Below are 55090 nucleotides of genomic sequence, written 5' to 3'. Positions count from 1 at the left end.
GGTCCCATCTGATCCAGGGCGTCAGGTAATAGATGCCAAGCGTCACCGCCATGATCACCCATTTCAGGTTACGGAATCGTCCGTAGACCTTCTTGGGAAAGATCGGCTCGCGGGGCGCGTAGAGGCTTTGAGGCGTGTCGGGCTGGCTGTCGGCCACGGAATCACTCCGATATTTCAGGATCCTGTCAGGCCGGTTGTCTCAGGTTGCAGCGCCCGGAACTTTGACCTGAGTCAAATTCTGAGTCTGAAAGTGATCTATTTGCCTTTTCCGTTTATTTTCCGCTGCCGCCGCAGCCAGTTGACGAAGGCCTTGGCCGAAGGGCGCAGCACACCGGGGCGGGTGACGATGAAATATCCCGTGTCCCCGGCATCCCGAAACAGCTCAACCAGTTTTCCTGCCTCGATATCGGCCTGCAAATTGGAAAATGAGGCGATGAGGATCCCCTGCCCGCGCCGCGCACCTTCCAGCATCAGGTTGCCAGGCAGTTGAATCGTGCGCAGCCGGTCATGCGTGACCTCGTGGCGCCGCAGCCAGTCGGGCACATCAGATGTCTCCAATTCCTGAAGCCAGGGCAGTTCGACAAGGTCTTTGGGTTCCTCAAAGGTCTTGCCGCCGATCAGCGACGGTGCGGCGGCCACAACGACATCGGTCGGGATCAGAAGCTCGGTTTCCAGCCCCGGCCAGTGGCCGGCGCCAAAGCGCAGGGCGACATCGACGCCGCCCGCCTCCATGTCGACGACCTGCGCGGTCGGATTGATCAGCAGATTGATATCCGGGTGTCTTTCCTGAAAGCTCTGGAGCCTCGGCATGAGCCAGCCAACCGCGAACAGTTGGGTCGTGGATATCTGCAGCGGCCGGTCTGCATCGGCACAGGTCAGAATGTTGATCGTCCGCGAAATGCCTTCGAACCCCTCCGCCAACGCCTCGGCCAGTTGTTGACCGTCTGTCGTCAGGGCAAGGCTGCGACCGCTGCGATCCACCAGCGTCAGGCCCAGATGCGACTCGAGCGCCTTGATCTGCTGGCTGATGGCGGCATGGCTGACATTGAGCTTCTCACCAGCCGCCACCGCAGTGCCGGCCTCCGCCAGCGCTGAAAACGCCCGAAGTGACGAGAGTGGCGGGAAACCAAGCCAATCCATTTGTAATTTCAACTTACACGTTAGAATTTTTCCTGAGTCGCAGAATGACAGGTTAAGTGCAATATTCAATACAGAAACCAGAACCCGGAAAGGAAACACCATGCTGGGAATATTTGCAAAAACTTTCAATACCGCCACCCGAACCGACACCTCCAACCATTGGGGTGATCACACCCGGTTTGACGAGCGTCACGATGCCTCCTACTTCCCGCATCACCCCGGCGTCCGCGGGAACTGACCCGCGCCCCGCCCCGCCAGCGCCCAATGTTGGTCAGGGTCGTCGATACCGGCGTTGGCCGTGGCGGGGCGGCCGTTGGCGCAGGCACCCCCTGGTGACAAAATCAGCTGAAACGTTACGATAAACCGTAGCAGACCCATAAAACGAGAGAGGGCCGCGGAATCTCCCCCGCGGCCCGATCAGGGCGGCACCGGCCTTCCAGGAAACGCGCGAACAGGACGGAAGGGCCGGTGCCTGACCCGCGGGTTAGCCCCCCGCGGGTGTTCTTTTTTTGCTGTGCCTCCAAACCGATCCGAGCGTGGCGCTGGATCGTTCAAAGGGCGGTTTGAGGGTTACTCGCCGCCGCCCAGCTGGTGCACATAGGCCGACACGGCGCGGATCTCGGCCTCGGTCAGGCGCTCTGACCACGCCGGCATCACCCCGAAGCGGCTGTAGGTCACGGTCTCGAGAACGGTTTCGTAATCACCGCCGTAAAGCCAGATGGCATCCGCCAGGTTGGGCGCGCCCTGTGCGCGGTCGCCAGTGCCGTCATCGGCATGGCACGAAGCACAGTTATCCATGAACACGGTCTGCCCGGCCCCGACTTGCGAAGCCTCCAGCGGCTCACCGGCAAGCGAGAGCACGTAATTGGTGACAGCGGCAATCTCGTCTTTCTCGAGAATTTCGCCAAAGGCGGGCATCTGCGAATAGCGCGCCTCGTCATCGTCTTCATTGCGGATGCCGTGTTTGACACTGAACTGGATCGCCCCGATATCGCCCCCCCAGAGCCAGTCGTTGTCAAGCAGGTTGGGATATCCCTTGGCCCCCGCAGCGCCTGATCCGTGGCATTGTGCGCACCAAGTCTTGAACACGGCGGCGCCCGCCGAGGTGGCATAACCCGACAGTTCGGGGTCCGTGGCGATCTCGGTCATCTCGACCTTGGCCAGACGGGCATTTATGTCCGCATTTGCCGCCTCGGCCTGGGCGATGTCCGCCGCCACATTGGCGCGGGTCGACCAGCCCATCAGACCGGCGGTAGCTGATGAGATACCGGGCCAGGCGGGATAGGCGATTGTATAGCCGATGCCCCAGATGATGGTTACATAGAAGGTCCAGAGCCACCAGCGCGGCATCGGGTTGTCAAACTCCTGGATGCCGTCCCATTCATGGCCGGTGGTGTTCGGATCGCCTTCTTGAATTTGCGATTTCTTGTCCATGGTTCTTACGCCTCCTTGGCGTCCGCGCCGTTGTCATCGGCGGGTTTGTCTTCGTGCCGGAAGGGAATGCCCGCGGGGTTATCGTAGACCTTGGTGGATCCAGGCCGGAACACCCAGAAAACGACGCCCGCGAAGAAGGTGAACAGGATCAGCAATACCCAGCTGTCGGCCAGTTCGCGCAGGAATGAATAGGTTTCCATGTTTCTCGCTCCCTTTAGCGGCTTGCCACGGGCGTGAAGGTCGAGAAATCGACCAGCGTACCCAGCATCTGCAGATAGGCGATCAGCGCGTCGGCCTCGGAAATGCCGGCCGCACCGTCAAAATTGCGCACCTGCACCGTGTCTCCGTACCGTTCGACCAGCCCGTCATAGTCGCTGTCGGGGTCGGCCTGCGCGCGGAAATCGGCGACGGCGTTTTCAACCATCTCTTCGGTGTAGGGCACGCCGACAAGCCGATCGGTTCTCAGGCGATCCTGCATGTATCTGCCGTCGATCAGCCGATCCTCGAGGAAGCCGTATTTCGGCATCACCGATTCCGGCACGACCGACTGCGGATCGCGCAGGTGATCCACATGCCACTCGTCCGAATAACGCAGCCCGACGCGCGCGAGGTCCGGCCCGGTGCGCTTCGATCCCCATTGGAACGGGTGGTCATATTGCGATTCCGCCGCAAGGCTGTAGTGGCCATAGCGTTCCACCTCGTCCCGCATCGGACGAATCATCTGGCTATGGCACACGTAGCAGCCTTCGCGCACATAGACGTCGCGGCCAACCAGTTCGAGCGGCGTGTAAGGGCGCATGCCCTCCACGTCCTCAATCGTGTTTTCCAGCCAGAAAAGCGGTGCGATCTGCACCAGCCCGCCGATGGTGACGACCAGGAAGGCAAAGATGGCAAGTAGGGTGACGTTCTTTTCCAGAACGCGGTGTTTGTCGAGAATTCCCATATCTCTGATCCTCCGTTATTCGGCCGGCACAGCGGCGTTGTCGGCCGCCACGGCCGGGCTCCGCTTGACGGTCAGGTAGAGGTTGACGCACATGATGATGGCGCCGGCGATATAGAGCACACCACCCAGGCCACGGACCACATACATGGGGAACTTGGCGGCGACGGTGTCGGCGAAGGAGTTCACCAGGAAGCCGTTGGCGTCGACCTCGCGCCACATCAGGCCCTCCATGATACCGGTCACCCACATCGAGGCGGCGTAGAGGATGATGCCGATGGTCGCGAGCCAGAAGTGCCAGCTGACCATGCCGAGACTGTAGAGGCGGTCACGGTTCCACAGTTTCGGCACGAGGAAGTAGAGCGCGCCGAAGGTGATCATGCCGTTCCAGCCAAGCGCGCCGGAATGAACGTGGCCGATGGTCCAGTCGGTGTAATGCGACAGCGAGTTCACCGCGCGGATCGACATCATCGGTCCCTCGAAGGTGGACATGCCGTAAAAGCCGATGGAAATGACCATCATGCGGATGATGGGATCGGTCCTGAGCTTGTCCCAGGCGCCCGAAAGCGTCATCAGCCCGTTGATCATGCCACCCCAGGACGGCATCCAAAGCACGATCGAGAATACCATGCCCAGGGTCGAGGCCCAGTCAGGCAGCGCGGTATAGTGCAGGTGGTGCGGACCGGCCCAGATATAGAGAAAGATCAGCGCCCAGAAATGGATGATGCTGAGCTTGTAGCTGAAGACGGGGCGTTCAGCCTGTTTCGGCACGAAATAGTACATCATGCCGAGGAACCCCGCCGTCAGGAAGAAACCCACGGCGTTATGCCCATACCACCATTGCACCATCGCATCCTGCACGCCGGAAAAGACCTGCACGGATTTCGAACCGAAGATGCTGACGGGAATGGACAGGTTGTTGACCACATGCAGCATCGCGACGGTGATGATGAAGGAAAGGTAGAACCAGTTCGCCACGTAGATATGCGGCTCTTTGCGCTTGATGATCGTGCCCAGAAACACGGCCAGATAGGCCAGCCAGACGATGGTCAGCCACAGATCGACATACCATTCGGGCTCCGCATATTCCTTGGACTGGGTCGCGCCCAGCAAATAACCGGTCGCGGCCAGAACGATGACAAGCTGGTAGCCCCAGAAGACGAACCAGGCCAGGTTGCCTCCCCAGAGGCGGGCGGCCGACGTGCGCTGTACCACGTAGAACGACGTGCAGATCAGCGCGTTACCGCCGAAGGCAAAGATCACGGCCGAGGTGTGAAGCGGGCGCAGCCGCCCAAAATTGGCCAGCCCCTGCGACCACTCGAAATTCAACTCCGGAAAAGCCAGCTGGAAGGCGATGAATGTTCCTGCCAGAAACCCGACAACGCCCCAAAGGGCGGTCGCGATCACACCGGCGCGGACAACACCATCCATATACTCGCCCGACAGGTCGACCTGTCGGACCGGCTCATCGGTATTGCGCAAGACCCACAGGAACATGCCCGCAGACACCAGCGCGATGGTCAGCGCATTTACCATATAGGCCAGATCGCGTGCATAATTGGCCGCAATCAGCGCAAACAGCGTGATCAGGCCAAGCGCGATCAGCTTGAAATAGTTCATCATTTTCCTAGTCCTTCGTCTCTGTCCTTGCGAATCAACGGATTCGCGTGTTCGCGTTAAGACAACGGCTAGATGCGCGATGACTGCGGGTGATGCTTTGATCTGCATCAAGAAGGCCGACCTTCGTGTAGATTCTTATGTGCGGCGACGAGAAGACAGCGAGGCGAATTTGACCCGTATCAAGGCGGGGCTTCCGCGCGCTCCTATGCTGAGCGCGATCAAACCCAACAGAAGAGGGCTTCGAGATGACTTACAAATGCCTGTTCACCGTATTGACCAATGAAACTCTTGCCGAAGAAACCCTGACCAACGCAGCGGCGATGGCAGCCGCCTGCGGTGCCCATCTGGATGTGCTCTGCCTGGGCGTCGACCGCACCCAAACCGGGTTTTACTATGCCGGTGCCAGCGCGATCGTACTGCAGGAAACGATCACCCGCGCCAGCGAGGAAGCCAGCCGGATTGCCGCGAGGGCCGAAGCGCACCTGAAAAACGCGGATTGTCTGTGGGCGGTTGAATCGGCGGTTGCCCAACTGGCGGATATCGGGCGGCATGTCTCGGCCCGGGCGCGGTTTGCCGATCTGGTGATCCTGCCCAAACCCTATGGCGAGGGCCGTGGCGCCGAACTGGAACCGGTGATCGAGGCGGCGCTGTTCGAAGGCCAGGCACCCGCGATCATCCTGCCCGAGAGCGCAACGCTGGACACCCGGCCGAAGCGCATCATGATCGGCTGGAATGAAGGGGCCGAGGCGTTGAGCGCCGTTCGCGCCGCCATGCCCCTGCTGAAACAGGCGGAAATCGTGCACGTCGTGATCATCGATCCGCCCGCGCACGGGCCAACCCGGTCGGATCCCGGCGGGCTGCTGTCGCAATACCTGGCGCGCCATGATGTGAAGGCCGAAATCGATGTGCTGTCCAAGACCCTGCCCCGTGTCTCGGACGTGCTGACCCGACACGCGACCGATGTGAACGCCGACCTGCTAGTACTGGGCGCGTATGGCCATTCCCGGTTCCGCGAGGCGATATTCGGCGGCACGACACGCAACATGCTGGAACAGGCGACCTTTCCGATGCTGATGGCACATTAGGGTGAACACTACTGACATGGGTTGACCACGGCGCTGGATAAGCCTCAACTCCAAGGCGTTGACGATGGTTCGCGCCAAGCGAGGAAAAAGAGGCCGAACATGCGAAAATCGGGTACTTCCAGCAGAAGCGCGGCACCGTGAAACACGACCGCCTCTTCATGGTGATCGCCGCGTTGACGCTATGGTTTACCGCCTGTCCAGGGCCCGGGGTGGCGCAGGGCCGGATGGAGCTGCATCTGGTCCTGGCCTTTGACGTGTCGGCCAGCGTGAATGACGAAGAGTTCGACCTGCAGCGTTTCGGCACCGCCAAGGCGCTTCGCTCCGAGCTTGTCGCCGCGGCGATTGATCGCGCGCCCGGCGGCGTTGCGATTGCCGTCGTACAATGGTCCAGCGTGACGCGGCAGGCCCTGGGGCTGGACTGGACCGTGCTTTCCGACCGGGCGGATGTTGCGCGCTTCGCCGACGAGGTCGCCGCCATGCCGCGCAAGCTGCCCGGTGGAGGCACGATGATCCACAGCGGGCTGGAGTTTTCGGCCCGGCTGCTGGACGCCGCGCCCGGTGCGGCACGCCGCAAGGTGATTGATATCGCCGGGAACGGCCGAACCGATGATGAAAGGCGCCTGCGTGAGACGCGCGGCAAGCTGCTGTCACAAGGGATCGTGATCAACGGGCTTGCCATCGAGGAGGATGACAAAAGGTTGACCCGCTATTTCGGCCGTCACGTGATCGGCGGCAGGAATGCCTTTGTCGTCACCGCGTCGGATTTCGAAGACTTCGCCAGCGCCATGGAGGTGAAGCTGCTGCGCGAGATCAGTGGCGCGGTCTATTCGCTGTTCAATGATGCCTTCCGCGAATAGGGGGCTTGGGTCAAACCCCGCCGACGGGCGTGGCGCGAATACACCCATCTCTGACGCTGAAAGACCGGTTTCCCGATACCGGCCTGCCGCTGCGCACGGCCGATTGGTCAGGCCAGCATTCCGCCATCGCTGTCGTCACCGGCCTCTGCAAGCAGGCGGTCAAAATCGGGGACGGTGACATGGCGCTTGCCTTCAAGCTGGATGATGCCGTCCTTCTTCAGCGATGAAATCTGGCGGCTGACCGTTTCCAGGGTCAGGCCCAGGTAATCTGCCATCGCCTCACGCGTGAGCGGCAAGTCAAACACCATCGAGCCGGTCACATCCGCGAGGTTCAGCGTGGCGTTGCGCCGCGCGATGATTGACAAGAGCGACGCGATCTTTTCACGCGCCGTCTTGCGGCCCAGCACAAGCATCCACTCGCGCGCCGCGTCAAGCTCGTCCAGTGTCATTTCCAGCAGGCGTTGCGCGATATGAGGCGTTTGGCTCATCATCACCTCGAACGGTTTCTTGCGGAAACAGCACATGACCATATCGGTCGTGGCCACGACATTGTAGGCTGCCGAGCCCCGTCCGGGCCGGCCAACGAAATCGCTGGGCAGAAGCAGACCGACCATTTGCGTCCGACCGTCTTCCATGGTTTGGGTAAGGGTGGCGATACCCTTGACGACAGAACCCACGAAATCCATCTGATCCCCGGACCAGATGATGGTCTGACCCGCCTCGAAACTCCGGTAATACTTGATCTTGTCCAGCTGCTCGAGTTCGTCCGCCTCGCAGCGTGCGCAAACCGCACGATGTCGGATCGGGCAATCTTCGCAATCCCGGGGAACGGCCGTCAGTGTCTGATTCAACATGAGGGATCACTTTTCTTTCAGTTGATCTGTGTCAAAGTTTATGCAGTCAAATCGTCTTACCGGTGTTCATATGGTTACGAAAGCACAACTCGGTAAACTGGGGCTGTTTGACGCAAAGGTACCGCGTTACACCAGCTATCCGACTGCCCCGCATTTCAGTCGCACGGTGGATTCCTCCAAATATACACGCTGGATAAGGGCCATCAAACCGGATGCGCGAATATCCCTCTATGTCCATGTGCCGTTCTGCCGGCGCCTGTGCTGGTTTTGCGCCTGCCGCACGCAGGGGACGCAAACCGACAAGCCGGTGCTGGCCTATCTTGACACCCTGAAGGCCGAGCTGCGGATGTTGGCCGCCCATCTGCCCCGGGGTGTACGTCTTTCGCGATTGCATTGGGGGGGCGGGACGCCCACCCTGCTGGCGCCCGCAATGATGGAGGAGCTTGCGGGCGCCATTCGAGACGTCGCACCGTTTACCCGCGAAACCGAGTTTTCGGTGGAAATCGACCCGAACGAAATCGACGGGCCCAGGCTCGATGCGCTGGCGGCGGCGGGGATGAACCGCGCCTCGATCGGGGTGCAGGATTTCGACGAAACGATCCAGCAAAGCATTGGCCGGCTGCAAAGTTACGAGGTCACCCGCCAGGCGGTGGACGAGATCCGCGCCCGCGGCGTTACCAGCCTGAATTGCGATATCCTGTACGGGCTGCCCCATCAGTCTCGCGCACGAATTACCGAAAGCGTGCAGAAACTGCTGTCGCTATATCCGGACCGGGTCGCTCTGTATGGCTATGCGCATGTGCCCTGGATGGCCAAGCGCCAGCAGCTGATCCCGTCCGATGCGCTGCCCACGCCAGAGGAACGGCTGGCGCTGTATGACACCGCGCGCAGACTGTTCCTGTGGGATCATTACACGGAAATTGGCATCGACCATTTCGCCACCGCCGAGGACGGGCTGAGCACGGCCCGGAAAACCGGGCGGCTGCGGCGGAATTTCCAGGGGTACACCGATGATACCGCCGAAGTGCTGATCGGGGTCGGCGCCTCTGCGATTTCGCGCTTTCCGCAAGGCTACGCCCAGAACGCACCTGCAACGGGTGCCCATACTGCCGCGATCCGCGCGGGTCAGTTCTCGACCACGCGCGGGCATGAATTCACCGCCGACGACAAGATGCGCAGCCGCATGATCGAGGCATTGATGTGTGATTTCAGGATAGACGCAGCCGAGATTCGTGAACGATTCAGCATCTCCGGGGCAACCCTGTCAGGTCTGCTGGCCGACACGGCACAGGCATTCGATGGCCTGTTGATCCATGACGAGACCGGGCTGAGCATCCCGCCCGACGCGCGGATGCTGACCCGCATGATCGCGCGCAGCCTCGATGCCTATGACCTGAGCAAGGCGGGCCATAGCGCGGCAATCTGACTCAGCCAAGCTCGCGCAGCAGGTCCGGATAAGAGGCAAGGCCGAACCCGGCGGTCATCACGTCCTGCCAGCGCCGAAGAAACTGCGCGTGCACCGCGTCGCTGACAAGCGGCCGGCCCGCACCCACGCCGCCGGTCGACACCTTTGTAGTTGTCCCGTCAGAGGGCAGACCGCAGGCGCGATCTCGGGCCGCGCGCAACAGGTGGTCATCAAACTGCCGACCATGCGCCTTCATGAACTCGAAGCCGGCCTGTTTCACCACCAGATCACGCAGCGCCGGGTCATCCGAAACGCCAATGAAACCCGCGACATTGTCAACCGTTCCGGGCAGATCACGCTTCATCCCCTCGAAGGACAGAAGCAAGACATCGGGCCGCGCGCGCTGGCGCCACCACGAAGCCGCGTGGCTCCAGTAGTTGTCGCCGTCAGGGCGCGAAAGATAATAGGCTGCGAATTCATCGATCGAAACCGATCCTGACTCGAACCGCCATCCGTCGAGAAACCTGAAGAGCGATACCATCGCATCGACCGGATCGCGCAGCACCACGATATAGCGGCCACCCTTGGGGATTTCATCCCAACGCAGGTGACTTTTGAAAGCACGGGGGTGCGCGACCTGATCGGCGTTCACGTCCCAGCCCATGTCGTGGGCCAGTTCCAGCCAGGGGACAACCTCGGTGATCTCATCGAAATCCATCGACCCGCCCGTGCGCAGCCCGTGCACGATCTGCTGCATCCAGGTCGTGCCGCACTTGGAGTAGGGCGAAATGAAGATGTCGCTTTCGTCCGGGCGATAGCTGAGGCCGCGCCGATAGCTTTCGTCGGTCACGAAATGCACATCACGGCGGCACATTTCCTCAAGGCTGCAGGGGCGCGTCAGGGGCATGCGTCAGGCCGTCAGGTCAAGGGCAGCGTGCAGCAGGGTACGCGCATACTCCGTCTTTGGATTGTCGAACAGATCCTGCGCCTCGCCCGTTTCGATCACGTCGCCCGTTTTCATCACCATGACCCGGTGGCTCATCGCGCGCACCACGTTCAGGTCATGGCTGATGAACAGGTAGGCAAGACCGTATTTCATCTGCAGCCGCCGCAGCAGGTCAACGATCTGCACCTGCACCGTCATGTCGAGCGCCGATGTCGGCTCGTCCAGTACCACCAGTTTCGGCCTGAGGATCATCGCCCGGGCGATGGCGATACGCTGCCGCTGCCCGCCGGAAAACTCATGCGGATAGCGGTCCATCATCTCGGGGTTCAACTCGACCTCGCGCATCACCTCTGCCACCAGTTCGCGCACGGGGCGCCCGTCGGGGTTGCCGTGTACCCCCAACCCCTCGGCGATGATCTGCTCGCAGGTAAGGCGGGGGCTGAGGCTGCCGAACGGATCCTGAAAGACGATCTGCATATCCGCCCGTCGGCGGCGCAGTTCGCGGGTGGACCATGCCCTGACATCCTGCCCGTCGAAACGCATATCACCTTGCGAATCGATCAGCCGCATAAGCGCCAGCGCCAGCGTGGTCTTGCCCGACCCGCTTTCGCCCACGATCCCCAGCGTCTCACCCGCGCGCACGGTAATGCTGGCCTCGTTCACCGCCTGGACATGCCCCACCGTGCGTTTGAAAAAACCGCGCTGGATTGGAAACCACACGCGCAGGGCGTCTGTTTCGATCAGCGTGTCGGCACCGGCGGGTACCGGCTCCGGCTCTCCGGCGGCGCGCGCGCCCAGCAGTTTCTGGGTATAGGCGTGCTGCGGGTTGGCGAAAATCTCGGCGGTGGGGCCGGTTTCGACGATCTCACCGTCTTTCATCACGCAGACCCGGTCGGCGATGCGCTGGACGATCCCCAGATCATGGGTGATGAACAACAGCCCCATCCCCTCTTCGCGCTTCAGCTCGGCCAGCAGATCAAGGATCTGCGCCTGAATGGTCACGTCCAGCGCGGTGGTGGGTTCATCGGCGATCAGGATGTCGGGCTTGTTGGCCAGCGCCATCGCGATCATGACCCGCTGCCGCTGCCCACCCGAGAGCTGGTGCGGATAGGCACCCAGCCGGCTTTCGGCGTCGCGGACACCGACCCTTTCAAGCAATTCGACAATCCGCGCGCGCGCCGCGTCACCCGATATGCCCTGGTGCAGCTCCAGCGACTCGCGGATCTGTTTTTCCAGCGTGTGCAGCGGATTGAGCGATGTCATTGGCTCCTGAAAGATGAAGCTGATATCGTTGCCGCGCACCTTGTGCAGCAGCTTTGCATCGGCGCCGATCATCTGCTGGCCGTCATAGGTGACCGACCCGTCGACCTGCGCAGACCCCCCGAGCAGCGACACGGTACTGAGCGCGGTTACGGATTTGCCCGAACCGCTTTCGCCCACCAGCGCCACGGTCTCGCCCCGGTCGACGGTGAAGGATACCCCCCTGACCGCGGGCACCATCGCGCCGTCCTGCCGAAAGGAAACCTTCAGATCCTGAACCTCAAGCACGCTCATTCAAAGGTCTTTCTGGGGTCGAACGCATCGCGCACCCCTTCGAAGATGAACACCAGCAGCGACAGCATGATGGCAAAGGTGAAGAACGCGGTGAAGGCCAGCCAGGGCGCCTGCAGGTTCTGCTTGGCCTGCAAGGTTAGCTCACCCAGCGACGGCGCGGTGGAGGGCAGGCCGAAACCCAGGAAATCGAGCGAGGCGAGGCTGCCGATGGTACCGGTCACGATGAAAGGCATCATGGTCAGCGTAGCGACCATCGCGTTGGGCAGCATGTGGCGGAACATGATCTTCATGTTCGAAACGCCAAGCGCCTTTGCCGCGCGGACATATTCCAGGTTGCGGGCGCGCAGGAACTCGGCCCGCACTACACCAACCAGCGCCACCCAGCCGAAGAAGATCATGATCCCCGCCAGCACCCAGAAACCGCGCGGCAGGATCGCGAACAGGATGATGATGACATAAAGCTGCGGGGTCGATTGCCAGATTTCGATGACCCGCTGAAATATCAGGTCCAGCCGCCCACCGAAATAGCCCTGAATCGCACCGGCAAAGACGCCGATGATACTGGAGAAAAACGTGACGGTCAGCGTGAACAGCACCGACAGGCGGAACCCGTAAATCACCCGCGCCAGCACGTCCCGCTTGGTGTCATCGGTGCCCAGCCAGTTCTGCCCATTGGGTGACAGTGGCGCGGCTCCGGGCCGGTCCACCGGTGTGTCAAAGCTGAAGGGGATGGGCGGCCAGAGCGTCCAGCCCTTTGCGATCTTCTCGCCATTCACGGTACCGTCCCTGGCATCTTCGATGATGCCCGCGGGGTCATCGAAACACTCCTGCAAACCGCCCGAGACGATCAGGCATTCGACCTCGGGGTCGCGATAGACGGCCTGGGTCTCGAAATCGCCGCCAAACGCGGTTTCGGGGTAGAAATTGAGAACCGGCGTGAAGAACTCGCCGCGATACTTGACCAGGATCGGCTTGTCATTGGCGACAAACTCGGCCGGCAGGGCCACGGCAAACAGCACCGCGAAGATGATCAGCGACCAGAAGGCGCGGCGATTGCGGCGGAAATTGCGCCAGCGGCGCTGGTTCAGCGGAGACAGCGCCATTCAGCCCGCCCTCTTCTCAAAGTCGATGCGCGGGTCGATCAGCACATACATCAGATCGGTGATGATCCCCACGGTCAGGCCGATCAGGCTGAAGATGAAGAGCGTGCCGAACATCACCGGGTAATCGCGGCCGATGGCAGCCTCGAAACCCAGTCGGCCCAGACCGTCCAGCGAAAAGATGGTTTCGATCAGGATGCTGGCGCCGAAAAACACGCCGATGAAGGCCGCCGGGAACCCCGCGACGACGATCAGCATCGCGTTGCGAAAAACATGACCGTAAAGCACGCGTTTTTCGCTCAGCCCCTTGGCGCGGGCGGTGATGACATATTGTTTGCCGATCTCGTCGAGAAAGCTGTTCTTGGTCAGAAGGGTCAGCGTGGCGAACCCGGCGATCGACGAGGCCAGCACCGGCAGCACGATATGCCAGAGGTAATCCGCAACCTTGCCGAAGGCGCTCAGCTGATCCCAGTTATCCGAGGTCAGGCCCCGCAGCGGAAAGATTTGCCAGTAACTGCCGCCAGCGAACAGGACCAGCAGCATGATGGCAAACAGAAACCCCGGTATCGCATAGGCGGCGATGATGACGCCGCTGGTCCAGCTGTCGAATCTCGATCCGTCGCGCACCGCCTTGCGGATGCCCAGCGGGATCGAAATCAGGTAGGCGATCAGGGTCGACCAAAGCCCCAGCGTGACACTGACGGGCAGCTTGTCCACCACCAGGTCGATCACCGACTGTTTCTTGAAATAGCTCTCGCCGAAGTCGAAACGCATGTAATCCCAGATCATGCCGACGAAACGTTCCAGCGGCGGCTTGTCCAGCCCGTATTGCGCCTCGAGCTCGGCGATGAATTCCGGCGGCAGTCCGCGCGCGCCCAGGTAATCCGAGCTTTCATCCGCACCCGACAGCGTCACGTCCTCACCCCCGCCGGCGAAGCCGCCGAAAACGTCGCCTTCGCCCTGCATCCGCGCAATGACCTGTTCAACCGGACCGCCGGGGACGAACTGCACCAGCGTGAAGTTGATGATCATGATGCCCAGAAGCGTCGGTATGATCAGCAGAAGCCTGCGAAGGATATAGGCGCCCATTCCTGCTCTACCTCAACTCGATTCATCCGAGGCTATCAATGCCTTGGCTTTTTCCGAGTTGTACCACCAGAAATCCAGCGTTCCTAGGGCATATGGCGGCTGAACCTCGGGATGGTCATACATATCCCAATAGGCCACCAGGTGATCGGGGACATATCCCGTCGGTATCAGAAAGAACTCGTGGCGCAGCACCCGGTCCAGCACGCGAACGGCAAGATCTTCTTCGGCCTGACTGGTCGTGTAGAGCGATTTTTCGATCACCGCATCGACGAGCGGGCTGGCAAGGCCGGCCGGGTTGAACAGGCTGTATGCCGCATCGGCCGAACCGAAGCGCTGGATCAAACCGGCGCCGGTACCCGTAAGGGACGGATACCTGTCCAGGATCAGATCATAGTCGCGGTCTCTCTCGCGCACGGTGTACTGGGAATCGTCGACAACATCCAACCGCGCATCGATCCCCATGACCCTGAGATTGGCCATGAAGCTGACAACGATGGATTTCGACGTGGGATCGGCGGTTGCGTTAAACAGGAAGGTGACGCGCAGGGGTTTGCCATCGGCATTCTCGCGCCGCCCCTCGTTGACCCTCCACCCCGCTTCATCCAAGAGCCGTTCCGCCTCGCGGCGGTTCTTGCGCGGCAGCAGCCGATCCGGGGCCGAGCTATGGGGCACGATGGCGGGCGCGGTCAGCAACTCGGGCGGGACCACATCACCGAGAGACTTAAGAAACGCGATCTCCTCTGCAGTCGGGACGCCCTTTGCCTCAAGCGGCGTGCCGTCCGAGAAGGATTTCTGCTGCGCATAGAGCCCGTTATACAGCGACTGGTTGGTCCATTCGAAATTGAACCCCAACGCGATAGCCTTGCGCACGCGAACGTCTTTAAGAACCTCTTTGCCAAGGTTGAAAACGATGCCGCCCATCGTCGGCGGATTGCCATCGCGCAATTCCTCGCGCACCACCTGGCCGCGGCGCAGCGCGGGAAAATCATAGGCGGTGGCCCATTTCTTGGGGTCGGATTCGGTTCTGTAGGTGGTCTCGCCTGCCTTGAACGCTTCGAACGCGGCCGTGGCATCGGCAAAATACTCAAGCCGAATGCGGTCAAAGTTGTGGCGCCCCTGGTTGATCGGCAGGTGCCAGCCCCAATAGTCTGGGTTGCGCCTGAAGGCGACCCTTCGGTTGGGCACCACCTCGTCGACCACATACGGGCCCGAGCCGGGCGAGACCTCGAACCTGCTTTCATTCAGCTTGGCGCCGGTTTCCTCATACCATTTGCGCGACCAGACCGAGGTGAAACCAACCGTTTCGATCAGGCTGCGACGCGAGAAACCGTCAGCAAAGTAGAATTTGATGGTGTGATCGTCGATCACCTCGGCGTCCGGAACGCGCACCTTGACCGCTTCGGCGTAGGATTGCAGGCCCTGTTCCAGCAGCAGCTTGTGGCTGAAATAGACATCATGCGCCGTCACCGGCGTGCCGTCGGAGAACCGTGCCTCGGGACGCATTCGAAAGATCACCCAATCCTTTCTTTCGGGATATTCGATGCTGTGCGCCAGCAAGCCGTAATATTCGCCAGAGACATCGGCGGGCAATGCGCCGCTGCCGGCAAGGATCTCACCCAGAAGGCTTTCGTACATGGACGAGGATAGCGCCGAAGCGCGGCCCTTGCGCGAATAGGGGTTCATCGAGTCGAAGGTTCCCGACACCGCGATCGAAATTTCGCCGCCGCGGGGTGCCTCGGGGTTTACATAGTTCAGATGCTTGTAATCGGGTGGATAGCTCAGTTCACCGAAATAAGAGTAGCCATGGCTGCGGATGATATCTTCGTCAGCAAGGGCGCTATGGGCGATCAGGGTCGCGATCACGAGACCCATAACACCTGTCACAAGATTGAAGCACGCTGCCGGCGCAGGCGCCCGGGTGTCGGCCCGGTGGCGTGGTCCGGTCATACTGGTCTCCTCTTTTCCGCCTCTTGATGTGGGTTCACGGCGGTTGAAGGCAAGCTAAAGGAGGCATGGGTGGCTGTTCAAGCGCGGAAAGTTGAACAGTGCGTGAAATCATGGGACTGCAACGCAAAAGGGCCGCCTGTCCGGCAAGACAGGCGGCCCTTTGCCGTTAAATTTTCGGGTTTATTGCCCGGCGCTCTGGATATAGGCGATGACGGCGGCGCGGTCCTCTTCCTTGCGCAGACCGGCAAAGCTCATCTTGGTGCCCGGCGCATATTCTCTCGGTTTCTCAAGAAACGCGCTGAGTTCATCCTCGGTCCATGCGCCGTCGTTCCCCGCCAGCCCGTCGGAATAGTTGAACCCATCGACACTGGCGATGTCACGACCCAGCAGATTGTACAAATGCGGGCCGACGCCGTTCGCGCCGTCTTCCAACTTGTGGCAGGCCTTGCACTTCCTGAAGACCTTCTCACCGTCTGCCGGATCGGCGCTGGCGACCATCGCCGCGAAACCGGTGGCTGCGGCAGCTTCCTCGGCGGCCGGTTCTTCCTCAGCAGCCTCGGTTTCGCCCGTCTCGGGTGCTTCCGCTGCCGGTTCAGCCGCGGCAGTCTCTTGACTGGCTTCCTGTTCTTCAACCGCTGCCTCTTCCTCGGCGGCGGCTTCGGGCTCGGCGGCGGCTTCGGGTGCGGCCATCTCATAGGTATCGCCATCGGTCTGGTCCAGATAGGCGATAACGTTGATCCGGTCGGTGGCCTTTTTCAGGCCGGCAAAGGCCATCGTGGTGCCCGGCGCATAGCCTTTGGGGTTTTCCAGGAACGCGCTGAGCGTTTCCGGGGTCCAGACATCCGCCGATTCCGCCAGACCGCTGGAGTAGCCAAACCCGGCCACACTGGCGACATCCCGGCCGACCACGCCATAGAGGTAAGGCCCGGTTGCATTGGCGCCGTCTTCGACCTTGTGGCATGCCTTGCACTTGCCAAAAACCTTGGCGCCTTTTTCCACGTCCGCCGCGGCCCAAAGCTCGGCAATCGAGGGGCCTTCTTCGGCGTCACCAGCACCCTGATCGTCGGATCCGGTGTCAATCACGTAGGCCTGCCCATGACCATCACCATGCCCGCCGCCGGTCGTATAAAGCAGCTCTCCTGCCCATTTACCCAACAGTAAAATCAGCAACGCTCCGCAAAGGCTGCCAACGGCTTTGGTAAGTGTCATCGTATCGAACATGGGCCCGTTTCCATATGAATCTTTGTCTGGTATCTATCCGCTTCCCCTAGACGGGCGCAAGGTGTAGTTTCCGCGACCAAACGCCCGACCCGGCACAAATTGACAGGAAACGCCGTAAATGACCAAGCGCATTGCCTTTCAGGGTGAGCTGGGTGCCTATTCGCATCAGGCCTGCCACGAAACCTACCCGGAACTGGAGGCCCTGCCCTGCCGCACATTCGAGGATGCCATCGCCGCCGTGCGCGAGAACCGCGCGGATCTGGCGATGCTGCCGGTGGAAAACTCGACCTTCGGGCGGGTGGCGGATATTCACCACCTGTTGCCTGAAAGCGGGCTGCATATCATCGACGAGGCGTTTGTGCGGGTGCATATCAACCTGCTGGCCCTGCCCGGCACCAAACTATCGCAGATCAAGTTTGCAATGAGCCACACGATGCTGTTGGGCCAGTGCCGCGATTACCTTGCCGAACAGGGCATTCAGCGGGTCACGGGCGCGGACACTGCCGGTTCCGCGCATCACGTGGCTGACGCGGGCGATCCCAGCATGGCGGCGCTGGCCAGCGAACTGGCGGGCGAGATCTACGGGCTCGACGTGCTGGCCCGCCATATCGAGGACGAGGGCAACAACACGACGCGCTTTCTGGTGATGTCCCGCGATCCGAACTATACGCGCCGGGGCGATGACGGGATGATGACCACCTTTGTCTTCCAGGTCCGCAACATCCCGGCCGCGCTATACAAGGCGATGGGCGGTTTTGCCACGAACGGTATCAACATGACCAAGCTTGAAAGCTACATGGTCGGCGGGTCTTTCGCGGCCACGCAGTTTTATGCCGATATCGAAGGGCATCCCGAAGACCCGGGCGTCAAGCTGGCGCTGGAGGAGCTGGATTACTTCACATCCCAGGTGACCATGTTGGGTGTGTATCCGGCTGACCCGCGACGGCATTGAGCGCTGCCCCGGCGATCTGTGGCGTCAGGCGGTCTCGATCCGGTATTTCAGGAACCGCGCCCCGTCGTAATCGACCTCCCCGATGAACCGGGCGCCCATCCTTTGCAGCGCCCCGAGATTCTTGCGCGAGGGGGGCAGCAGGAACGTCACGAAGGGGATGCGCGCGTCTGCCCTGGCGACATCGAAAGCCTTACGGGTGATGCGCGCGCCCAGGCCGAAAGCCCCGGCCGTCAGTACCAGGCCGTAATCCCACTCGCTCCCCTCTTTCTGGAAACCGCCCCATCCGACGTAGCTGCCGTTGCAAATTATGGCCCAGTGACCCAGCCCGTCGCGGCGCCAGCAGGCTTCTTTCCGGGTGACGAAGGCGGCAACAGCCGCCCGATCCCAGCTGAAGGTCAGAAGCGGCATGTGCCGGGCGACACGCGGATCGGACATATGCGCGATTATCTCGTCGGGCGTGACCTCGGTCAGCCGGGTAAATTCAATGTCATGCGTCAATCGGGGGCCATGCGTCAGCGTGCGTTTTCCCCGACAATATGGACGCCCAGCAGGCACTGACAATCCCCCGGCGCGCCGATCACACGGATGTGTGCCGCAGCCGGGTTCCGCGGCCTTCCGTCGCGGCCCGCCATCCACGAACTCCGGGGTTGATCCGCCGGCCATTCCCGCCTATACCCCGCCTGTCTGGAATCGCCTTTGGCGGCTCTGGACCTGTTTGGTATGGCACCCATTCGCCCGGGCCTTCTTCGGCTCTGGCGGTCCGCCCGGCCGGCAGACGAACAGATAACGACGACCTGTACCTTGGGCGGGCACTTGTTGGTGGACCCGGAAGAAGACCCAAAGCTCTGAGGACGCGCCAAACCTTTGCGGGACAAAACCGCAAGCAGATCAGGAGTAGAAGCGATGGATCTTATCGCTCAGCTTGAGGCGGAACAAATCGCCTCGCTCGGGAAGGAAATTCCCGATTTCAAACCCGGCGACACCGTGCGCGTGGGCTACAAGGTAACCGAAGGCACCCGTAGCCGTATTCAGAATTTCGAAGGTGTCTGCATCGCCCGTAACAACGGGTCGGGCATCGCCGGATCGTTCACCGTCCGCAAGATTTCCTTTGGCGAGGGCGTCGAACGCGTGTTCCCGCTCTATTCGACCAATATCGACAGCATCGAGGTTGTGCGCCGCGGTCGTGTGCGCCGCGCCAAGCTTTATTACCTGCGCTCGCGTCGCGGCAAATCGGCCCGTATCGCAGAGAATGCCAACTACAAGCCCCGCAAGGGCGCGCAAGCGTAAGGAAGGCCACGATGAAAAAAGACATCCACCCCGATTACCACATCATCGACGTCAAGATGACCGATGGCACCGTGTTCCAGACCCGCTCGACCTACGGCGCGGAAGGCGATCAACTGAGCCTGGATATCGATCCGACCGTGCACCCCGCCTGGACCGGTGGCGGCACCCGCCTGATGGATGCCGGCGGCCGCGTGTCGAAGTTCAAGAACAAATACGCCGGCCTGGGCTTCTGATCCAGACCAGCAAGCGTATCAAGACCGGAACGCCGCTCCGAAACCGGGGCGGCGTTTTGCGTTGGTTGTCAGGCTGACCCTTTGCAGTATCATGACCGTTCACGGCCCCCGGCGGCTATCGCACCCTTGCCCGGGGTCAAGATCAAGGCAACGCCGGGCGGCGCACATTCGCGGTCGGCCGCTATTCACGGCGTGGCAACATGCCCGACAGCCACGTTGTCGCTATGGAAACCCTTGCCACTCAGGAACCGCGCAACAGCCGACACCGGTTCGCGTCTCAGATGAAGGCGCATCTTGTCCCCGCCGGCCTGCACCCGTATCTAGGCGACAAGCGAACCGACAACCGAGGAAGAGATCATGTTCAAAGGACTGGGCCAGATGGGCGACATGGCCAAGATGATGAAGGCCGCGCAGGAAATGCAGCAGAAGATGGCCAGCCTGCAGGAGGAAATGCACGCCATCCTGGTCACCGGCGAAAGCGGCGCAGGGCTGGTCAAGGCCACGTGCACCGCCAAGGGCGAGCTCAAAGGTCTGGATATCGACCCGTCGATATTCAACGCCGATGACAAGGAAGTGGTCGAAGACCTGATCCTGGCGGCGATCAAGGACGCGCAGGCCAAGGCCAACGACCGCGCCAAGGAAGAGATGGGCAAGATCACCGAGGGCATGGGCCTGCCCAAGGACATGGACCTGCCGTTCTGATCCGATCGCCCGGATGAACAGCAACCGCGACATCGACGCCCTCATTCAGATGATGGCCAAGCTGCCGGGGCTGGGGCCGCGGTCGGCCCGGCGTGCGGTGCTGCACCTCATTCGCAAGCGCGAGTTGCAACTGACGCCGCTGGCAGATCTTTTGCAGACCGTCGCCGCCACCGCCCGCGAATGCCTGAATTGCGGCAATGTCGGCACCACGGATATCTGCGACATCTGCGCGGCGGAAAAACGCGCCAACGGGATGCTTTGCGTGGTCGAGGATGTGGCCGACCTTTGGGCAATGGAGCGCGCCGGCGTCTTCAAGGGCCGCTATCATGTGCTGGGCGGCACGCTCAGCGCGCTGGATCAGGTCGGCCCCGAACAGCTGCGCATTCCGAAACTGGTCGACCGGGTCGAAAGCGAGGCGATCACCGAAGTGATCCTGGCGCTCAACGCCACTGTCGACGGGTTGACCACCGCGCATTACATCGCCGATCAGCTCGAGGGGCGGGTAACGCTGACCTCGCTGGCCCAGGGCGTACCCATCGGCGGCGAGCTGGATTACCTGGACGACGGCACCATCAGCGCCGCCCTGTCGGCACGAAAGGCGCTTTGAACATCGGCGCCGTGCAATAAACCAAGCCTCCGCCCGTTTCCGTTGGCAGCAAATACAGGCCACGTCGCACCCCGTTTGTGCTTGGCTGTCCTTCCTGACTGATTGTCGATGTCTCATGCCGCGGCGGAACAGTTCGCATTGCACCGGAAACACGAGGTCGAACAGGCACTGGCCCTTCGCGGCAACCCGCCGAAACGGACCGCGGGATAGACCGCGACAACGACACGCTGGCCAATGTCTGGCGGATTTCCCAGATCAATCGACGGCCCGTCGGGCCCCGATCGTATTGCACAACGGCGCAGGTCGCCGGGCGCGTCTTGCGCGTCACCTCTCATGCACAAACCACCACGAATCAGCACGAAGCGCCTGAAAAAGCTTGTGGTTTGCGCCATGCTGCCTAGTCTGTTTGCGGGGGCGAGCAAGAGATAGTACATGCGAACACGGTTCCTCTATTGGCTGATCGCGGTCATCGTTACCTGGACAGGCACCGCCCAGGCGCAGGCAAGCCTTAACGGGGCCACCGAACTGTGGTTGCAGGGTGATGACCGGCAAAGCCTGCCTGCGCTGGCGGAACTGGCCCGCGGCGGCAACTCGGATGCGCGCTTGCTGCTGGGCCGGATCGAGACGAATGACCTTGGGCCATCCCCGTATCGGATGTCTCTGTCCAAACTGGAAACGCGCGCGCTTTTTCGGGATATTTCCGACCACGGCCTCTTCGGCAGAACCTGGATTTCGGTCGAGGCGGCGCTGGACAATGAACTGGCCCGCGTGTTCCAGCGCGCCTTGCAGCCGGTGCCGCGCCTGGGTCTGATCGAAAGGCTGCACCGGATCGGAGAAATCCAGGCCGCCGATCACCCGACCCGTATCCTGGCCCTTTATGGCACCCGCGAGATGCGTGAAAAGCTGCGCACAGCCGATTACCTCATGCCCGATCTGATTCCCTATCTGGAGTATGTGTCGGGCCCGCCCGAGCCCCGGGCCGATGGCATGGCCGCGCTGCGCCACATCGCACCGGATGAAAAGGATGAAATTTCCGCCAGCGACCCTGACTCGCTGGGAATGGCGGGGCTCTTGTCGCTGGGCTTCGGCTATGGCGGCCATGAGGCCGACAACCGGTGGCGTCCGGCGGTGGAGAACTGGCTGCTATCCGCCCCCTCCACGCAACCCATCGCCGATCTGTGCAACGAAAGCTGCGGCCAGCAACCCGGCGATTGCGCCATTGCCTTCCTGGCCCTCACCGGCGGTTACTACGAGGTCATCCGCATCGACAGCCCGCTGGAAAGGCTTATCCCGCAGGACCGGTTCCTGGGCAGCCCAAGGGCCCGGCTCATGGTGTTGCGACGGGCCGCGCTGGCCCGGACCGAAGCCGGCCTGACATGGCTGGCAGATCACGAGGATATTGCGGAAATCTCGGACTGCGCAGCCGATCTGGTTGTCAATGAGCGGCGGAACTACGCACGGGATTGAGCCCGCCGAAACAGAAAACCCCGGCCAGACCGGCCGGGGTTCGAAACCTGATGGCATGGAAATCAGGGCTGTTCGTCTTCGTCCTCGTCCTTGTCTTCCGGCAGGTTGAAGAAACTGTCGGCGTCGTATTCTTTTTCCTTGTCTGCGTCGTCCTCGTCGTCCGACCCGCCGCTCAGGCTGAATGTTTCCAGGCCTTCGATGGCGGTCGGAATCCGCGGTTCGGCATCCTGCTCCAGGCTCTGCTCCGTGCTCAACAGCTTGCGGCGTTCGTCATCGCTCATCGCCTCGCCTTCCTTGGCTTTCTTGGCCGCGGCCTTCTGCACGGCGGCGTCCAGCTCGGACTGTTTGCACAGGCCCAGGGCCACAGGGTCGATCGGCTGGATGTTGGCGATGTTCCAGTGGGTCCGCTCGCGGATCGCCTGGATGGTCGGCTTGGTCGTGCCGACAAGGCGGGCAATCTGGCTGTCGGCCAGTTCCGGGTGGAATTTGACCAGCCACAGGATCGAGGCGGGGCGGTCCTGACGCTTCGACAGCGGCGTATAGCGCGGGCCGCGGCGTTTCTCCTCGCCCTGGGCGGCGGCGTTGTATTTCAGCTTCAGCTTGTGCAGCGGATCCTTTTCGGCCGCGTCGATCTCTTCCTGCGTCAGCTGGTTGTTGGCAATCGGGTCAAACCCCTTGACGCCGGCGGCCACATCGCCATCGGCAATACCCTGCACTTCCAGCTCGTGCATCTCGACGAAATCGGCGATCTGCTTGAAACTGATCGTCGTGTTGTCCACCAGCCAGACGGCGGTGGCGCGGGCCATTAGCGGTTTTGCCATGTCTCGGGTCTCCTTCAGGCATATCTTTCCCGTCGCCTGGAATGGCGGTCCCGGTGGCCGGGACGGGTTTCCGTTGTCGGGGAACTTGGCCGCTATATAGTGGTCCGGAAGAAGAAAAGAAAGACAGAAATATGCGCGCACTCCTGCTGTTGCTGTTCTCTGCCACCATGGCGGCCGCCGAAGGTGAGCAAGCCGGCGAGTTCGATTATTACGTCCTGTCGCTCAGTTGGTCCCCGACCTGGTGCGCCATCGAAGGTGACGATCGCGGCTCGCCGCAATGCGATGCGTCCCGCGATCACGGCTGGGTGCTGCACGGGCTCTGGCCGCAATTCCACCGGGGATATCCCTCGCATTGTCCCACCGCCCAACAGCCGCCGTCACGCGCCATGACGGCGGGTATGGCCGACATCATGGGCACCTCCGGGCTGGCCTGGTACCAGTGGAAGAAACACGGCAGCTGTACAGGGTTATCGGCGCAGGCCTACTATGCGCTCGCCCGCCAGGCTTACGCATCGGTGACCCGTCCCGAAGTGTTTCGCAAGCTGACCAGACCGGTCACCCTGCCCGCCCGCGTGGTCGAGCAGGCCTTTCTCAAGGCCAATCCCGGATGGGAACCGGACATGCTGACCATCACCTGCCGGGACGGCCGCATCCAGGAGGCCAGATTGTGCCTGTCGAAGGATCTGACACCGGTGCCCTGCGGCCGTGACGTGGTGCGCGATTGCCGGATGCAGGACGCGCTATTCGACCCGATCCGCTAGGGGACCGTTCCGCGATCGCGTGCTAGAACGGCAGATCGGCCCGGAACGCCATCCCCCGGCCGCTTTCCGGGTGCGAAACCCGCAATTCCTGTGAATGCAGCATCAGCCGCGGAAACGCCGCCGCCGCCCCCTCGGCATAGAGCGGATCCCCCAGGATGACATGCCCCAGCGCCAGCATGTGCACCCGCAACTGATGGCTACGGCCGGTCCGGGGATGCAGCCGTACCCGGCTTTCGCCACCGCCCGTGCGCAAGACCCGCCAGTCGGTCACCGCACGCTTGCCCGTTTCATGGCAAACCATCTGCCGGGGCCGGTTCGGCCAGTCCACGATCAGCGGCAGGTCGACCGTGCCGGTCTTGCGCGCGACCTCTCCCCAAACCCTTGCAATATATGTCTTTTTCGCCCGCCGCATTTCGAACTGCATACTCAGGTTGCGCTGTGCATGGGGTGTCAGGCCAAACACCATCACCCCGGACGTATCCCGGTCCAGCCGGTGCACCAGCAACGCCGACGGGAACACGGCCTGAACCCGGCTCAACAGGCAATCCGACAGATCTGTGCCCTTGCCCGGCACCGACAGCAGCCCCGCAGGCTTGTCGACCACGACGATTTCGTGATCCTCGTGCAATACCTCGAGGGGCGTATCCGGCGGCGCGTAGTCTGACATGGCCCGCCAGTTACACCATCACCACCGGCAAGGCCATATCGCCTTTCATCGTTCCGCAAATACTCCCGCCGGAGGCAACCCGAGGGCGCCGCCGGCGGCGGCGGACGAGACAAGAAGCGCGGGCCAGCGGCCCGCACCTTAGGACAACGCTACGCCTTGGCGCGTTCCCCGGTGGGGTCGTACATCGGTTTCAGCGACGCTTCGGCCCTGACCCGTGTACCGGCCACGTCGATCTCGTAGGTCGAAGCCAGCAGCTGTTCGGCACTCTCGCCCCTGCAGGGCACATAGCCCATGCCGATCGCCCCGCCCAGGTGATGACCGTAATTGCCCGAGCTGAGGTAACCCACGATCTCGCCATCGCGAAGAACCGGCTCGTTGTGATAGAGCAGCGGCTCCGGGTCGGTCAGCCGGAACTGCACCATCCGGTTGGCCAGACCCTCCTCTTTCTTGCGCAGCACCGCGTCGCGGCCGATGAAGTCGGGCTTGGCGGTCTTGACGGCAAAACCCAGTCCCGCCTCCAGCACGTGATCCTCGCAGGTGATGTCATGGCCGAAATGCCTGAAGCCCTTCTCGATCCGGCAACTGTCCATCATGTGCATACCGCAAAGCTTCATGCCATGCGCCTGCCCCGCCTCATGGAGCACCTCGAACGCATGGCCGGCCATATCCGCGCTTACGTAGATCTCCCAGCCAAGCTCGCCCACATAGGTCACGCGATGCGCCCGCGCCAGACCATAGCCCAGTTCGATCTCCTGCGCGGTGCCGAACGGATTGGCATCATTGAAAAAATCATTGGGCGACACCGCCTGCAACACTTCGCGCGCCTTGGGGCCCATCACCGCCAGAACGCCCTCACCCGCCGTTACATCCGTAACCACCACGTTGTAATCGCCCCTGTGGCGCATCATCCAGGTCTGATCGGCCAGCCGCGTGGCGGCGGGGGTGACAACCAGGTAGACGGTCTCGGACAGGCGGGTGACGGTCACGTCCGCCTCGATGCCGCCGCGGTTGTTGAGGAACTGGGTATAAACGATCTTGCCCACCGGCACCGAATAATCGCCGCCCCCCACATGGTTCAGAAACGCCTCTGCATCCGGCCCCTCGACCCGGATCTTGCCGAAGGAGGACATGTCGTACATGCCCACATTCTCACGGATCGCCTTGTGCTCGGCAGCGGCGTTGTCGAACCAGTTCTGCCGCTTCCAGCTATAGCGGTATTCGCGCTCCTGGCCTGCGTTGGCGAACCAGTTGGCGCGCTCCCAGCCGGCGGTCTCACCCATCACCGCGCCATGTTCCAGCAGGTGGTGGTGGAACGGCGTGCGCCGCACGCCGCGCGCGGTGCGCTTCTGCAGGTAGGGAAAGTGATCGGCATAAAGCAGGCCCAGCGTTTCCTTCGATCTTTCAAAGAGATAATGCCTGTTGCCCTGAAAGGGCTGCATCCGGGAAATATCCACATCGCCCAGGTCAAACGGCTTCTCGCCGCTATCCATCCATTGTGACAGCGCATGGCCCGCGCCGCCCGCCGACTGAATCCCGATCGAGTTGAAGCCCGCCGCCACCCAGACATTGTCCATCTCGGGCGCCAGGCCCAGGTGATAGGCGTCATCGGGCGTGAAACTTTCCGGTCCGTTGAAGAAGGTGTGAATCCCCGCCTCAGCCAAGAGCGGCACGCGGTTGCAGGCGGCTTCGAGGATCGGCTCGAAATGGTCGAAATCCTCGGGCAGCTGGTCGAATTCGAAACTGTCCGGGATGCCGTTCATGCCCCAGGGTTTCGAATTGGGCTCGAATGCGCCCAGCAGGATCTTGCCCGCATCCTCCTTGTAATAGGCGCATTCATCCGGCACCCGCAGCACCGGCATCTGGCCCAGCCCGCTGATAGCCTCGGTGACGATGTAGAAATGCTCGCAGGCGTGCAGCGGCACGTTCACGCCCGCCATCCGGCCCACCTCGTGGCCCCACATGCCGGCGCAGTTGACGATCATCTCGCAGGTGATGTGGCCCTGCGCCTGCCCGTCATCGCTGATCCAGTCCACCCCGGTAACCCGGCGCCCGTTGCGGGCGATGCCGGTGACCTTGACGCGCTCCTTGACCAGCGCGCCGTTCTGCCGCGCGCCCTTGGCCAGCGCCAGCGCGATATTGGCCGGATCGGCCTGCCCGTCAGTGGGCAGCCAGACCCCGCCGGTCACGCCGTCGAGGTTGATATGTTCGTATTTCTTCCTGATCTCGTTGGGGGAAAGTTCTTCGACCGGCACCCCGAAGGCCCGCGCCATCGCCGCCTGGCGAAACAGTTCCTCGCGCCGCTCGTCGGTCAGCGCGACCGAGACCGACCCGCCCTGCCTGAGCCCGGTTGCCACGCCGGTCTCTGCCTCCAGCCCCTGGTAGAGTTCGGCGGAATAGCGGGCCAGCTTGGTCATGTTCGACGTTGCGCGCAACTGGCCGATCAACCCCGCCGCATGCCAGGTTGTGCCGCTCGTCAGCTGCTTGCGCTCCAGCAGCACCACATCCTTCCAGCCCAGCTTGGCAAGGTGATAGGCAACCGAACAACCGACGACGCCGCCACCGATGATGACCACGCGCGCCTGCGAGGGAAGTTCCATGTCTCTGTCTCCTGTAAGTTCGGGCGGACCGACACCCCGGGCCCGGATCGTCAGCACCAACCTAACACGGAAGCATTCCGCGATCCCCCGCGATGCGACAGGCAATCCGACGTTTTCAGCAAATCAGCCGGTTTCGCGGCCACCGCTCCGGCGCTGCTGTCGTGCGGCCTGCGGCGTCAGTCCGAACAGGGCCCGGTAGTGTGGTGTGAAACCGCTTGGAAACCCGCAGGCCAGCGCAATCTCGTTGATCGGCATCGAGGTGTTCAGCAGCAGGTTATTGGCCTTGTTCAGCCGCAGCGCACGGTAATACTCTGCCGGCCTGCTGGCCAGCTTGTCGCGAAATCGCCGTTCCAGTGATCGCGAAGAGACGCCAGCCAGTCGGACCAGTTCCGAAATCGGCAGGGGTTCTTCGATATTGGCCTGCATCAGCGCAATGCAGCCATCCAGCACCTTGTCGCCGGTCAGGGCAACGCCGCTGCCCCCGAAGGGCTGCAGCGTTCCCAGGTCGCGGATGCGATCATGCAGCAGCACATCCGCAACCGCCGAAACCGTGGCCGCCGGGATGTGCCGCGCCATGATTGTCAACACCACGTCCACGGTCGATCCCATTCCGGCGCTGGTGATGATCTGCCCCTGTTCAGTGGCCAGAACCTGGGTCGCGTCTTCCAGCCCGATCTGTTCCTGCAAGACAGCACGGTTTTCCCAATGGGTGGTCAGGCCCCGATCGCCGCGCTCACCGATATAGCGGCTGGCGGCCTCGGCCAGCAGGATCACCTTGGTGCCGCGGCTGACATAGGTATCGATCACCCGGCCCATCGACAGGTCCGGATGCGCGGGATCCGAATTGCCGATGGCAAAGACATAATCCGCCTCGGGATACGGCTCGAACGGTGTCGTGTTCACCACCGCGTCCGAAGAACAGGCGACGGGCCCGCCCCGGGCCGACAGGCTGCGCCAGGAAAAGAACCGCTTCAGCGCGATGCGATTGGCCAGGCGCAGCTGGTCCACCACACCGGCATATTCGGTCAGCACGAAACCCTCTGTCAGCAACAGATCGACATGAATCGTGCTGATATCGGGTTGGCTCATCGCACCTCTCTAGACGATTTCATGGCCGGCCCCGGCAAGCTGCCGGGCCAGTTCCTCGATGTGATCGGGGCCAACCTCGCAGCAGCCCCCAACGATGGTCGCCCCCTGTGCGATCCAGCCCTGCACGAATTCGGCATAGGCCAGCGGCGACAGATCGACCCGTGCTTCCAGGGCATCGACGGTCGGCTTGTCCTGCAGGAACCCCTCGCTGATGCGCGTGAACCCGTTGGCATAGGCGCCGAACGGGAGGCCGAACCCCTTGAGAATACCCATCGACATGGATACCGATTCGGGCCGCGAACAATTTACCAGCACAGCGTCGGGCCGATACCGGTCAATCAGCGGCTTCAGATCACGCAGCGCCTCGCCCGAGCGTAGCTTCGTGCCGTCATCGTCATCAACCGTCATGGCCAACCAGATCGGTTTATCCGTCCCCTTCGCGCCACGCAGCGCACCCTCGGCATGCTCCAGCGAGGCCACGGTTTCGATCAGGAACAGGTCGACCCTGTCCTTCATCAGCGTCACGAGCTCGGCATAGCGCGGGGCGGCCATTTCCGGGGGGATGCGTATATCGGGTCGGTAAGTCGCCTCAAGCGGGCCAAGCGACCCCGCAAGCCGGCCACGGCCCGCATTGCCCGCGCGAGCGGTTTCCGCCTCGGTCAGGGCCACATCCACAAGGCCCGGCATCAGGTCAGGGTCAAGATCGACTTTCTCCAGCCGGTCGCGGTGCACGCAGTATGTATTGGTGGTGGCAATGATGGCACCGGCGCGGAAATATTCTTCGTGCACCTCCTGCACCATACCGGGATGATCCATCATCACCTGGATCGACCAGATCGTCGTGGGCCGGTCGCCTGAACGTTTCATCAATTCCTGTCCGATGGACCCATCCAGAAGCGTGATCTGCGTCATTGGTAAATCTCCGCGAATTTTGTCTTGTAGAGCGCAATCATCTCCTCTTCGGTGACCCCGTCGTCGTAAGGCGGCGTTGTCACCTGTCGGACCTCCTGCGCGGCGATCAGCACCAGCACGTTGATGCGGTCCGCCAGATCCCCCCAGACCGCGCGCCAGCGCCCGATCAGACTGTCGAATTCCGCACCGGGTCCGATGACGCGCGCGCCACCACGAACCCGCACGCCCTTGCGCTTCCACTGGTCGATGAAATTCACCTCGGCCTCGGGCAGGTGATCCAGATTGGCCAACGTCCCCGGCGAGCGGATCTCGCCGAAGGCGATGGTCTCGTCATCCAGCACCAGAAAGGTTCCCTTGGGGCTGAGCGCGGGGCGGCCGTCGGCGGTGACGGTGGCGACAAATCCCAGCGGGAAGGTCGCGATCAGATCCTTGGCGAATTGATTAAGCGGCATGTCGTGGCCTCCCCTACCGGTCTTGTTCACCCTGGCAGTAAAACCAGTTTTCCGGGATATTTCTTTGCGGCAAAATCCGCCTGCGCCGCGACAATCTCTTTCAAAGGATAGGTCTTGGACACCAGCGGTCTTACCCGCCCCTGATTGATGAGCGCGACCAGCCCGGCAAAGCTTTCGGGCGGTTGGTATGTCACCCCGAAAATCGTCAGGTCATTGAGGTAGATCGTGCGCAGATCGGCCTCGACGATCGGGCCGGCGATGGCGCCGGCGGTGGCATAGCGCCCGCCTGGCCTGAGCGCCTCCAGCAGCGCGCCCCAATCCGGCCCGCCCACCAGATCGATCGCCACGGTGACCGACCGCGCGCCCGGCGTCTGCCCCCTGTCGAGCGTTTCACAGGCACCGGCCCGGCGCACCACATCGGCCTTTGCCGGGCTGGTCTGGGCCAGCACCCGCGCGCCCCTGAGTGCCGCCAGCTGCACTGCCGCCAGCCCGACACCGCCCGAGGCGCCGGTGATCAGCACCGTGTCCGACCCGCCGACCGTGGCCCGATCCAGCAGGGCCATGGCCGTGCCGAAGGCACAGGGCATGGCACCCAGCTCAACGTCGCTCAGCGGTGCGGTGCTGACATCGTAAAGCTGGTCGGCGGGCACCCGGCAATATTCGGCGAAGGCCCCGTCATATTCTGACCCGATCACCTCGAACGCGACGGGGTTGTCGGAGGTCGGGCAGGGTTGGTTGATGCCGCAGATCACCCGCATCCCCGGCGTTATCGTGGTAACGCCGTCACCGACAGCGACAACCTCACCGCAGAGGTCGCCACCCTGGATCAGGGGGAAATTCAGCGCCCCCGCATAACCGCCGCTTTCGACATCATCGCCGCCACCGCCATCGGTCGCGCCGGTCACGGTCTTGGAATACCAGCCCGTGCGCGTGTTGATGTCCGTGTTGTTGACCCCTGCCGCCAGAACTTTGACCAGCACCTGCGCCGGGCCGGGTTGCGGCACGGGAATGTCCTCGCGCCATTCCAGCGCCTCGGGCCCGCCGTGGCGGGTCAGGTAGACACCGGACATCTGCGCTGGAATCATCTCCTTCCCTTTCTGTCAGCCGGGCTCGCGGGCCACGTCCTTGAGGCCCAGCAAAACCGCTGCCCCGATCATCAGGGCCCCGGATACCCGGTTGATCCAAAGGCCTGTCAGGTTTTTCACCCGGCCCAGCGTCCGCACCGCCGCCCAGCCCCAAAGCAGCAGGATCACCCCGTCTACGGCCAGATAGGTTGCGCCAAGGATCAGAAGCTGTGGCCAGACCGGCGCGCCCGTGTCGATGAATTGCGGAAAAAGCGCCCCGAAGAAGACAACCGCATACGGATTGGCCGAGGAGGTGATGAACCCCTGCCGGAACAGCCTGCCGCCCCTTGCCGCCTGCACCTCTGCCCCGTCCGGTTTCGACAGCACCAGCTTCAGCCCGATCCAGGCCAGGTAGGCCACGCCCAGCCATTTCACCACCCACAGCGCATTGGCCGAGGTCGCGATGATCGCCGTCAGCCCGAAGGCCGCCAGGGTCATCTGCACCGCGTTGGCGCTGAGATCTCCGGCAATCGTGGCCAGCGACCGCCGCAGCCCGTGCCGCAGGCTGTTGGAAATAATCAGCAGCTGGCTGGTATCTGGCGGCGTCACGAAGAACGCCGCCAGAACGCCCAGGTAGATCAGGTAGGTCTCAAGGCTCATCTGTTATGCACTCCGGCCAGAAATAGTGTACTGGCGCTAACCAATAGGTCTTTGGGTCTTGCTCTTCTGGTTGTCGGATTAAGGATAAATCGAATTTCCATCTGTGTAGCTGGCCCTCACGCGCGGCAATAGCCGCAAGAATGGCGTCGCGCTGATGGTCGTCATCGTCGGGATCATGCGAACCGAAATCCAATCCGCGTAAGTATCCTAGATCATTTTTGTGGGGCCCACGCAGATATGCTTTAGGATGAGCTTCAGTAACAAACAAATTTGGGTAGATCGCGCGCAATCTTTCGATCAAAAGAGGTGCCTGCACCACTGCGGCACCTCTCAGCGAGTTGCTCGATTGCACCGTTCCCGAAGAAATACTATACCGCTTGCGAATTAGGCGATCAACTTGCCGCCCGCCGCCCTCGCCACCAGACCACCACAGCGGAGCGTCAATACCCACACCCATTGGCTCAAAATTCTTAAAGAAGCACCTAACAAATGCCACGGCATCATCAACTGAGCTAAGATTTCTAATCCGAACGCACTCGTTTTCGTTGATGATAGCGGCGCCAAACTTATTGACGCCGCCAGGATCAAAACCAACCCAAAATTTGTCAGCAGTATTGATTTTCACGCGCGGATCCGTTCGTTTTCCGGATCCCAGAGCGGCTGATCCGGTTGCACCACAGCTTTGCACCGCGCGCCGTAGATTTCCACCTCCAACTCGGTGCCGGGTTCGGCCAGATCGGTGCGCACCGTGCCCAATGCCACGCTGGTATTCACCCGGTATCCCCAGGCACCGCTGGTGGTTTCGCCCACCACCTGCCCGTCATGCCAGATCGTCGACATGTACGGTGCATCGGCGTCCCCGGCATCGACGGTCAGCGTCACGAATGCCTTCTTGCGGCCTTGCTGTTTTTCCGACAAGAGCGCCGCCTTGCCGGTGAAGTCCTGCGGCTTGTCGAATTTCACGAACCGCTCCAGCCCGCCTTCGAGCATCGAGTAATCTGTCGAGAGGTCTCCTTTCCACGCGCGGTATCCCTTTTCGAGACGCAGGGAATTCAGGGCATACATGCCAAAGGGTCTGGCACCGGCGTCCAGGATGGCATCGTAGATCGCCGGCATGTCCTCGTTCGCCGCGTGAACTTCCCAGCCCAGTTCGCCGGTAAAGCTGACCCGGATCAGGAACGCCTTGCGCCCGGCGACGGTGCAATGCTGATGGGTCAGCCAGCCCAGGGTCAGATCGGCATCGGTCAGCCCGCTCAGCACGTCGCGCGATGCCGGCCCGGCCACCAGCAGCGCATCGCGTTCGGTGGTCGTTTCCGTGACGGTCACACCCTCGGGCACCGATTGGCGCACCAGATCGCCGTCATGCCATTGCGCAGTGGCGGCGGTGATCAGCACGAAACTGTCCTCTTCCAGGCGAATACAGGAAAACTCGGTCAGGATACGGCCGCGCTTGTCGGCGACATAGACAAGGTTCATCCGCCCCACCTTGGGCAGTCCGCCGGTCACGAAACCGCGCAGCCATTCATCCGCACCCTCGCCCCGGACCCAGAGCCGGGTGAAGCCCGGCAGATCCAGCACACCGCAGGCATCGCGCACCGCCTCGCATTCCTCCTTGATCCGCTGTTCCCACGGACCCGAGCGGCCCCAGGTGTGGGTCGCCTCAAGCGAGGTATCGTCGCCCGGACCCGCGAACCAGTTGGCGCGCTCCCAGCCGTTATAGACACCCATCACGCCGCCCAGTTCCCTGACCCTGTCATGCACCGGGCTGAGTTTCTTGTCGCGCCCCGCGGGCCATTCGTGATGCGGAAAGTGCATGGCGTATTCGTTGCCATAGGTCTCCATCCCCTTGGCCACGCAGTAATCGTGATCGGTGTAATCGGTATAGCGGCGCGGATCGACTGACCACATATCCCATTCGGTGACGCCATCCACGATCCATTCCGCCAGCACCTTGCCGGCGCCCCCGCCCTGGGCGATCCCGAAGGTAAAGACACAGGCCTCGAACGCGTTCTTGACGCCGGGCATCGGACCGATCAGCGGCAGACCATCGGGCGCATAGGGTATCGGCCCGTTGATGATACGCGACACACCGGCCTCACCGGTGACCGGCACACGCTCCATGGCGTCCGCGACGATATCCTCGATCCGGTCCAGATCGTCCGACCACAGTTGAAAGCTGAAATCGTCGGGCATCGGATCCTTGTCGGTGTCCCAATGCGCCCGGCAGTTGGGTTCATAGGGGCCGATATTGATGCCGTTTTTCTCTTGCCGCAGGTAGTAGGAGACATCGACGTCCCGCAGCAGCGGCAGCTTGCGACCGTTTTCCTTCGACCACTCTTCAAGCGCCGGGATTTCCTCGGTCAGCAGGTATTGATGGCTCATGACCATCATCGGCACGGTGCGCCCGCCATAGGGTTTGAACCACTCCCCCACGCGCTGCGCGTAGTAGCCTGCGGCATTGACCACATAGTCGCAGTCGATATCGCCCTTTTCCGTAAGGACCGTCCAGCTGCCATCGCGATGCTGGGTCACACCGGTGGCGGGGCAGAACCGCACGATCCTGGCGCCCATGTCGCGCGCGCCCTTGGCCAGCGCCTGGGTTACCTGCGCCGGGTCGATATCGCCATCGGACGGATCCCACAGCACCCCCTCCAGATCGTGGGTTTCAAGGAACGGATAACGCTCTTTTGCCTGATCGGGTGTCAACATCTCCATGCCGATGCCCTGGTATCTGCCCATCGAACAGGCGCGCTCGAACTCCTGTACGCGCTCTTTCGTATGTGCCAGCCGCAGCGAGCCGGTCTGATGATAGTTCATCGGGTAATCGACCTCTTCGCCCAGACGGCTGTAGAGCTCGGTCGAATAGCGCTGCATGTTCATGATGCCCCAGCTGGTCGAAAAGGTGGGAACGTTGCCCGCCGCGTGCCAGGTGCTGCCCGCCGTCAGCTCGTTCTTTTCCAGCAGGACGCAATCGGTCCAGCCCTTCTTGGCCAGGTGATAGAGCGAAGAGCAGCCAACCACCCCTCCGCCAATGATGACAACCCGTGCTTTGCTCGGCAGATCAGCCATGTCAGACTCCGTTTTTCATGTGTTCGTCGTTCAGTTTTCGGTGCGTTCAGGACCGTTCATGCTGTGGCAGACCGTCGGCGATCTCGTAGTAATCACCCTTGTCGGCCACGAAGATGTGGCTTTCGAGCCTGATCCCCGTCGGTTCGTCCAGCGCCCCCAGGGCAAAGCTGATCGTATCCTCGTCATGGGCTTTCCAGAACAGGAAGGACCCGCATTTCGGGCAGAACCCACGTTTTGCTGCCTGGCTGGCCGCGTACCATTTGACCGGGCCGGTAATGGTAACGTCACGTTCCGCCGCGCTGCTCGAGGCCCAGTGATGACCGGACTGCTTGCGGCATTGCCCGCAATGACAGGCCGTCGCACGCCCAAGCCGGCCCTCGACTGCAAAGCGAACATCTTTGCACAGGCAGCTTCCTTTCAGCATGTTCAATCCTCCTCTAGCTGCGGCAAGCCGTCAGCGATGTCGTAATAGTCGCCCTTCTCCGAAACCCAGAAATGCTGCGAGAGGCGCAATCCCGTGGGCCCGTCGAACGTCCCCAACAGGACATGGATCAACGGGCTTTCGTCGCGCCGCCAGAACAGGGTCGATCCGCAATTCCCGCAAAATCCCCGCTGGGCGACATCGCTGGCGCGGAACCAGGTCAACCCACGGTCACGGATCAGGGAAAGGGCGGATTTTTCCACCGCCGACGCGGCAAAGTGGTGCCCGGATTGCTGGCGGCATTCCCGGCAATGGCAGGCGATGGGGGGCTGCATCTCGGCGGCTATTTCAAAAACCACCGCACCACACAGGCAGGATCCGCGCCGCCTGGTCATATCCGGCCCGGTGTTGCGGCACTGCCCAGCGCCACGCCGTAGACCACGAAACAGGCAGCCAGCACGCGCCGCAACCAGACATTGAAGACCGCGCCAAGCGCCGCCCGGCCCAGACCCGCGCCCAGGGCGGTGTAAGTCATGTAGCTCAGCGCGGTCAGGGTCAGCGCGGTGGGAACGATCACCCACATCTGCTGGCCGATGGGTACGCCCGGCTGAACGAACTGGCTGAACGCCGCCAGGTAACCGGCGACGGATTTGGGGTTGATCGTGGCGATCATGAAGGCCCGCCAATAGACCGACCCTTGCGGCCCGTCGACGGTGACCATCCGCCGGGCCATGATCCAGCCGCGAACACCCATATAGATCAGGAAGGCCGCGCCCAGCAGTTTCAGCGCCTGAAATGCTACCGGCGAGGCCGCGATCAGCGCGGTGATGCCCAGCGCCGACAGGGTCAGAAACAGGCTGGCCTGGGTCAGGATCGCCAGGACCGCGATCAACCCGCGGCGAAAGCCGATGGTCATGCCATTGGTGATGCAATTCACCGCGTTCGGCCCCGGCGTGGTCACGAAAACCGCCCAGAACAGCGCGAATACGGTCCATCCCTCCCAGCTCATCGCGGCGGCCTCAATAGACCGGGGGGGCGATCACCCAGATCGCCACCGCCGGCTCGTCATAGGGGTTGATCCACTCATGCGCCTCGCCCCGGATGCGGAAACTGTCGCCCGGATGAATGGAATGGGTGGTCCCGTCGATCATCAGGTCCAGCCTGCCCGAAACCAGAAACCCCACCTCCTGCGTCGGTCGCCGGATGATCTCGCCGGCGCGGCTGCGGGGCGCGAAGGTGGAATGCACCATCTCGAAATCGTCTGTCAGGTCGGGCGACAGCAATTCCTCGACCAGACCGCCGGCACCGGTGCCGATCTGGCGCCGCGCGCCCTTGCGGACCACGAATCCGGCTTCATCCGCCGGGCTGGCGGCATGGCCGAACAGCATCGAAATCGGCACGTCCAGCGCCGCGGCAATGGCGCGCAGATCATTGATCGATGGCTCTGACTTGTCGCGCTCGACCTGGCTCAGCCAGCCGACAGAGCGCCCCAGCCGCTCTGACAGATCGCTCAGGGTAACGCCCCGCACCTTGCGCAGCGCGCGCAGATCGGCCCCCAGGCTGCGGGCAGAGGCGATCTCGGTCTGGTGCATGGGGCAGCCCTCCGGCGGCAGATGACAGTGAGCAAGGGGTGTGAAATTTTCCCTCATTTTTTCACGATGCGCCGAATCGGTGAAATTTCAAAGTGATTTTTCACGAACCGCGTGTTTTTTCCTGTCTTCGCCGGCGCGTTTCCGATCTGTCGGAGCGTCAGAATCCGATATGTGACGCCGCGTCACAGCGCCCGAACCCGCAGAAGGTATGGATTTCCTTACTGTGCAAGCCCGCAAAAATCGACGACTGAGCGCGAAACGCCACTCACGGGATGCTGCCCTTGGGGCACGTCGCCCATCGCCCCGGGGCCACCCTCGGGGCGATTCATGACATTATGTCGCGAAAACCCGGTCCAGAATATCGCGCAGGGCATCGGCATCCTGCCCGTTGAACGCCGCAGGCTGGTCGCTGTCGATATCTAAAACCGCCATCAGATCACCCGCCCGGTTCCATACCGGCAGGACAATCTCGGACCGGGTCGAGCTGGCACAGGCGATATGATCCGGAAAGGCATCGACATCGTCGACCAGCTGTGTTTCGCCCGTCCGCGCCGCCGCGCCGCAAACACCGCGCGAGAACGGGATCACCAGGCAACCATGCCCGCCCTGGTAGGGGCCAATCTTCAGCAGCTCAGGCCCGACGACGCGGTAGAACCCGGTCCAGTCGAACCGTTCATCGGCATGGTGCAACTCGCACACCACCGTGGCCATCAGGGCCACGGCATCGTCTTCGCCCTCGGTCAGGGCGTCGATGGATTTGGCGATGCTGTCATAGTCGATCCGCATGGCCCTTCTCATGCCACAGTGCGGCAGCGGGGGCCAGCCCCCGCACCCCCGGAGTATTTTTGGCACGATGAAAGAGGACCGACGTCGACCAGCACAACGAAAGGGGGCGTCAGACCCTCTCGATCGCGATGGCCGTGCCCTCGCCACCGCCAATGCAGATTGCCGCGACGCCACGCCTGAGGTCGCGCTTTTCCAGCGCATTCAGCAGCGTCACCATGATCCGCGCGCCGGAGGCGCCGATCGGGTGGCCCAGGGCGCAGGCGCCGCCATTCACGTTCACCTTGTCGCGTGACAGACCCATTTCGTGCATGAAGGCCATCGGCACCACGGCAAAGGCCTCGTTGACCTCCCACAGGTCCACGTCGTCTTTCGACCAGCCGATCTGCTTCAGCAGCTTCTGCGCCGCGGGAACCGGCGCCGTGGTGAACCAGCCCGGCGCCTGTGCATGGCTGGCATGGCCCATGATCCGGGCGCGAATTTTCAAGCCTTGCGCCTCTGCCGCCTGAGCCGAAGCCAGCACCAGCGCCGCCGCCCCGTCGGAGATCGAGCTGGAATTGGCCGGCGTCACCGTGCCGTCCTTGCGAAAGGCCGGTTTCAGATGCGGGATTTTCTCGGGCCGCGCCTTGCCGGGCTGCTCGTCCTCGGAAATCACGATCTCGCCCTTGCGTGTGGCGATCGTGACCGGGGTGATTTCCCCGTCGAACGCGCCCGATTTCTGTGCCGCCAGGGCCCCTTCGAGGGAGCCGATGGCGTAATCATCCTGCGCCTCGCGGGTGAATTGATACTTTTCGGCGCAATCCTCGGCGAAGGTGCCCATCAGGCGGCCCTTGTCATAGGCGTCCTCTAGCCCGTCGAGAAACATGTGATCCTTGACCTCGGCATGCCCGATCCGCGCGCCGCCGCGCATCTTGGGCAGCATGTAGGGCGCGTTCGACATGCTTTCCATTCCGCCGGCGATCATGGTGTCGGCATGGCCAAGCGCGATCTGGTCGAACCCCATCATCGCGGCCTTCATACCCGATCCGCACATCTTGTTGAGCGTTGTGGCGGGCACCTCCTGGCCCAGCCCGGCGGCAAACCCTGCCTGCCGCGCGGGCGCCTGCCCCTGCCCGGCCGGAAGTACGCAGCCCATCAACAGTTCGTCCACGCGGTCCGTGCCCGCATCCGCGAGTGCCGCCCGGATTGCCGCACCGCCCAGTACCGATGCCTCGACGCCGTCGAAATCGCCCTGAAATCCGCCCATCGGCGTACGGGCCGCGCCCGCGATCACAACTTCCTTCATGGGGTTTCCTCCTGATTTTCTCGCATCTGAATACCGAATGGTAAGGAATGCCGTCTAGCCTTACTGGTACTACTACGTACCCGCCGAGGACAGCATGGAATTACAAAGTACCACTCACGGAACCTACAAATCTGTCACCGTCAACGCCGAACGTATCGACGCATCGGTCGCCATCCAGTTCAAGGATGCGATGCGCGCCGAGGCAGATGGCGGGCCGGGTCACATCGTCCTGGACCTGGGCCGGGTCAAATTCATCGACTCCAGCGGCCTGGGCGCAATCGTCGCGGCAATGAAGCATATGGGCAAGGACCGCAGGCTGGACCTGGCCGCCCTGACGCCGGATGTGGAGAAGGTGTTTCACCTGACCCGAATGGACACCGTATTCACGATCCTCCCGAAGCTTCCCGAACCCGCCAACCGCGAAGCCGGCTGAACGCCGCAGCCGATCTGGACACACGGCAAGGGATCGCAGGCCATGTCTCATTCGGGGTACACGCATGAATTCACCATGTCGGCCCAAGCCAATGACGGAGAAGTCCGGGCACTTCTTTGCAACCTGCGCCGGCAATTGGCAGATCACGGCGTCGCGGAGCCTACCTGCGCATCGGCAGAGCTTGTCCTGGCCGAGGCCCTGAACAACGTCACGGAACACGCCTATGCCGGATTGCCCGAGGGGCCGGTCGAACTGCGTACCGAGATCGGTGCAGCGATGCTCAGGTTCACATTGAGCGACCACGGAAACGCCCTGCCCGGCAACCGGTTGCCGGCGGGCAACCAACAGGACATGAACGTAGCGGTCGAAGACCTGCCCGAGGGCGGCTTCGGCTGGCTGATCATCCATGCGATCACCAGTTCGATTCGCTATGATCGCAAGAATGACGAAAATTGCCTTGTCATGACGATCCCGAACGCCCTGAACGGTTGAATCGCCGGGGCAAAAGCCTCAACTTCGCCCCATTTTGCACCTAAATCGGCCCAAGTAGACCGTCACATTTGAACCTGTAGCTGCATATGGCTTCCCTCGGCGACGCGCGTTTACAGCCCCCACCCAGTGCGCGTTGCCGAGGCTTACTTCCCCGATGATTGGCAAATCCGCAAAACCGTCCTAGTGTCTGGCACGACACGTTCCAAAGGGCTGACCATGCGCGATTACCATCTTCCGGGCCGATCCCCCGTTCTTGCCACCGAAGGCATGTGCGCCACGTCGCATCCCCTGGCCGCGAACGCGGCCATCGACATCATGAAACGCGGCGGTAATGCCATGGATGCGGCCATCGCCGGGGCGGTGCTGCTTGGCATTTGTGAGCCGCAGATGACCGGTATCGGCGGCGACTGCTTTGTGCTGTTCAACACGCCGGGCAGCGATGATGTACAGGCGTTCAACGGATCGGGCCGCGCACCTGCCGCCGCCAGCGCCGATGACTTGCGCGCCGACGGTCACGAGACCGTACCGCCCCAAAGCGCAGCGGCGGTGACATTGCCGGGGGCGGTTGACGCGTTCTGCCAACTCTGCGCGGCACATGGCAAACTGGGCCTTGATGCTGTGCTGGCACCGGCCATTCACTATGCGGATGCCGGCGTTCCCGTGGCTCCGCGGGTGGCGTTCGACTGGCCAACATCCGGGAAAATACTGCAAGGCCACGGCATCACACATTTCATGGCTGGCGGGTTGCCCTTGAAAACCGGACAGATTTTCCGCGCGCCCGGCCAAGCAGAGGTGCTGCGCCGCATTGCGCGCGACGGCCGGGATGCGTTTTATACCGGCGAGGTTGCGGACGACATGCTGGCTGCCCTCCGCGAAGCAGGCGGCGCGCATACCGCCCAGGATTTCGCCTCCGTCACCGGTATGGCCACAATGCCGGTCAGCGGAACCTATCGCGATGTCGAGCTTCTGGAACATCCGCCGAACGGTCAGGGCGCGACCGCTATTCTGATCCTCAACATCCTCAAGCATTTCGACATCGCCGCTCTGGATCCGCTGGGCAGCATGCGCGCACATATCGAAACCGAGGCCTCGAAGCTCGCCTATGATCTGCGCAACCGGCTGATCGCCGACCCGGACCATACGGCGCGGCTGGACCTTATGCTGGCACCCGAAACCGCAGCGAAGCTTGCCGCATCTATAGACCCTCGCAAGGCCATTGCCGATGTGATGCCCGTCACCGAAGCCGTGCACCGCGACACGGTCTATATCACCGTGGTCGACCGAGACCGCATGGCGGTGTCGCTGATCTATTCGATCTTTCACGGCTTCGGCTCGGGTATCGCCTCGGAAAAATTCGGGATCCTGCTTCAGAACCGGGGTGCCGGTTTTAACCTGATACCCGGCCATCCCAACGAATATGGTGCCGGGAAAAGGCCGATGCACACGATCATCCCTGCTATCCTGCGTGAGAATGGTCGCGTTTCCATGCCATTCGGCGTGATGGGGGGGCAGTATCAATCCTGCGGGCACGCGCGGTTCGTGACCAATATGCTCGATTTCGGCATGGATGCCCAAACCGCCATAGACGCGCCGCGCTGTTTTGCCGATGCTGGTGAATTGCGCGTGGAGCGCGGATATAGCCAGAAAACCCGAACCGAACTGGCCGAACTGGGTCACAATGTGGTGATACCTGACGGTGCAATTGGTGGTGCCCAGGCCATCCTCATACACGAAAATGGCGTGCTGGAAGGGGCAAGCGACCCGCGCAAGGATGGCTGCGCGCTTGGGTATTAACGGTCTTGAACCCCGCGACAGCACTGCAAAGCGGCAAGCGCGGCGCCTGGCGTCAATCAGGCAACCAAGCCTGGGAAGCCACCATGATTTCAGATAGGTAACTGGTCAGTTCAGCTGAAAATGCAGCGGATATTGACCATCTTCGAACGGCCCGAACATATCCGGTATATCGGGATGCTCCACCGGTTCACCCGAATAATCCGCGATCAGGTTCTGCTCGCTGACATAAGCCACGTAGTAGCTCTGCTCGTTTTCCGCCAAAAGATGATAGAACGGTTGGTCCTTTACAGGACGACTTTCCTCGGGGATCGACGAATACCATTCCTCGGTATTCGAAAATTCCGGGTCGACGTCGAAAACCACACCGCGAAACGGATGTTTGCGATGGCGGACAACCTGCCCGAGATGATATTTTGCACGCGTTTTTAACATTACACACCAGCCCTTAAACTCAGACCTTAGCGGTTTCAATGGCAGTTTGTCCAATAATAGCTGCCATTTAGAAAGGAAACAGTCTGTGAACCAAGCCTTGACAGTCGATTGCCCGGCTTCTTGTCGTCAGCCGAATGTGATGGCTTCAAAATTCAATCTCTGATTGAAAATCAAATCCTTCCCGGCGGTAATTGGTGATTCCCACCGGCCCGATTTTCCGCTAGACTGACAAGAAAACAAACATAGCGAGAGGCAGATGAGCAGAACTCTTCGCGCATTGATGGCGGTTGCGCTGTTGGCATCCTGTGGCAGCAGCGGCGGTGATCGGGGTCCGGCCCCGAGCCGTCTGGACAATGCCTGCGCAATATTGAACGACCGGCCGGAATTCCGCCGGGCATTTCAGGCGGCAGAGCGTCGCTGGGGTGTTCCGGTGCCGGTGCAGATGGCCACGATCTACCAGGAAAGCAAATTCAAGTCGGATGCGCGGACGCCCTATCGCTGGTCACTGGGGGTAATCCCGATGGGCCGCCAGAGCTCGGCTTTCGGCTATTCGCAGGCGCTGGACGGGACCTGGGATGAATATCGCAACGAAACCCGAAGCCGGCGCGCACGCCGCGACAATATCCACGATGCGGCGGATTTCATGGGATGGTACATGGCCAAGTCGCGCGATCGCCTGGGCATTTCGCTTGCCGATACCCGCAATCAATACCTGGCCTATCACGAGGGGCGCACAGGTTATTCCCGCGGCAGCTATCGGGGAAAGCCCTGGCTCATGCGGGTTGCAGGCGAGGTTGAAACACGCTCGCAGATCTACAGCGTTCAGCTGTCTCAATGCGGGGGCAGGCGCTACTGAAGGCGGGGCCCGCGTGAACGGGCCCTTTCCGCCTATTTGTCCTGACGGATCACCGCGCCCTTGGGCAGGGCGAAGATCTCATCCTTGAAGCGTCCACCCTTGGTCAGCTCCCCCAGCACCACGGTGGTGCGTGACCCGGCATTGTCGTTGATCACCCACTGCCGCAGTTCGATCGGACTGCCGGTGAATACCAGTTCGATACTGCCATATTCGGGATGTTCCGGATCCTGCGCCACGATGGTTGTGCTGGTGCCATCACTGGTGTGGCCCACCACCATGCGCGCACGGCTCAGGTTCACATCCCGCGCCAGAATGATGCTCAGCGGGGTGCGTCGCAGCGGATAGGCCTCGGCCTTCTGGTTCGATTTCGCGTCGGCGATACCCACATGCACCCCGTCTGACACCACCAGCGTCCGGTCCGGTGGATTATATTCGAACCGCACCCGCCCGGGGCGCTTGATATAGATTTTCCCGGTGCTGATCGTCCCGTCATCATTGATCTGGGTGAACTCACCGCTCGCCGTTTTCATCGCGTTCAGATATTGCGAGATCGCGGGCAGCGACAGCTTTTCCGCCGCGGCAGGCAGTGCCGCCATGACCGTGATCACGCCCGCGGCGAGAATACGAGAGACATTCATGTCAAACCAACTCCAATCATTCGTCTTGCACCAGACGATGTAGGTATTCGACCGCTGTTATTCGATATCAGCCGGCATTCCGGGTATTCACGCAGAGGCGTGGCTGCGCAAGCGGTTTCATCCGACAACCGCCATGACCGGCGCCAAGATGCCGCCGGTTATCCTTGCGTTCATGCGATGATCAGGCCTGCTCCGGCACCAGGATCTCGCGCTTGCCCACATGGTTGGCCGCGCTGACCACGCCCTCATCCTCCATCTGCTCGACCAGACGCGCGGCCTTGTTATACCCGATCGCCAGTTTGCGCTGGATGTAGGAAGTGCTGCATTTGCGGTCCTTGATCGCAATCGCCACCGCCTGGTCATAAAGCGCATCCTCGCCATCGGTATTGCCGCCGGTATTCAGACCAAGAACCGCGTCGATACTGTCGGCCTTCTCCTCGCTCGGGCCGCTGAGGACGCTGTTCACGTATTCCGGCGGTCCATAGGCCTTGAGGTTGTTGACCACCTCCTCGACCTCTTCGTCGCTGACGAACGGGCCGTGGCAGCGCGTGATCTTGCCGCCACCCGCCATGTAGAGCATGTCACCCATGCCCAGCAACTGCTCGGCCCCCATCTCGCCCAGAATGGTGCGGCTGTCGATTTTCGAGGTCACCTGGAAGCTGATCCGCGTGGGGAAGTTCGCCTTGATGGTACCGGTGATCACATCCACCGACGGGCGCTGCGTGGCCATGATAAGGTGGATACCGCTGGCGCGGGCCATCTGCGCCAGGCGCTGGATGCACGCCTCGATCTCCTTGCCCGCGACCATCATCAGGTCGGCCATCTCGTCGACGATCACGACGATATAGGGCATCTTTTCGGGCGCGAATTCCTCGGTCTCGAACACCGGCTCGCCGGTTTCATCGTCAAAGCCGGTCTGCACGGTGCGGCTGAACATCTCGTTCTTCGCCAGCGCTTCGGACACGCGCCCGTTATAGCCGTCGATATTGCGTACGCCCATCTTGGACATCTTGCGATAGCGGTCTTCCATCTCGGCCACGACCCATTTCAGCGCCACCACGGCTTTTTTCGGGTCGGTCACCACCGGGCTCAGCAGATGCGGGATGCCGTCATAAACGCTGAGTTCCAGCATCTTGGGGTCGATCATTATCATCCGGCATTCATCCGGCGTCAGCTTGTAAAGAAGGCTGAGGATCATCGTGTTGATCGCCACGGATTTGCCCGAGCCGGTCGTGCCCGCGATCAGCAGGTGGGGCATCTTTGCCAGGTTCGCGACAATCGGGTCGCCGCCGATATCCTTGCCCAGCGCCAGCGGCAGTTTCTGGTTGCCGTCGCCATAGTCGCGGCTCGACAGGATTTCGCGGAAGCCCACCATCTCGCGGTTCTCGTTGGGCAGTTCGATCCCGATCACGCTGCGGCCCGGCACGGTGCTGACCCGCGCCGACAGGGCCGACATCGACCGCGCGATATCGTCCGCCAGGCCGATCACCCGGCTGGCCTTGAGACCCGGCGCCGGCTCCAGTTCGTACATCGTCACCACCGGGCCGGGGCGGACGCTGACAATTTCGCCCTTCACCCCGTAATCGTCCAGCACGGTCTCCAGCATCCGCGCGTTTTCCTCCAGCGCCTCGTCGCTCAGATGATGACGCTTGATGTTGACCGGGTTGGCCAGAAGGCTCAGCGGCGGCAGTTCATATTGCGCGCGCTTCCTTTCCTCGAATTGCAGCTTGGGCTGCGCTTCGGCCATGGCGCGGGTCGAGGGCTGAACCGGCTTACGCGCCGGGTGTTGCACCACCTTGCGCGGCTCAGCCACGGGGATGCGCGGTGCCTCGGCACCGTCGAATGTTTCGGCCTCAAGAACCTCATCCTCGGCAGGCGCTTCCGGCAGCGTCAGCGACGCCCCCGTCATCTGGTCCGCGGTCAGGGGCGGTTCGGCGCGCAGTCCAGGCTGTTCGCGGTCGAGAATGAGCGGATCGGGCCCGCGGCCCCGGCCCTTCGTCAACGGCGCGACGCTGGCCACCTGAACCGCCGGATTCTGGCGGACACGGGCGCGAATCACATCGGCAATCTTGGCGCTGATCCGCTCGTCTCCCGGCGCGTCCGGGTCACCCTCGTAGGCAGTTTCGACCAGTTCCGGCTCGGGCATCTTCTCGGGCCGCCGAATCAGCGAGGGCATACGCGCCAACAGGCCGCCGGTTTTCTCCGCCGGTTCCGTTACCTCTGCCTCCTCAGTCAACGGGGCGGTACGCATGACGACCGGTTCGCGGCGCATCGCGTCGTCGTCATCAAACGCCGCAGCATCGCTCAGCCGGCGGTCACGACGCTCGGCCAGGCGCTCCTGCATGACGCGCGCGGTCGTGGCGGCGCCTGCCGCTCCTTTGCCGAGCAGCATCATGATGCTGGCATAGGTCATGATGATACCCACCAGAAGGAACCGGCCCAGGCGTGCGATCTCGGCACGGGTAAAGCCCAAAACGAAGGCCCCCAGAACCAGCATTCCCGCACCCAGCATGACCGAGAGCAGTTTCAGCGACAGGCTGGCGCCAAACGGCATGATACCCAGGGCCGCCCCCAGAACCGTATCGCCGAAAAGGCCGCCAAGCCCGAAATTATGAGTCGCGTTCCATTCTTCGCCCGGCGTCAGGGAAGAGGCGTAGAGCGCCAGAACAGCCACCCAGATCGGGGCAAAGATCAACCGGCCGATGGCGCGTTCCTGACCGCGATGCAGCGCAAAGCGCGCGCCCCAGGCACCCAGCACAATCGCCAGCCCCCAGCCGCCCCAGCCCACGATCATGAATAGCGGCGCGGCGATCGTGGCGCCGACCGGGCCCAGCCAGTTTTCGATCGGTGCATCGGTAGCCGACATCCAGCTGGGATCGTCCGGGCTGTAGGAAAGGATCATCGCCGCCGCCATCGCGCCCAGGCACATCAGGACAAGACCCAGCAATTCCTTGCCGCGCTTCTCGATTGCCTCAGCCATGTTGCTGTCCAACAGCGGATCACGTCCCCGTGCCTGATATGCCATGTCTTCCCTCTTTCGCACTCAACTGTAGAGACAGTCGCGAAGCCGTATGAGCCCCTGCGCCATCTCTTCTATTGGGGCCACCATCGCGGCCCGGATATATCCTTTGCCGGGGTTTTCACCCCCGGCATCGCGGCTCAGGTAAGCACCAGGCAATACCCGTACGCCTGTCTCGAGCCACAGCTTCATTGTCGCCGCTTCACCGTCTTCGACGGGCAGCCACAGGAAAAATCCCGCCTCGGGGCTGGTATAGCCCGGCACCCCGGCCATGATCTCGTCTGCGCGGGCGTATTTCGCCGCATAGAGCGCGCGGTTTTCGACCACATGCGCCTCGTCGTCCCAGACCTTCTCGGCAGCGTGCTGCAACGGCATCGGCAACGGGCTGCCGGCGTAGTTGCGCAGCTGGCGCACGCGCGTGATGGTTTCGGCCCCCCCGGCAATGAACCCGCTGCGCAGTCCCGGCAGGTTGGACCGTTTCGACAGCGAATGGAAAATGGCCACGCGTTCGGGATCCGCACCCAGTTCGCGGGCAACCTGCAACGCCCCGACCGGCGGATCCTTGCGGTAGATCTCGGAATAACACTCATCCGCGAAGATCTTGAAATCGTATTTTTCGGCCAAACCGATCAGCGAGGCCCAATAGTCCCGGCTGGCCACCGCGCCCTGCGGGTTGCTGGGCGAACACAGGTAGGCCACGGCCACCTGGTTCAGGACGTCCGGCGAAAGCCTTTCGAAATCAGGCAGATAGCCGGTTTCGCGCGTGGCCGGCAGGAAAACCGGCTCTGCGCCCACGCTCAGCGCCGCGACCATGTAGACCTGGTAAAACGGGTTCGGCAGCAGGATCTTGGGCGGCGCGCCATGTTTGGTTTCGGGGCAGAGCGCCATCATGGCGTTGTAAAGCCCTTCGCGTGTGCCGTTCAGCGCCATGACATTGGTGTCGGCATCCAGCGTCACCTGGTAACGCCGTGAAACCCAATCACAGATCGCCCGGCGCAGGCCCGGCGCGCCCTCGTTGACCGGGTAATTACCAAAGCCGCTGGCATTTTCGGCAATGATATCGACGACCCAGGCGGGGAAATCATGCCGCGGCTCACCAATCGTCATGTGCAATACTTCGCCGCCGGGCGCGTGGGCGTCCAGAAGGTTCCGCAGACGCGGAAACGCATAAGCCGGTAGGTTCGAAAACCGCTCGGGAAACATACAAATCTGCCTCAGGTTCGGGATCGTTATCGCCCCGTTCGCACTGAATCTACCCTAATCGCGGCGCAGAGGTCCAGCAAAACCAATGCCTTGACAGAGGATTGTGGCATTTTTGGCAACAGCTCAGGCCACCGCCGGCAACCCCCTATTTTTCAAGGCCAAAGCGGCGTCAGACCCGGCTTTCATCGTTCCCGAAATACTCCCGCCGGAGGCATCGGATCAGCCAAGCGCCGCCTCGGCGGCCGCGGCCACCCGCAACAGGCGTTCCTCGGCAAAGGGCTTGCCACAAAGCGTGATCCCGCAGCTTGGCACGCCCGTGGGCAGGTTGACCGCGCACAGGCCCATCAGGTTCCCCACCCGCGTGTTGCGCAACGCCAGCAGGTTTTCCGTCAGGTAATAGTCATCATCGGTCAGCAGACGCTCGACATCGGGTGGCAGCGTCGGCGCCGTCGGCATCAGGACCGCGTCAAAGCCCGCGACGCGTGCGTGCCATACCGCCCGCAGCGCCTCCAGCTTTTGCCAGGCGGCAACGTAATCCGGCGCCCCGAAGTCCTTGCCGGACAGGAACCGTTCGAGGATGGGGGCGAACATCTTGCCGGGGTTGGCCTCGATGACGTCCCGCCACGTACCATAGGCCTCGGATGTAAAGAGAAGGCCCGACAAGGGCATCGCCTCGGCCACTTCGGGCGCGTCGATCATCTCGACCACCGCACCGGCGTCCCGTAGCCGCTTTACCGCGCCGTCATAGGCGGCCAGGGGTGCTTCGCGAATGTCCTCCAGGACCGTGGTCTGAAGCGCGGCCAGCCGGATATCCTTCAGCGACGCCCCCCGCAGGTCTGCCGGTTTGCCGCCCTCCAGGGTCGCCAGCATCAATGCGCAATCCTCGACCGTGCGCGCCAGTGGTCCGACCGTGTCGAAGCGCGCACAAAGCGGCACCACGCCGTCCAGCGATACCCGGCCACTGGTGGTTTTCAGCCCCACCAGATCGTTCCAGGCGGACGGGATTCGCACCGAACCGCCCGTGTCCGACCCAATCCCGCAGGCGGCAAGGCCAAAAGCCACCGACGCCGCCGCGCCCGAGGACGACCCGCCGGGCACAACCTCGGGGTCATTCACGTTGGGCGGGGTGGCGGTGACCGGGTTCAGCCCGAGGCCTGAGAAGGCAAATTCGCTCATATGGGTCTTGCCCAGGCAAACCAGACCGGCGGCGGTGGCCGCGTGCAGAACCCGCGCGTCGCGGGCCGGAACACGGCCTTCCAGCAGTGCCGTGCCCGAGCAGGTTTCGACCCCGGCGCTGTCGAACAGATCCTTCCAGCTGATCGGCACCCCGTCCAGCGGCCCCAATCGCTGGCCTGCCCGTGCGCGGGCGGACGCGGCGGCGGCCTCGGCCCGGGCGCGGGACCGGGTGACCGCCGAATAGATCCTGTCGCGGTCGGCATGGGTGTCGATCGCCGCCAGGTAGGTTTCGGTCAGGGCCACCGGGTCGATTTCGCCCGCCCCGATGCCGCGGCCCAGATCCGCCGCCGATTTCCAAAGCCATTCCTGCATTGCCGCCCCCTGAGAATTTCCCGCGTAGAATCGGACGGTAGCGGCCTTGCGGCGCATGGACAATCCCGCGCGCGCCGCCATATGAAGGGGCATGACGGATCAAAGCGATATCGTGATCGTGGGCGGCGGGCTGAATGGCCCGGCGCTGGCGTTGGCGCTGGCCGACGCCGGTCACACAGTCACCGTGGTCGATGCGCTTGCCGAAAAGGTTCGCAAGAACGCCGCGTTTGACGGGCGCAGCTATGCGCTGGCCCTCGCCTCGGTCCGGCTGCTCGATGCCATCGGCATCTGGGACCGGGTGGCGGAGCATGCCCAACCCATGCTGGAAATCAGGGTGAGCGACGGGCGCGCCGGCGAAGGGGCGTCACCGTTTTTCCTGCATTTCGACCATGCCGAGATCGAAGAAGGCCCGATGGGTCACATGCTGGAAGACCGCTTCTTGCGCCGCGCGTTTCTCGAGGCGATGGCGGAGGCACCGAACATCACGCATATTGCTGGTGAAACCGTTGTCGCGCAGGAAGTCTCGGCCACGGGTGCGACTGTCACCCTGGCCTCTGGCGGTGTGCTCTCGGGCGGATTGCTTGTCGGTTCCGACGGGCGCGCGTCAGGGACGGCAACCCGCGCAGGCATCCAGCGCACCGGATGGGATTATGGCCAGACCGCGCTGGTCTGCGCCATCGAACATGATCTGCCGCATCACGGCGTCGCGCATCAGTTCTTCATGCCGCCGGGTCCGCTTGCCATTTTGCCTTTGCCGGGCAATGTCAGCTCGATCGTCTGGAGCGAAAGCAAGGAGACCGCGGCCCAGTTCGCCGCCCTGCCGGACGCGGATTTCATCGAGGTGCTGCGCCCCCGGTTCGGCGATTTCCTGGGGCAGATCAGGCTGCGCGGCAAACGCTATACCTACCCGCTGGGGCTGACCGTGGCGAATTCCTTCGTTGCGGATCGCCTTGCGCTGATTGGCGACGCCGCCCACGGGATGCACCCGATTGCGGGCCAGGGCCTGAATGCCGGACTGCGCGATGTCGGCGCCCTGGCGCAGGTGCTGGATGAAGCGACACGGCGCGGTGAAGACATCGGCGCAGCTGATGTCCTGGCGCGTTACCAGCAATGGCGGCGCTTCGACACGGCCACGCTGGCCCTTGCCACCGACCTGGCCAACCGATTGTTTTCAAACGACAACCCGCTCATCAGATTGGGCCGGGACCTGGGCATGGGAGCCATCAATGCCCTGCCCGCGCTGCGGCGCGGATTCATAAGGGAGGCCGCCGGGCTGACCGGAGACCTCCCTGACCTGATGCGCGGATAAAAAACCTGCTCGACGGGTTTCAGCGCATCCACCTGTGAATTCAGCCGGCAATCGGTTCCAGCACGTCATGGGCGTCAAGCTCGGGCGATACCAGGCGCAACACAGGCGCCTTGGCGCGCGCGGCCACCGGGTCGCCGGGACGAACGGCCCGGCGCGGCGAAACGGGGGTGTCATCCGTCGGGCTGGCGGTAAAGACCCGGCGCAAGGACAGATCGACAACATCCGACAGTTCACGTTCGCGCACGGTGACGTGGCGTATCTCACGTTCTTCCCAATAGGCGGGGTTGTTCAGGATATGTGCGGGCAGCCTGTCACGCAGCAGAACGCGACGCTTCTGCTTTTTGACCACAACCTCATGGCGCTGCCCGGCATGGCTGTCAGGATCACTCAACACCACCTCGCGCAACATCTGCTCGCGTATCTTGAGCGCGTTAATCTCAGACCGAATTCCAGCCAACTCATCAGCGATCTCGCGGGGGTGAAACATCTTAACTCTCCGTCCTGGTGACAAAGAGAACAAAAACAGAACTTGATTAAAACTGGGTGAATTTGATTCAGGTTTTGTTCTCAAGGAACGAAATTGTCGTATCGCCGTATTTTCGCGCCTCGATCAGGTGCAGCCCGTCGGGCGGGGCAAGGGCGGCATTCTCCTCCCATACAATCAGGGCACCCGCCGCGACCCAGCCACCGTCAAGCGCCGCCTGCAGCGCCGCCTCACCCAGGGATTTCCCATACGGCGGATCAAGAAAGATCAGGTCATACGGGGCATCGCGGTTTTCACCCAACCGGCGCGCATCGCGGCGGACGACCCTGGTGTCGGCACCGGCGCGCAACAATGCGATGTTATCAGACAGGATCTTCTGCGCCTTGCGCCCGTCCTCGACAAAACACACGCAGTCGGCCCCGCGCGACAGTGCCTCAAGCCCAAGCGCGCCGGTGCCCGCAAAGATATCGAGCACCCGGGCGCCGCCAACCGGATCGCCGTAGGCCCCCGCCAGCACGTTGAACAGGCTTTCGCGCACCCGGTCCGTCGTGGGGCGCAGATGCGCCGCCGCATCGCCTTTGCCGACCGAGGCCAGCGCCCGGCCGCGATGGGCGCCGCCGATGATCCTCACGCGCGCATCAGTTGCTTCAGATCCGCCGCCGGGTCAGCCACCACTTCCGGGTCCGCCGTCTTGCCGCTGTCGATCAGCCGCTTGCCGACCATGTAGGCGCGGGGCTCGTTCATCGCGTCCACCGCCAGCAGCCGGTCCCCCTTGTAATACCAGAACGAGGCATGGCCCTCGGCCTCTCCGGGGCGGGTGACGATCCGGTCATAGCCGGTGTTCAGCCCGGCGATCTGCAATTTCACGTCATACTGATCCGACCAGAACCACGGCTGCGGCACATAGGTCTTGGTCGCGCCCATGATGTTTTCGGCGACGCATTCGGCCATGTCGATCGCGTTGGGCACGCTTTCCAGCCGGACACGCCCGCCGTCATGCGGAAAAGAGGCGCAGTCCCCCGCCGCCCAGATCGCGGGATCGCTTGTCTGGCCCAGCTCGTTCACCTTGATTCCGTTCTCGATTTCCAGTCCGGCACCTTCGGCAAGCGCGGTGGCGGGCGCGATGCCCACGCCGACGATCACGAAATCCACCTCCAGTTCCGTGCCATCGCTCAGCCGCGCACCGCTGACATGGCCGTCACCCGTCAGCCGGTCCAGCCCGATGCCTTCACGGATGTCCACACCATGCCCCCGATGCAGGGCACGGAAGAAATCCGATGTTTCCCTGGCCGCGACCCGTTGCAGGATGCGGTCCGCCATCTCGACCAGCACGACATTCAGCCCCTTGGCAGAGGCCACCGCCGCCGCCTCCAGCCCGATATAGCCGCCGCCCACGATCAGCACCCGCTTGCCGGCTTCGAACCCCGGTGCCATCGTATCGACATCGCGCAGATCGCGGACCACGAACACACCGTCCAGATCCCCGCCGATTGCCGCCGGCAGCTGGCGCGGTGTCGACCCGGTCGTCAGCACAAGATGATCGTAGGGCAGGCGCGCACCGCCCGCGACCACCTCTTGCGCGGCGCGGTCGATCTGGCTCACCTCTTCGCTCAGGCGCAGGTCGATCCCGTTCTCGTCGTAGAAGCTTTCCGGCCGCAGGTAGAGCCGCTCCAGCTCCATCTCGCCCAGCAGGTATTTCTTGGACAAGGGGGGGCGCTGATAGGGCGGCACCGGTTCCTCGCCGATCAGGGTCACTTGCCCTTCGAAACCACCGTTGCGCAGCTTTGCCACCAGCGACGACCCAGCCTGCCCCGCGCCGATCACCACAACTCGCGTCATTCCGCCTTCTCCCTGATTCACCCGTGGCATTGCCACCTGTCCCGGCTTATATCTACAACCACCGGAAACTTGAATGATAGACAGGATGCGACCATGAGTATTTCTACGGGCGACAAACTTCCCCAAGCGACGCTGATGCAAATCGGGGCCGAGGGGCCGGAAACCGTATCGCTGGATGACAAGACCAACGGGCGCAAGGTGGTTATCTTCGCGGTTCCCGGGGCCTATACCCCCACCTGTCATTCCGCCCATGTACCCAGCTTTATCCGCACCAAGGATGCGCTGGCGGCCAAGGGCGTGGACGAGGTTATCTGCGTCAGCGTCAACGACCCGTTCGTGATGAAATCCTGGGGTGATGCCACCGGCGCAGGTGCCGCTGGCATCACCATGCTAAGCGATGCCGACGCGTCTTTTACCAAGGCCATCGGCATGGATTTCGATGCCCCGCCAGCCGGGTTGCTGTCACGCTCGAAACGCTACGCGATGCTGGTTGAGGATGGCACCGTCAGCCTGTTGCAGGCCGAGGAAAACCCCGGCGTCTGCGAAGTTTCGGGCGGCGAGGCGCTGCTCGACGCAATGTAGGCAACCGTTCGACGGCAGGTGTGAGGGCTGCGCCGGCGCGCGCGGCCTTCTTGCAGCGGTTTCGGGGCAACGGGTTCGGCGTCCCTTGGAATTTGATGAACCCGAAGGGCGCGGGCCGCCCTGTGTTCGCACATAAGCGTGGCCGTTCGCCTTGGCAGTAACCTGCCAACGGTATCGACGGGAACGCTGCCGCTCGCGCGCCCTGCGGGCGGCCATGAAACGGAGAACCGCAGCGTGCCTGTCATTCCTGTCCCATCAGTCCAACCTCACCGGAAACAAATCCTGTGACCGAAACGCCCTGCGGTGCATCCCGGGCGATGTCGTCGAAACTTCTGCCTGCCGTCAGTAAACCATCGGTCAGCGTTTCTGTCAGCAGGTCGGCCGGGCCGGTCACATAGGTAACTCCCGGCGCCGCCTTCAGGTCGGTCAGCCCCGGCTCCAGGCCAAGCCCCAGCGTGTCGACCGCCCTGCCCGGCGCGATCAGGATCACCGCTTGCCCCTTGGCTGCTGCCGCCATGTCCGACAGTGCCCCCAGTGGAATACCGGTCACCCCGATGTTCAGTGAGCTTGCCCCAGCGGCACCGTTTGACAGCGCCCAGCTCTCGCGCGCGGAGCTGGCCACTGGCCCCATCACCACGATCACCAGCCGGTTCACGGTACCCGCCGCCAGCGCGGCCTCGACCCGCTGCGCCGCCAGCCGCATGTTCCCGGAAGAACGGTTTCGCGGCTGTATGATCTCGAACCCGGCCTGGCGCAGCGGCGCCGCGAAATCGACCGATGTGATGCTGGTGTCATTCCTGAGCGTTGCGGTCTGGCCGGTATCGCCAAGGATCAGCGCAACATCCGCGGCCCGCGCCGCCGGCACGCCAGACGCAAGGGCCATCAGCAGGTACCCGATCAATCGCACGCCCTGCATCTCATCCCCTTCGCATCAGGTGCTCAATCGTAGCTGCGCTGATCTTCTATCACCTTGCCGTCATTGGGAAGGCTGCCGCGGGCGACGATCTCGATCGTTCCCTTCATCTTGAGAACATCGGCCACCGATCCGGCGTAGTTTTCCGGCTCGCCGCCATCAGCTTCGATCTTCACGGTCATCACATCACGCTCGCCCTCGCGGCTGGCAATGACACGCGCGCGGCTGATTTCGTCATGACGCGCCACCAGTGCTGCCACCTGCTCGGGACGTACGAACATACCCTTGATCTTGGTCGTCTGGTCGGCCCGACCCATCCAGCCCTTGATCCGCAGGTTGGTGCGGCCACAAGGGCTGGGTCCGTCCATCAGCGCACTCAGATCGCCGGTGCCAAAGCGGATCAGCGGATAATCCGGGTTGAGCGTCGTCACCACCACTTCGCCCACCTCACCCGGGGCCACCGGGTCACCGGTGCCGGGGGTCACGATCTCGACGATCACACCTTCATCCACGATCAGCCCCTCCTGCGCCTCGGATTCATAGGCAATGTTGCCCAGATCGGCAGTGGCATAGCATTGCAGGCAGGAAATCCCCCGGTCAGCATATTCCTGCCGGAGCGACGGAAAGAGAGCGCCACCGCCAACCGCCGCCTTGGTGATCTTCAGGCTCAGCCCCATTTCGTCGGCCTTGTCCAGAATGGTTTTGAGGTAATCGGGCGTGCCCGCATAGGCCGTGCTGCCCAGATCGGCAGCCGCGCGCGCCTGCAACTCGGTCTGGCCGGTGCCGGCAGGCAATACCGTGGCACCAACGGCCCGCGCACCGTTCTCAAAGATCATCCCCGCAGGCGTCAGGTGATAGCCAAAGCAGTTCTGCACGATATCGCCCGGACCAACACCGCAGGCATGCAGGAACCGGCCCATGCGCCACCAGTCATG

At 62.5% G+C, this 55090-nt stretch carries 57 protein-coding genes (2 of these 57 running past the window's edge); 17 read left to right on the top strand and 40 right to left on the bottom strand.

The annotated features are described in order from the left end of the window. Both ccoG and AAFO92_RS02740 read right to left on the bottom strand, forming a co-directional pair. Positions 1–157 carry the 5' end (the start) of a cytochrome c oxidase accessory protein CcoG gene (ccoG, locus tag AAFO92_RS02745; protein WP_347533116.1) on the bottom strand. Its footprint begins 1280 nt before the window's first position, so 157 of the gene's 1437 nt are visible here — the first part of the coding sequence; its start codon is at positions 155–157; its stop codon lies off the left edge, out of view. Between the two features lie 98 nt (positions 158–255). Continuing rightward, complete coding sequence (locus AAFO92_RS02740) at positions 256–1140, bottom strand: LysR family transcriptional regulator (RefSeq protein WP_347533115.1); 885 nt, start codon at positions 1138–1140, stop codon at positions 256–258. A 100-nt stretch (positions 1141–1240) separates the two neighbouring features. Here AAFO92_RS02740 and AAFO92_RS02735 point away from each other — a divergent pair, with 100 nt between their 5' ends. Beyond that, positions 1241–1378, top strand: coding sequence for a hypothetical protein (locus AAFO92_RS02735; RefSeq protein WP_347533114.1), 138 nt, complete (start codon positions 1241–1243; stop codon positions 1376–1378). A 332-nt stretch (positions 1379–1710) separates the two neighbouring features. On the opposite strand, the gene ccoP is transcribed toward AAFO92_RS02735, so the two are convergent. Genes ccoP through ccoN form a run of 4 tightly spaced genes read right to left on the bottom strand, consistent with a single transcriptional unit; the run spans position 1711 to position 5137 of the window. Further along, entirely contained in the window at positions 1711–2574 is an 864-nt protein-coding gene (gene ccoP, locus AAFO92_RS02730) for a cytochrome-c oxidase, cbb3-type subunit III (protein WP_347533113.1), read from the bottom strand. A 5-nt stretch (positions 2575–2579) separates the two neighbouring features. Continuing rightward, positions 2580–2774 (bottom strand): cbb3-type cytochrome c oxidase subunit 3, encoded by a 195-nt coding sequence (locus AAFO92_RS02725; RefSeq protein WP_347533112.1) that lies wholly within the window; start codon positions 2772–2774, stop codon positions 2580–2582. A gap of 14 nt (positions 2775–2788) precedes the next feature. Then, complete coding sequence (gene ccoO / locus AAFO92_RS02720) at positions 2789–3517, bottom strand: cytochrome-c oxidase, cbb3-type subunit II (RefSeq protein ID WP_347533111.1); 729 nt, start codon at positions 3515–3517, stop codon at positions 2789–2791. A gap of 15 nt (positions 3518–3532) precedes the next feature. Further along, positions 3533–5137, bottom strand: a complete 1605-nt coding sequence (ccoN, locus tag AAFO92_RS02715; RefSeq protein ID WP_347533110.1) for a cytochrome-c oxidase, cbb3-type subunit I — start codon at positions 5135–5137, stop codon at positions 3533–3535. Positions 5138–5379: 242 nt separating this feature from the next. Between ccoN and AAFO92_RS02710 the strand changes: the two genes are divergently transcribed. Further along, positions 5380–6219: a universal stress protein gene (locus AAFO92_RS02710; RefSeq protein WP_347533109.1), complete on the top strand. Its 840-nt coding sequence runs from the start codon at positions 5380–5382 to the stop codon at positions 6217–6219. Between the two features lie 137 nt (positions 6220–6356). Continuing rightward, positions 6357–7076 carry a DUF1194 domain-containing protein gene (locus tag AAFO92_RS02705; RefSeq protein ID WP_347533108.1) on the top strand — a complete coding sequence of 240 codons (720 nt, stop codon included), beginning with the start codon at positions 6357–6359 and terminating at the stop codon, positions 7074–7076. A 107-nt stretch (positions 7077–7183) separates the two neighbouring features. Here AAFO92_RS02705 and AAFO92_RS02700 read toward each other — a convergent pair whose 3' ends face one another. Further along, positions 7184–7930: a Crp/Fnr family transcriptional regulator gene (locus tag AAFO92_RS02700; protein WP_347533107.1), complete on the bottom strand. Its 747-nt coding sequence runs from the start codon at positions 7928–7930 to the stop codon at positions 7184–7186. Positions 7931–8000: 70 nt separating this feature from the next. On the opposite strand from AAFO92_RS02700, the gene hemN reads away from it, so the two are divergent. Next, a complete protein-coding gene (gene hemN / locus AAFO92_RS02695) occupies positions 8001–9356 on the top strand; it encodes an oxygen-independent coproporphyrinogen III oxidase (protein ID WP_347533106.1) in 1356 nt (451 codons plus the stop codon). Position 9357: 1 nt separating this feature from the next. Here hemN and AAFO92_RS02690 read toward each other — a convergent pair whose 3' ends face one another. The 6 genes from AAFO92_RS02690 to AAFO92_RS02665 form a co-directional block, all read right to left on the bottom strand. Continuing rightward, positions 9358–10242 carry a sulfotransferase domain-containing protein gene (locus AAFO92_RS02690; RefSeq protein ID WP_347533105.1) on the bottom strand — a complete coding sequence of 295 codons (885 nt, stop codon included), beginning with the start codon at positions 10240–10242 and terminating at the stop codon, positions 9358–9360. A gap of 3 nt (positions 10243–10245) precedes the next feature. Next, on the bottom strand, positions 10246–11835 hold the full coding sequence (locus AAFO92_RS02685) for an ABC transporter ATP-binding protein (RefSeq protein ID WP_347533104.1): 1590 nt from the start codon (positions 11833–11835) through the stop codon (positions 10246–10248). Continuing rightward, on the bottom strand, positions 11832–12938 hold the full coding sequence (locus tag AAFO92_RS02680; RefSeq protein WP_347533103.1) for an ABC transporter permease: 1107 nt from the start codon (positions 12936–12938) through the stop codon (positions 11832–11834). Before AAFO92_RS02680 ends, AAFO92_RS02685 begins: the two co-directional genes overlap by 4 nt. Further along, positions 12939–14024 (bottom strand): microcin C ABC transporter permease YejB, encoded by a 1086-nt coding sequence (locus tag AAFO92_RS02675; protein ID WP_347533102.1) that lies wholly within the window; start codon positions 14022–14024, stop codon positions 12939–12941. A gap of 12 nt (positions 14025–14036) precedes the next feature. After that, the gene (locus tag AAFO92_RS02670) at positions 14037–15971 is read right to left on the bottom strand and encodes an extracellular solute-binding protein (protein ID WP_347533101.1); all 1935 of its coding nucleotides are present in this window, start codon (positions 15969–15971) and stop codon (positions 14037–14039) included. Positions 15972–16151: 180 nt separating this feature from the next. After that, a complete protein-coding gene (locus AAFO92_RS02665; RefSeq protein WP_347533100.1) occupies positions 16152–17192 on the bottom strand; it encodes a cytochrome c family protein in 1041 nt (346 codons plus the stop codon). 118 nt (positions 17193–17310) lie between these two features. Here AAFO92_RS02665 and AAFO92_RS02660 point away from each other — a divergent pair, with 118 nt between their 5' ends. Then, entirely contained in the window at positions 17311–18144 is an 834-nt protein-coding gene (locus tag AAFO92_RS02660; RefSeq protein WP_347533099.1) for a prephenate dehydratase, read from the top strand. 24 nt (positions 18145–18168) lie between these two features. On the opposite strand, the gene AAFO92_RS02655 is transcribed toward AAFO92_RS02660, so the two are convergent. Further along, on the bottom strand, positions 18169–18642 hold the full coding sequence (locus tag AAFO92_RS02655; RefSeq protein WP_347533098.1) for a GNAT family N-acetyltransferase: 474 nt from the start codon (positions 18640–18642) through the stop codon (positions 18169–18171). A gap of 405 nt (positions 18643–19047) precedes the next feature. Here AAFO92_RS02655 and rplS point away from each other — a divergent pair, with 405 nt between their 5' ends. The 5 genes from rplS (at position 19048) to AAFO92_RS02630 (ending at position 22440) form a co-directional block, all read left to right on the top strand. Continuing rightward, complete coding sequence (gene rplS / locus AAFO92_RS02650; RefSeq protein ID WP_347533097.1) at positions 19048–19431, top strand: 50S ribosomal protein L19; 384 nt, start codon at positions 19048–19050, stop codon at positions 19429–19431. A gap of 11 nt (positions 19432–19442) precedes the next feature. Continuing rightward, complete coding sequence (rpmE, locus tag AAFO92_RS02645) at positions 19443–19664, top strand: 50S ribosomal protein L31 (protein WP_347533096.1); 222 nt, start codon at positions 19443–19445, stop codon at positions 19662–19664. Between the two features lie 357 nt (positions 19665–20021). Further along, positions 20022–20366, top strand: coding sequence for a YbaB/EbfC family nucleoid-associated protein (locus AAFO92_RS02640; protein WP_347533095.1), 345 nt, complete (start codon positions 20022–20024; stop codon positions 20364–20366). Between the two features lie 13 nt (positions 20367–20379). Continuing rightward, complete coding sequence (gene recR / locus AAFO92_RS02635; protein WP_347533094.1) at positions 20380–20973, top strand: recombination mediator RecR; 594 nt, start codon at positions 20380–20382, stop codon at positions 20971–20973. Between the two features lie 432 nt (positions 20974–21405). After that, positions 21406–22440 carry a hypothetical protein gene (locus AAFO92_RS02630; RefSeq protein ID WP_347533093.1) on the top strand — a complete coding sequence of 345 codons (1035 nt, stop codon included), beginning with the start codon at positions 21406–21408 and terminating at the stop codon, positions 22438–22440. A gap of 62 nt (positions 22441–22502) precedes the next feature. Here AAFO92_RS02630 and AAFO92_RS02625 read toward each other — a convergent pair whose 3' ends face one another. Then, positions 22503–23261, bottom strand: a complete 759-nt coding sequence (locus AAFO92_RS02625) for a DUF1013 domain-containing protein (protein ID WP_347533091.1) — start codon at positions 23259–23261, stop codon at positions 22503–22505. A gap of 131 nt (positions 23262–23392) precedes the next feature. Between AAFO92_RS02625 and AAFO92_RS02620 the strand changes: the two genes are divergently transcribed. Further along, positions 23393–24022 carry a ribonuclease T2 gene (locus AAFO92_RS02620; RefSeq protein ID WP_347533090.1) on the top strand — a complete coding sequence of 210 codons (630 nt, stop codon included), beginning with the start codon at positions 23393–23395 and terminating at the stop codon, positions 24020–24022. A 22-nt stretch (positions 24023–24044) separates the two neighbouring features. Here AAFO92_RS02620 and AAFO92_RS02615 read toward each other — a convergent pair whose 3' ends face one another. From AAFO92_RS02615 to AAFO92_RS02545, 15 genes are all read right to left on the bottom strand, one after another. Further along, positions 24045–24689 carry an RluA family pseudouridine synthase gene (locus AAFO92_RS02615; protein ID WP_347533088.1) on the bottom strand — a complete coding sequence of 215 codons (645 nt, stop codon included), beginning with the start codon at positions 24687–24689 and terminating at the stop codon, positions 24045–24047. 149 nt (positions 24690–24838) lie between these two features. Continuing rightward, positions 24839–27286 (bottom strand): FAD-dependent oxidoreductase, encoded by a 2448-nt coding sequence (locus tag AAFO92_RS02610; RefSeq protein WP_347533087.1) that lies wholly within the window; start codon positions 27284–27286, stop codon positions 24839–24841. 123 nt (positions 27287–27409) lie between these two features. Next, positions 27410–28375 carry a helix-turn-helix domain-containing protein gene (locus AAFO92_RS02605; RefSeq protein WP_347533085.1) on the bottom strand — a complete coding sequence of 322 codons (966 nt, stop codon included), beginning with the start codon at positions 28373–28375 and terminating at the stop codon, positions 27410–27412. A 9-nt stretch (positions 28376–28384) separates the two neighbouring features. Beyond that, positions 28385–29287, bottom strand: a complete 903-nt coding sequence (locus tag AAFO92_RS02600) for a homocysteine S-methyltransferase family protein (protein WP_347533083.1) — start codon at positions 29285–29287, stop codon at positions 28385–28387. Continuing rightward, entirely contained in the window at positions 29284–29739 is a 456-nt protein-coding gene (locus tag AAFO92_RS02595) for a pyridoxamine 5'-phosphate oxidase family protein (protein WP_347533081.1), read from the bottom strand. Before AAFO92_RS02595 ends, AAFO92_RS02600 begins: the two co-directional genes overlap by 4 nt. A gap of 26 nt (positions 29740–29765) precedes the next feature. After that, positions 29766–30824, bottom strand: a complete 1059-nt coding sequence (locus AAFO92_RS02590; protein ID WP_347533079.1) for a zinc-binding dehydrogenase — start codon at positions 30822–30824, stop codon at positions 29766–29768. Positions 30825–30839: 15 nt separating this feature from the next. Then, entirely contained in the window at positions 30840–31463 is a 624-nt protein-coding gene (locus tag AAFO92_RS02585; protein WP_347533077.1) for a LysE family translocator, read from the bottom strand. Next, on the bottom strand, positions 31453–32088 hold the full coding sequence (locus tag AAFO92_RS02580) for a hypothetical protein (RefSeq protein WP_347533075.1): 636 nt from the start codon (positions 32086–32088) through the stop codon (positions 31453–31455). Before AAFO92_RS02580 ends, AAFO92_RS02585 begins: the two co-directional genes overlap by 11 nt. After that, positions 32085–34532, bottom strand: coding sequence for an FAD-dependent oxidoreductase (locus AAFO92_RS02575; protein ID WP_347533073.1), 2448 nt, complete (start codon positions 34530–34532; stop codon positions 32085–32087). Before AAFO92_RS02575 ends, AAFO92_RS02580 begins: the two co-directional genes overlap by 4 nt. 46 nt (positions 34533–34578) lie before the next feature. Then, positions 34579–34956 (bottom strand): GFA family protein, encoded by a 378-nt coding sequence (locus AAFO92_RS02570; protein ID WP_347533072.1) that lies wholly within the window; start codon positions 34954–34956, stop codon positions 34579–34581. Positions 34957–34958: 2 nt separating this feature from the next. After that, on the bottom strand, positions 34959–35348 hold the full coding sequence (locus tag AAFO92_RS02565; RefSeq protein ID WP_347533070.1) for a GFA family protein: 390 nt from the start codon (positions 35346–35348) through the stop codon (positions 34959–34961). Continuing rightward, complete coding sequence (locus tag AAFO92_RS02560) at positions 35345–35962, bottom strand: LysE family translocator (protein ID WP_347533069.1); 618 nt, start codon at positions 35960–35962, stop codon at positions 35345–35347. The genes AAFO92_RS02565 and AAFO92_RS02560 overlap by 4 nt, the downstream gene beginning before the upstream one ends. A 10-nt stretch (positions 35963–35972) precedes the next feature. Next, complete coding sequence (locus AAFO92_RS02555) at positions 35973–36545, bottom strand: helix-turn-helix domain-containing protein (protein WP_347533067.1); 573 nt, start codon at positions 36543–36545, stop codon at positions 35973–35975. A gap of 333 nt (positions 36546–36878) precedes the next feature. Then, positions 36879–37331 (bottom strand): GAF domain-containing protein, encoded by a 453-nt coding sequence (locus AAFO92_RS02550; protein ID WP_347533065.1) that lies wholly within the window; start codon positions 37329–37331, stop codon positions 36879–36881. A gap of 109 nt (positions 37332–37440) precedes the next feature. Continuing rightward, positions 37441–38613, bottom strand: a complete 1173-nt coding sequence (locus tag AAFO92_RS02545) for an acetyl-CoA C-acyltransferase (RefSeq protein WP_347533064.1) — start codon at positions 38611–38613, stop codon at positions 37441–37443. 94 nt (positions 38614–38707) lie between these two features. Between AAFO92_RS02545 and AAFO92_RS02540 the strand changes: the two genes are divergently transcribed. The 3 genes from AAFO92_RS02540 to AAFO92_RS02530 all read left to right on the top strand — a co-directional run bounded on the left by AAFO92_RS02540 (position 38708) and on the right by AAFO92_RS02530 (position 41332). After that, entirely contained in the window at positions 38708–39046 is a 339-nt protein-coding gene (locus AAFO92_RS02540; protein WP_347533063.1) for an STAS domain-containing protein, read from the top strand. Between the two features lie 42 nt (positions 39047–39088). Beyond that, on the top strand, positions 39089–39538 hold the full coding sequence (locus tag AAFO92_RS02535; protein ID WP_347533061.1) for an ATP-binding protein: 450 nt from the start codon (positions 39089–39091) through the stop codon (positions 39536–39538). 216 nt (positions 39539–39754) lie between these two features. Beyond that, entirely contained in the window at positions 39755–41332 is a 1578-nt protein-coding gene (locus AAFO92_RS02530) for a gamma-glutamyltransferase family protein (RefSeq protein WP_347533059.1), read from the top strand. Positions 41333–41437: 105 nt separating this feature from the next. On the opposite strand, the gene hspQ is transcribed toward AAFO92_RS02530, so the two are convergent. Next, positions 41438–41764, bottom strand: a complete 327-nt coding sequence (gene hspQ / locus AAFO92_RS02525; protein WP_347533057.1) for a heat shock protein HspQ — start codon at positions 41762–41764, stop codon at positions 41438–41440. 256 nt (positions 41765–42020) lie between these two features. Here hspQ and AAFO92_RS02520 point away from each other — a divergent pair, with 256 nt between their 5' ends. Next, positions 42021–42620 (top strand): transglycosylase SLT domain-containing protein, encoded by a 600-nt coding sequence (locus AAFO92_RS02520; RefSeq protein WP_347533056.1) that lies wholly within the window; start codon positions 42021–42023, stop codon positions 42618–42620. Between the two features lie 32 nt (positions 42621–42652). Here AAFO92_RS02520 and AAFO92_RS02515 read toward each other — a convergent pair whose 3' ends face one another. The 4 genes from AAFO92_RS02515 to AAFO92_RS02500 form a co-directional block, all read right to left on the bottom strand. Then, the gene (locus tag AAFO92_RS02515) at positions 42653–43258 is read right to left on the bottom strand and encodes an outer membrane lipoprotein carrier protein LolA (RefSeq protein WP_347533054.1); all 606 of its coding nucleotides are present in this window, start codon (positions 43256–43258) and stop codon (positions 42653–42655) included. Between the two features lie 181 nt (positions 43259–43439). Beyond that, complete coding sequence (locus tag AAFO92_RS02510) at positions 43440–46283, bottom strand: DNA translocase FtsK 4TM domain-containing protein (RefSeq protein WP_347533052.1); 2844 nt, start codon at positions 46281–46283, stop codon at positions 43440–43442. 18 nt (positions 46284–46301) lie between these two features. Then, positions 46302–47480, bottom strand: a complete 1179-nt coding sequence (locus AAFO92_RS02505) for an aminotransferase class I/II-fold pyridoxal phosphate-dependent enzyme (RefSeq protein ID WP_347533051.1) — start codon at positions 47478–47480, stop codon at positions 46302–46304. Positions 47481–47699: 219 nt separating this feature from the next. Next, positions 47700–49028 (bottom strand): amidase family protein, encoded by a 1329-nt coding sequence (locus AAFO92_RS02500; protein ID WP_347533049.1) that lies wholly within the window; start codon positions 49026–49028, stop codon positions 47700–47702. A gap of 91 nt (positions 49029–49119) precedes the next feature. Here AAFO92_RS02500 and AAFO92_RS02495 point away from each other — a divergent pair, with 91 nt between their 5' ends. After that, on the top strand, positions 49120–50337 hold the full coding sequence (locus AAFO92_RS02495) for an FAD-dependent monooxygenase (protein WP_347533048.1): 1218 nt from the start codon (positions 49120–49122) through the stop codon (positions 50335–50337). A gap of 40 nt (positions 50338–50377) precedes the next feature. Here the strand turns inward: AAFO92_RS02495 and AAFO92_RS02490 are convergent, their stop codons facing one another. The 3 genes from AAFO92_RS02490 to AAFO92_RS02480 all read right to left on the bottom strand — a co-directional run bounded on the left by AAFO92_RS02490 (position 50378) and on the right by AAFO92_RS02480 (position 52660). Further along, positions 50378–50824 (bottom strand): hypothetical protein, encoded by a 447-nt coding sequence (locus AAFO92_RS02490; protein ID WP_347533046.1) that lies wholly within the window; start codon positions 50822–50824, stop codon positions 50378–50380. Positions 50825–50891: 67 nt separating this feature from the next. Next, a complete protein-coding gene (rsmD, locus tag AAFO92_RS02485) occupies positions 50892–51452 on the bottom strand; it encodes a 16S rRNA (guanine(966)-N(2))-methyltransferase RsmD (protein WP_347533045.1) in 561 nt (186 codons plus the stop codon). Beyond that, positions 51449–52660, bottom strand: a complete 1212-nt coding sequence (locus tag AAFO92_RS02480) for an FAD-dependent oxidoreductase (protein WP_347533043.1) — start codon at positions 52658–52660, stop codon at positions 51449–51451. Before AAFO92_RS02480 ends, rsmD begins: the two co-directional genes overlap by 4 nt. 93 nt (positions 52661–52753) lie before the next feature. Here AAFO92_RS02480 and AAFO92_RS02475 point away from each other — a divergent pair, with 93 nt between their 5' ends. Further along, positions 52754–53242, top strand: a complete 489-nt coding sequence (locus tag AAFO92_RS02475) for a peroxiredoxin (RefSeq protein ID WP_347533041.1) — start codon at positions 52754–52756, stop codon at positions 53240–53242. A gap of 241 nt (positions 53243–53483) precedes the next feature. Here AAFO92_RS02475 and AAFO92_RS02470 read toward each other — a convergent pair whose 3' ends face one another. Continuing rightward, entirely contained in the window at positions 53484–54158 is a 675-nt protein-coding gene (locus tag AAFO92_RS02470; RefSeq protein WP_347533039.1) for a hypothetical protein, read from the bottom strand. Positions 54159–54181: 23 nt separating this feature from the next. Further along, a protein-coding gene (locus AAFO92_RS02465; protein ID WP_347533037.1) for a phenylacetate--CoA ligase family protein crosses the window boundary here: on the bottom strand, positions 54182–55090 show its 3' portion. It continues 312 nt past the right edge of the window; only the last 909 of its 1221 coding nucleotides appear in the window; its start codon lies off the right edge, out of view; the stop codon is at positions 54182–54184.

Source organism: Roseovarius sp. CAU 1744 (assembly GCF_039839345.1).
Lineage (GTDB): Bacteria > Pseudomonadota > Alphaproteobacteria > Rhodobacterales > Rhodobacteraceae > Roseovarius.
The sequence above is the reverse complement of the archived record's forward strand: the minus strand, read 5'-3'. Positions and strand labels throughout refer to the sequence as shown.

Excerpts from the sequence above, each read along its gene's own strand:
- AAFO92_RS02740 (WP_347533115.1), bottom strand. The coding sequence starts at position 1,140 with ATGGATTGGCTTGGTTTCCCGCCACTCTCGTCACTTCGGGCGTTTTCA.
- AAFO92_RS02735 (WP_347533114.1), top strand. The coding sequence starts at position 1,241 with ATGCTGGGAATATTTGCAAAAACTTTCAATACCGCCACCCGAACCGAC.
- ccoP (WP_347533113.1), bottom strand. The coding sequence starts at position 2,574 with ATGGACAAGAAATCGCAAATTCAAGAAGGCGATCCGAACACCACCGGC.
- AAFO92_RS02725 (WP_347533112.1), bottom strand. The coding sequence starts at position 2,774 with ATGGAAACCTATTCATTCCTGCGCGAACTGGCCGACAGCTGGGTATTG.
- ccoO (WP_347533111.1), bottom strand. The coding sequence starts at position 3,517 with ATGGGAATTCTCGACAAACACCGCGTTCTGGAAAAGAACGTCACCCTA.
- ccoN (WP_347533110.1), bottom strand. The coding sequence starts at position 5,137 with ATGATGAACTATTTCAAGCTGATCGCGCTTGGCCTGATCACGCTGTTT.
- AAFO92_RS02710 (WP_347533109.1), top strand. The coding sequence starts at position 5,380 with ATGACTTACAAATGCCTGTTCACCGTATTGACCAATGAAACTCTTGCC.
- AAFO92_RS02700 (WP_347533107.1), bottom strand. The coding sequence starts at position 7,930 with ATGTTGAATCAGACACTGACGGCCGTTCCCCGGGATTGCGAAGATTGC.
- hemN (WP_347533106.1), top strand. The coding sequence starts at position 8,001 with ATGGTTACGAAAGCACAACTCGGTAAACTGGGGCTGTTTGACGCAAAG.
- AAFO92_RS02690 (WP_347533105.1), bottom strand. The coding sequence starts at position 10,242 with ATGCCCCTGACGCGCCCCTGCAGCCTTGAGGAAATGTGCCGCCGTGAT.
- AAFO92_RS02685 (WP_347533104.1), bottom strand. The coding sequence starts at position 11,835 with ATGAGCGTGCTTGAGGTTCAGGATCTGAAGGTTTCCTTTCGGCAGGAC.
- AAFO92_RS02680 (WP_347533103.1), bottom strand. The coding sequence starts at position 12,938 with ATGGCGCTGTCTCCGCTGAACCAGCGCCGCTGGCGCAATTTCCGCCGC.
- AAFO92_RS02675 (WP_347533102.1), bottom strand. The coding sequence starts at position 14,024 with ATGGGCGCCTATATCCTTCGCAGGCTTCTGCTGATCATACCGACGCTT.
- AAFO92_RS02670 (WP_347533101.1), bottom strand. The coding sequence starts at position 15,971 with ATGACCGGACCACGCCACCGGGCCGACACCCGGGCGCCTGCGCCGGCA.
- AAFO92_RS02665 (WP_347533100.1), bottom strand. The coding sequence starts at position 17,192 with ATGTTCGATACGATGACACTTACCAAAGCCGTTGGCAGCCTTTGCGGA.
- AAFO92_RS02660 (WP_347533099.1), top strand. The coding sequence starts at position 17,311 with ATGACCAAGCGCATTGCCTTTCAGGGTGAGCTGGGTGCCTATTCGCAT.
- rplS (WP_347533097.1), top strand. The coding sequence starts at position 19,048 with ATGGATCTTATCGCTCAGCTTGAGGCGGAACAAATCGCCTCGCTCGGG.
- rpmE (WP_347533096.1), top strand. The coding sequence starts at position 19,443 with ATGAAAAAAGACATCCACCCCGATTACCACATCATCGACGTCAAGATG.
- AAFO92_RS02640 (WP_347533095.1), top strand. The coding sequence starts at position 20,022 with ATGTTCAAAGGACTGGGCCAGATGGGCGACATGGCCAAGATGATGAAG.
- recR (WP_347533094.1), top strand. The coding sequence starts at position 20,380 with ATGAACAGCAACCGCGACATCGACGCCCTCATTCAGATGATGGCCAAG.
- AAFO92_RS02630 (WP_347533093.1), top strand. The coding sequence starts at position 21,406 with ATGCGAACACGGTTCCTCTATTGGCTGATCGCGGTCATCGTTACCTGG.
- AAFO92_RS02625 (WP_347533091.1), bottom strand. The coding sequence starts at position 23,261 with ATGGCAAAACCGCTAATGGCCCGCGCCACCGCCGTCTGGCTGGTGGAC.
- AAFO92_RS02620 (WP_347533090.1), top strand. The coding sequence starts at position 23,393 with ATGCGCGCACTCCTGCTGTTGCTGTTCTCTGCCACCATGGCGGCCGCC.
- AAFO92_RS02615 (WP_347533088.1), bottom strand. The coding sequence starts at position 24,689 with ATGTCAGACTACGCGCCGCCGGATACGCCCCTCGAGGTATTGCACGAG.
- AAFO92_RS02610 (WP_347533087.1), bottom strand. The coding sequence starts at position 27,286 with ATGGAACTTCCCTCGCAGGCGCGCGTGGTCATCATCGGTGGCGGCGTC.
- AAFO92_RS02605 (WP_347533085.1), bottom strand. The coding sequence starts at position 28,375 with ATGAGCCAACCCGATATCAGCACGATTCATGTCGATCTGTTGCTGACA.
- AAFO92_RS02600 (WP_347533083.1), bottom strand. The coding sequence starts at position 29,287 with ATGACGCAGATCACGCTTCTGGATGGGTCCATCGGACAGGAATTGATG.
- AAFO92_RS02595 (WP_347533081.1), bottom strand. The coding sequence starts at position 29,739 with ATGCCGCTTAATCAATTCGCCAAGGATCTGATCGCGACCTTCCCGCTG.
- AAFO92_RS02590 (WP_347533079.1), bottom strand. The coding sequence starts at position 30,824 with ATGATTCCAGCGCAGATGTCCGGTGTCTACCTGACCCGCCACGGCGGG.
- AAFO92_RS02585 (WP_347533077.1), bottom strand. The coding sequence starts at position 31,463 with ATGAGCCTTGAGACCTACCTGATCTACCTGGGCGTTCTGGCGGCGTTC.
- AAFO92_RS02575 (WP_347533073.1), bottom strand. The coding sequence starts at position 34,532 with ATGGCTGATCTGCCGAGCAAAGCACGGGTTGTCATCATTGGCGGAGGG.
- AAFO92_RS02570 (WP_347533072.1), bottom strand. The coding sequence starts at position 34,956 with ATGCTGAAAGGAAGCTGCCTGTGCAAAGATGTTCGCTTTGCAGTCGAG.
- AAFO92_RS02565 (WP_347533070.1), bottom strand. The coding sequence starts at position 35,348 with ATGACCAGGCGGCGCGGATCCTGCCTGTGTGGTGCGGTGGTTTTTGAA.
- AAFO92_RS02560 (WP_347533069.1), bottom strand. The coding sequence starts at position 35,962 with ATGAGCTGGGAGGGATGGACCGTATTCGCGCTGTTCTGGGCGGTTTTC.
- AAFO92_RS02555 (WP_347533067.1), bottom strand. The coding sequence starts at position 36,545 with ATGCACCAGACCGAGATCGCCTCTGCCCGCAGCCTGGGGGCCGATCTG.
- AAFO92_RS02550 (WP_347533065.1), bottom strand. The coding sequence starts at position 37,331 with ATGCGGATCGACTATGACAGCATCGCCAAATCCATCGACGCCCTGACC.
- AAFO92_RS02545 (WP_347533064.1), bottom strand. The coding sequence starts at position 38,613 with ATGAAGGAAGTTGTGATCGCGGGCGCGGCCCGTACGCCGATGGGCGGA.
- AAFO92_RS02540 (WP_347533063.1), top strand. The coding sequence starts at position 38,708 with ATGGAATTACAAAGTACCACTCACGGAACCTACAAATCTGTCACCGTC.
- AAFO92_RS02535 (WP_347533061.1), top strand. The coding sequence starts at position 39,089 with ATGTCTCATTCGGGGTACACGCATGAATTCACCATGTCGGCCCAAGCC.
- AAFO92_RS02530 (WP_347533059.1), top strand. The coding sequence starts at position 39,755 with ATGCGCGATTACCATCTTCCGGGCCGATCCCCCGTTCTTGCCACCGAA.
- hspQ (WP_347533057.1), bottom strand. The coding sequence starts at position 41,764 with ATGTTAAAAACGCGTGCAAAATATCATCTCGGGCAGGTTGTCCGCCAT.
- AAFO92_RS02520 (WP_347533056.1), top strand. The coding sequence starts at position 42,021 with ATGAGCAGAACTCTTCGCGCATTGATGGCGGTTGCGCTGTTGGCATCC.
- AAFO92_RS02515 (WP_347533054.1), bottom strand. The coding sequence starts at position 43,258 with ATGAATGTCTCTCGTATTCTCGCCGCGGGCGTGATCACGGTCATGGCG.
- AAFO92_RS02510 (WP_347533052.1), bottom strand. The coding sequence starts at position 46,283 with ATGGCATATCAGGCACGGGGACGTGATCCGCTGTTGGACAGCAACATG.
- AAFO92_RS02505 (WP_347533051.1), bottom strand. The coding sequence starts at position 47,480 with ATGTTTCCCGAGCGGTTTTCGAACCTACCGGCTTATGCGTTTCCGCGT.
- AAFO92_RS02500 (WP_347533049.1), bottom strand. The coding sequence starts at position 49,028 with ATGCAGGAATGGCTTTGGAAATCGGCGGCGGATCTGGGCCGCGGCATC.
- AAFO92_RS02495 (WP_347533048.1), top strand. The coding sequence starts at position 49,120 with ATGACGGATCAAAGCGATATCGTGATCGTGGGCGGCGGGCTGAATGGC.
- AAFO92_RS02490 (WP_347533046.1), bottom strand. The coding sequence starts at position 50,824 with ATGTTTCACCCCCGCGAGATCGCTGATGAGTTGGCTGGAATTCGGTCT.
- AAFO92_RS02480 (WP_347533043.1), bottom strand. The coding sequence starts at position 52,660 with ATGACGCGAGTTGTGGTGATCGGCGCGGGGCAGGCTGGGTCGTCGCTG.
- AAFO92_RS02475 (WP_347533041.1), top strand. The coding sequence starts at position 52,754 with ATGAGTATTTCTACGGGCGACAAACTTCCCCAAGCGACGCTGATGCAA.
- AAFO92_RS02470 (WP_347533039.1), bottom strand. The coding sequence starts at position 54,158 with ATGCAGGGCGTGCGATTGATCGGGTACCTGCTGATGGCCCTTGCGTCT.